This window comes from Streptomyces sp. x-19 (assembly GCF_046549115.1).
GTDB lineage: Bacteria > Actinomycetota > Actinomycetes > Streptomycetales > Streptomycetaceae > Streptomyces > Streptomyces albulus_C.
This window is the reverse complement of record NZ_JAJPWK010000014.1, coordinates 115209-171549: the sequence shown is the minus strand read 5'-3', so window position 1 is coordinate 171549 and position 56341 is coordinate 115209. Positions and strand designations below refer to the sequence as shown.

General features: G+C 74.1%; 47 protein-coding genes, 3 tRNA genes and 2 pseudogenes (2 of these 52 only partly in view). 27 read left to right on the top strand and 25 right to left on the bottom strand.

Annotation, left to right across the window (positions count from 1 at the left end):
- Window positions 1-161, top strand: partial view of an SGNH/GDSL hydrolase family protein gene (locus ACLJT4_RS27595; RefSeq protein WP_411126189.1) — the final stretch only. Its footprint begins 778 nt before the window's first position; only the last 161 of its 939 coding nucleotides appear in the window; its start codon lies beyond the left edge, outside the window; its stop codon occupies window positions 159-161.
- A gap of 202 nt (window positions 162-363) precedes the next feature.
- The gene (locus tag ACLJT4_RS27590; protein WP_411126187.1) at window positions 364-1065 is read left to right on the top strand and encodes a DUF4097 family beta strand repeat-containing protein; all 702 of its coding nucleotides are present in this window, start codon (window positions 364-366) and stop codon (window positions 1063-1065) included.
- Here ACLJT4_RS27590 and ACLJT4_RS27585 read toward each other — a convergent pair.
- Window positions 1052-3613 carry a beta-glucosidase family protein gene (locus ACLJT4_RS27585; protein ID WP_411126185.1) on the bottom strand — a complete coding sequence of 854 codons (2562 nt, stop codon included), beginning with the start codon at window positions 3611-3613 and terminating at the stop codon, window positions 1052-1054. The two genes, ACLJT4_RS27590 and ACLJT4_RS27585, sit on opposite strands and share 14 nt — an antisense overlap.
- Before the next feature lie 144 nt (window positions 3614-3757).
- Here ACLJT4_RS27585 and ACLJT4_RS27580 point away from each other — a divergent pair, with 144 nt between their 5' ends.
- Both ACLJT4_RS27580 and ACLJT4_RS27575 read left to right on the top strand, forming a co-directional pair.
- Window positions 3758-4402 carry a TetR family transcriptional regulator gene (locus ACLJT4_RS27580; protein WP_411126183.1) on the top strand — a complete coding sequence of 215 codons (645 nt, stop codon included), beginning with the start codon at window positions 3758-3760 and terminating at the stop codon, window positions 4400-4402.
- A gap of 78 nt (window positions 4403-4480) precedes the next feature.
- Window positions 4481-5956, top strand: coding sequence for a nitrilase-related carbon-nitrogen hydrolase (locus tag ACLJT4_RS27575; RefSeq protein WP_411126181.1), 1476 nt, complete (start codon window positions 4481-4483; stop codon window positions 5954-5956).
- Window positions 5957-6042: 86 nt separating this feature from the next.
- On the opposite strand, the gene ACLJT4_RS27570 is transcribed toward ACLJT4_RS27575, so the two are convergent.
- The 6 genes and pseudogenes from ACLJT4_RS27570 to ACLJT4_RS27545 all read right to left on the bottom strand — a co-directional run bounded on the left by ACLJT4_RS27570 (window position 6043) and on the right by ACLJT4_RS27545 (window position 13780).
- Window positions 6043-6963: a ribokinase gene (locus tag ACLJT4_RS27570; protein ID WP_411126179.1), complete on the bottom strand. Its 921-nt coding sequence runs from the start codon at window positions 6961-6963 to the stop codon at window positions 6043-6045.
- A gap of 92 nt (window positions 6964-7055) precedes the next feature.
- Window positions 7056-8977, bottom strand: a pseudogene (locus ACLJT4_RS27565) (substrate-binding domain-containing protein).
- Window positions 8967-10628: a sugar ABC transporter ATP-binding protein gene (locus ACLJT4_RS27560; protein ID WP_411126177.1), complete on the bottom strand. Its 1662-nt coding sequence runs from the start codon at window positions 10626-10628 to the stop codon at window positions 8967-8969. The pseudogene ACLJT4_RS27565 and the gene ACLJT4_RS27560 overlap by 11 nt, the downstream one beginning before the upstream one ends.
- A gap of 145 nt (window positions 10629-10773) precedes the next feature.
- Window positions 10774-11775 (bottom strand): LacI family DNA-binding transcriptional regulator, encoded by a 1002-nt coding sequence (locus ACLJT4_RS27555; RefSeq protein ID WP_411126175.1) that lies wholly within the window; start codon window positions 11773-11775, stop codon window positions 10774-10776.
- A 277-nt stretch (window positions 11776-12052) separates the two neighbouring features.
- On the bottom strand, window positions 12053-12481 hold the full coding sequence (locus ACLJT4_RS27550) for an organic hydroperoxide resistance protein (protein WP_411126173.1): 429 nt from the start codon (window positions 12479-12481) through the stop codon (window positions 12053-12055).
- A 276-nt stretch (window positions 12482-12757) separates the two neighbouring features.
- Entirely contained in the window at window positions 12758-13780 is a 1023-nt protein-coding gene (locus ACLJT4_RS27545; RefSeq protein ID WP_411126171.1) for an NADP-dependent oxidoreductase, read from the bottom strand.
- Between the two features lie 88 nt (window positions 13781-13868).
- Between ACLJT4_RS27545 and ACLJT4_RS27540 the strand changes: the two genes are divergently transcribed.
- Entirely contained in the window at window positions 13869-14345 is a 477-nt protein-coding gene (locus ACLJT4_RS27540) for a MarR family winged helix-turn-helix transcriptional regulator (protein ID WP_233660914.1), read from the top strand.
- Window positions 14346-14429: 84 nt separating this feature from the next.
- Window positions 14430-15053 (top strand): disulfide bond formation protein DsbA, encoded by a 624-nt coding sequence (locus ACLJT4_RS27535; protein WP_411126169.1) that lies wholly within the window; start codon window positions 14430-14432, stop codon window positions 15051-15053.
- A gap of 332 nt (window positions 15054-15385) precedes the next feature.
- Here the strand turns inward: ACLJT4_RS27535 and ACLJT4_RS27530 are convergent, their stop codons facing one another.
- Window positions 15386-16720: a helix-turn-helix domain-containing protein gene (locus tag ACLJT4_RS27530; protein WP_411126167.1), complete on the bottom strand. Its 1335-nt coding sequence runs from the start codon at window positions 16718-16720 to the stop codon at window positions 15386-15388.
- Window positions 16721-16731: 11 nt separating this feature from the next.
- Window positions 16732-16878, bottom strand: coding sequence for a hypothetical protein (locus tag ACLJT4_RS27525; RefSeq protein WP_020929435.1), 147 nt, complete (start codon window positions 16876-16878; stop codon window positions 16732-16734).
- Between the two features lie 330 nt (window positions 16879-17208).
- Between ACLJT4_RS27525 and ACLJT4_RS27520 the strand changes: the two genes are divergently transcribed.
- The 12 genes and pseudogenes from ACLJT4_RS27520 to ACLJT4_RS27465 all read left to right on the top strand — a co-directional run bounded on the left by ACLJT4_RS27520 (window position 17209) and on the right by ACLJT4_RS27465 (window position 32366).
- Entirely contained in the window at window positions 17209-18228 is a 1020-nt protein-coding gene (locus ACLJT4_RS27520; RefSeq protein WP_411126165.1) for a DUF3068 domain-containing protein, read from the top strand.
- 302 nt (window positions 18229-18530) lie between these two features.
- A complete protein-coding gene (locus tag ACLJT4_RS27515) occupies window positions 18531-19754 on the top strand; it encodes a glycosyltransferase family 4 protein (RefSeq protein ID WP_411126163.1) in 1224 nt (407 codons plus the stop codon).
- A 7-nt stretch (window positions 19755-19761) separates the two neighbouring features.
- Complete coding sequence (locus ACLJT4_RS27510) at window positions 19762-20487, top strand: class I SAM-dependent methyltransferase (protein WP_411126161.1); 726 nt, start codon at window positions 19762-19764, stop codon at window positions 20485-20487.
- Window positions 20484-24878 (top strand): alpha-(1->3)-arabinofuranosyltransferase family protein, encoded by a 4395-nt coding sequence (locus tag ACLJT4_RS27505; RefSeq protein WP_411126159.1) that lies wholly within the window; start codon window positions 20484-20486, stop codon window positions 24876-24878. Before ACLJT4_RS27510 ends, ACLJT4_RS27505 begins: the two co-directional genes overlap by 4 nt.
- Window positions 24875-26482: a condensation protein gene (locus ACLJT4_RS27500; RefSeq protein ID WP_411126157.1), complete on the top strand. Its 1608-nt coding sequence runs from the start codon at window positions 24875-24877 to the stop codon at window positions 26480-26482. Before ACLJT4_RS27505 ends, ACLJT4_RS27500 begins: the two co-directional genes overlap by 4 nt.
- Window positions 26479-27207 (top strand): class I SAM-dependent methyltransferase, encoded by a 729-nt coding sequence (locus ACLJT4_RS27495; protein WP_411126155.1) that lies wholly within the window; start codon window positions 26479-26481, stop codon window positions 27205-27207. The genes ACLJT4_RS27500 and ACLJT4_RS27495 overlap by 4 nt, the downstream gene beginning before the upstream one ends.
- A 195-nt stretch (window positions 27208-27402) precedes the next feature.
- A pseudogene (locus ACLJT4_RS27490) lies at window positions 27403-28308 on the top strand (DMT family transporter); the annotation flags it as partial.
- A gap of 603 nt (window positions 28309-28911) precedes the next feature.
- Complete coding sequence (locus tag ACLJT4_RS27485; RefSeq protein ID WP_411126153.1) at window positions 28912-29130, top strand: hypothetical protein; 219 nt, start codon at window positions 28912-28914, stop codon at window positions 29128-29130.
- Window positions 29127-29414, top strand: a complete 288-nt coding sequence (locus ACLJT4_RS27480) for a Trm112 family protein (RefSeq protein WP_411126151.1) — start codon at window positions 29127-29129, stop codon at window positions 29412-29414. The genes ACLJT4_RS27485 and ACLJT4_RS27480 overlap by 4 nt, the downstream gene beginning before the upstream one ends.
- The gene (locus tag ACLJT4_RS27475) at window positions 29411-30286 is read left to right on the top strand and encodes an FkbM family methyltransferase (protein WP_411126149.1); all 876 of its coding nucleotides are present in this window, start codon (window positions 29411-29413) and stop codon (window positions 30284-30286) included. The genes ACLJT4_RS27480 and ACLJT4_RS27475 overlap by 4 nt, the downstream gene beginning before the upstream one ends.
- The gene (locus ACLJT4_RS27470) at window positions 30270-30917 is read left to right on the top strand and encodes a hypothetical protein (protein WP_411126147.1); all 648 of its coding nucleotides are present in this window, start codon (window positions 30270-30272) and stop codon (window positions 30915-30917) included. Before ACLJT4_RS27475 ends, ACLJT4_RS27470 begins: the two co-directional genes overlap by 17 nt.
- Before the next feature lie 417 nt (window positions 30918-31334).
- Window positions 31335-32366, top strand: a complete 1032-nt coding sequence (locus tag ACLJT4_RS27465) for a rod shape-determining protein (protein WP_016571861.1) — start codon at window positions 31335-31337, stop codon at window positions 32364-32366.
- Between the two features lie 124 nt (window positions 32367-32490).
- Here ACLJT4_RS27465 and ACLJT4_RS27460 read toward each other — a convergent pair whose 3' ends face one another.
- Together ACLJT4_RS27460 and trxA are read right to left on the bottom strand one after the other, a co-directional pair.
- Window positions 32491-33105, bottom strand: a complete 615-nt coding sequence (locus tag ACLJT4_RS27460) for a histidine phosphatase family protein (RefSeq protein ID WP_411126145.1) — start codon at window positions 33103-33105, stop codon at window positions 32491-32493.
- 5 nt (window positions 33106-33110) lie between these two features.
- Complete coding sequence (trxA, locus tag ACLJT4_RS27455; RefSeq protein ID WP_411126143.1) at window positions 33111-33515, bottom strand: thioredoxin; 405 nt, start codon at window positions 33513-33515, stop codon at window positions 33111-33113.
- A 474-nt stretch (window positions 33516-33989) separates the two neighbouring features.
- On the opposite strand from trxA, the gene ACLJT4_RS27450 reads away from it, so the two are divergent.
- The gene (locus ACLJT4_RS27450) at window positions 33990-34790 is read left to right on the top strand and encodes an MBL fold metallo-hydrolase (protein ID WP_411126141.1); all 801 of its coding nucleotides are present in this window, start codon (window positions 33990-33992) and stop codon (window positions 34788-34790) included.
- A gap of 163 nt (window positions 34791-34953) precedes the next feature.
- A complete protein-coding gene (locus tag ACLJT4_RS27445; RefSeq protein ID WP_016571865.1) occupies window positions 34954-35829 on the top strand; it encodes a glycosyltransferase family 2 protein in 876 nt (291 codons plus the stop codon).
- A gap of 111 nt (window positions 35830-35940) precedes the next feature.
- Here ACLJT4_RS27445 and ACLJT4_RS27440 read toward each other — a convergent pair.
- The 3 genes from ACLJT4_RS27440 to ACLJT4_RS27430 form a co-directional block, all read right to left on the bottom strand.
- Window positions 35941-36017 (bottom strand) — tRNA-Ile (locus ACLJT4_RS27440).
- Between the two features lie 178 nt (window positions 36018-36195).
- A tRNA-Asn gene (locus ACLJT4_RS27435) sits at window positions 36196-36268 on the bottom strand.
- Between the two features lie 5 nt (window positions 36269-36273).
- Window positions 36274-36346: transfer RNA gene (locus ACLJT4_RS27430), tRNA-Asn, on the bottom strand.
- Window positions 36347-36561: 215 nt separating this feature from the next.
- Here ACLJT4_RS27430 and ACLJT4_RS27425 point away from each other — a divergent pair.
- Together ACLJT4_RS27425 and ACLJT4_RS27420 are read left to right on the top strand one after the other, a co-directional pair.
- Window positions 36562-36861 carry a YtxH domain-containing protein gene (locus ACLJT4_RS27425; protein ID WP_411126139.1) on the top strand — a complete coding sequence of 100 codons (300 nt, stop codon included), beginning with the start codon at window positions 36562-36564 and terminating at the stop codon, window positions 36859-36861.
- A 67-nt stretch (window positions 36862-36928) separates the two neighbouring features.
- Complete coding sequence (locus ACLJT4_RS27420; RefSeq protein ID WP_411126137.1) at window positions 36929-38383, top strand: FGGY family carbohydrate kinase; 1455 nt, start codon at window positions 36929-36931, stop codon at window positions 38381-38383.
- 16 nt (window positions 38384-38399) lie between these two features.
- Here ACLJT4_RS27420 and ACLJT4_RS27415 read toward each other — a convergent pair whose 3' ends face one another.
- The 6 genes from ACLJT4_RS27415 to ACLJT4_RS27390 all read right to left on the bottom strand — a co-directional run bounded on the left by ACLJT4_RS27415 (window position 38400) and on the right by ACLJT4_RS27390 (window position 46716).
- Complete coding sequence (locus ACLJT4_RS27415) at window positions 38400-39572, bottom strand: RNA polymerase sigma factor (RefSeq protein ID WP_411126135.1); 1173 nt, start codon at window positions 39570-39572, stop codon at window positions 38400-38402.
- Between the two features lie 310 nt (window positions 39573-39882).
- Window positions 39883-41799 (bottom strand): DNA primase, encoded by a 1917-nt coding sequence (gene dnaG / locus ACLJT4_RS27410; protein ID WP_411126133.1) that lies wholly within the window; start codon window positions 41797-41799, stop codon window positions 39883-39885.
- 77 nt (window positions 41800-41876) lie between these two features.
- Entirely contained in the window at window positions 41877-42896 is a 1020-nt protein-coding gene (locus ACLJT4_RS27405) for a threo-3-hydroxy-L-aspartate ammonia-lyase (RefSeq protein ID WP_411126131.1), read from the bottom strand.
- Between the two features lie 9 nt (window positions 42897-42905).
- Window positions 42906-44168, bottom strand: coding sequence for an NAD(P)/FAD-dependent oxidoreductase (locus ACLJT4_RS27400; RefSeq protein WP_411126129.1), 1263 nt, complete (start codon window positions 44166-44168; stop codon window positions 42906-42908).
- Between the two features lie 224 nt (window positions 44169-44392).
- A complete protein-coding gene (locus ACLJT4_RS27395; protein ID WP_233661662.1) occupies window positions 44393-45760 on the bottom strand; it encodes a deoxyguanosinetriphosphate triphosphohydrolase in 1368 nt (455 codons plus the stop codon).
- A complete protein-coding gene (locus tag ACLJT4_RS27390) occupies window positions 45757-46716 on the bottom strand; it encodes a sirohydrochlorin chelatase (protein WP_411126126.1) in 960 nt (319 codons plus the stop codon). Before ACLJT4_RS27390 ends, ACLJT4_RS27395 begins: the two co-directional genes overlap by 4 nt.
- A 161-nt stretch (window positions 46717-46877) precedes the next feature.
- On the opposite strand from ACLJT4_RS27390, the gene ACLJT4_RS27385 reads away from it, so the two are divergent.
- Window positions 46878-49040 carry a molybdopterin oxidoreductase family protein gene (locus ACLJT4_RS27385; RefSeq protein ID WP_411126124.1) on the top strand — a complete coding sequence of 721 codons (2163 nt, stop codon included), beginning with the start codon at window positions 46878-46880 and terminating at the stop codon, window positions 49038-49040.
- 18 nt (window positions 49041-49058) lie between these two features.
- Here ACLJT4_RS27385 and ACLJT4_RS27380 read toward each other — a convergent pair whose 3' ends face one another.
- Both ACLJT4_RS27380 and ACLJT4_RS27375 read right to left on the bottom strand, forming a co-directional pair.
- On the bottom strand, window positions 49059-50069 hold the full coding sequence (locus tag ACLJT4_RS27380; protein ID WP_411126122.1) for an adenosine deaminase: 1011 nt from the start codon (window positions 50067-50069) through the stop codon (window positions 49059-49061).
- Window positions 50070-50178: 109 nt separating this feature from the next.
- The gene (locus tag ACLJT4_RS27375; protein ID WP_411126120.1) at window positions 50179-50634 is read right to left on the bottom strand and encodes a gamma-glutamylcyclotransferase family protein; all 456 of its coding nucleotides are present in this window, start codon (window positions 50632-50634) and stop codon (window positions 50179-50181) included.
- A 232-nt stretch (window positions 50635-50866) separates the two neighbouring features.
- Here ACLJT4_RS27375 and ACLJT4_RS27370 point away from each other — a divergent pair, with 232 nt between their 5' ends.
- The gene (locus tag ACLJT4_RS27370; protein ID WP_411126266.1) at window positions 50867-51559 is read left to right on the top strand and encodes a vancomycin high temperature exclusion protein; all 693 of its coding nucleotides are present in this window, start codon (window positions 50867-50869) and stop codon (window positions 51557-51559) included.
- A 39-nt stretch (window positions 51560-51598) separates the two neighbouring features.
- On the opposite strand, the gene ACLJT4_RS27365 is transcribed toward ACLJT4_RS27370, so the two are convergent.
- Window positions 51599-52846 (bottom strand): trypsin-like serine peptidase, encoded by a 1248-nt coding sequence (locus ACLJT4_RS27365; protein ID WP_411126118.1) that lies wholly within the window; start codon window positions 52844-52846, stop codon window positions 51599-51601.
- A gap of 1 nt (window position 52847) precedes the next feature.
- On the bottom strand, window positions 52848-53219 hold the full coding sequence (cutA, locus tag ACLJT4_RS27360) for a divalent-cation tolerance protein CutA (protein WP_411126116.1): 372 nt from the start codon (window positions 53217-53219) through the stop codon (window positions 52848-52850).
- 310 nt (window positions 53220-53529) lie between these two features.
- On the opposite strand from cutA, the gene ACLJT4_RS27355 reads away from it, so the two are divergent.
- Both ACLJT4_RS27355 and ACLJT4_RS27350 read left to right on the top strand, forming a co-directional pair.
- Window positions 53530-53895, top strand: coding sequence for a hypothetical protein (locus ACLJT4_RS27355; protein WP_016570963.1), 366 nt, complete (start codon window positions 53530-53532; stop codon window positions 53893-53895).
- A gap of 409 nt (window positions 53896-54304) precedes the next feature.
- On the top strand, window positions 54305-55102 hold the full coding sequence (locus ACLJT4_RS27350) for a class I SAM-dependent methyltransferase (RefSeq protein WP_411126114.1): 798 nt from the start codon (window positions 54305-54307) through the stop codon (window positions 55100-55102).
- Between the two features lie 30 nt (window positions 55103-55132).
- Here the strand turns inward: ACLJT4_RS27350 and ACLJT4_RS27345 are convergent, their stop codons facing one another.
- Entirely contained in the window at window positions 55133-55921 is a 789-nt protein-coding gene (locus ACLJT4_RS27345) for a sulfite exporter TauE/SafE family protein (RefSeq protein WP_411126112.1), read from the bottom strand.
- Between the two features lie 117 nt (window positions 55922-56038).
- Between ACLJT4_RS27345 and ACLJT4_RS27340 the strand changes: the two genes are divergently transcribed.
- A protein-coding gene (locus tag ACLJT4_RS27340) for an AraC family transcriptional regulator (RefSeq protein WP_351470911.1) crosses the window boundary here: on the top strand, window positions 56039-56341 show its 5' portion. 90 nt of this gene lie beyond the right edge of the window; only the first 303 of its 393 coding nucleotides appear in the window; it begins with the start codon at window positions 56039-56041; its stop codon lies off the right edge, out of view.

Below are 56341 nucleotides of genomic sequence, written 5' to 3'. Positions count from 1 at the left end.
ACCGGTCGGTCTTCGACTACCGCTTCACCGGGCAGCAGTTGAGCACCTGGGACTGGTTCCACCCGGGGCTCCAGGGCCAGCAGGAACTGGCGGAGTTGGCCTTCAAGACCATCACCCGCAAGGAAGACCCCCCGAAGGGCGAAGCGGCCTCCGCCGGATGAGTCGGCCCCGGTCGGCCCGACCCGGTCGGCCCGCCCCGGTCTCGGGGGAACCCCTAAGGGCGACGGGGCGGGGGTCATACCGTGCGGTGACGGCGAAGGTCATACCGTGCGGCGACGTGGACGGGGTGGGGGCGCGGGACGATGAAGGTCGAGCGAATGCCGCTCGGTACCGCACCGTCACCACTGCCTCGGGGGAATCACCATGGCCCGACTCCGCGCCGCCCATCTCGTCCTGCCCTGTGCGGCCCTGACCTTGCTGACGACCGGCTGCTCCCTGGTCGTCGGCGGCCCGCGCACCACCGCCGAGCGGACGTACGGGGTCGACGGCGCGGTCAGCTCGCTGTCGGCGACGAGCCACGGCGGCAACATCGAGATCGTCCCGGTGGACGCCGGCGGCGCCGTCAAGGTCACGGAGAAGGTGACGTACGACGGGTCCAAGCCGAAGACCACGCACACCCTCAAGGACGGCCGGCTGACGCTGACCGCCGAGGACTGTGCGATGGGCCAGCACTGCGAGGTGGCGTACCGCGTGCTGCTGCCGCGCACCGCCTCCGTCGACCTGCACACCAGCGGCGGGGACGTCACGGTCCGCGGCGCCTCCGGCGGGATCACCGCGGACACCAGCGGCGGCAACATCACCGTCGAGGACACCAAGGCCCGCACGGCGAAGGTGAAGACCAGCGGCGGGGACGTGGAGATGACGCTGGGCGCGGTGCCCGACGACGTCTCGGGGCGGACCAGCGGGGGCGACGTCACCCTCCACGTCCCGAAGGGCACCTACGCCGTCGACGCGGAGACGAGCGGCGGCAGCCGCAAGGTGTCCGTCGGCACGGACGAGGGCTCGGCGCACAAAATATCCGCCCGGACCAGCGGTGGCGACGTCTCGGTGCTCAGCCAGCCGTGATCTGCGCGGTCAGCCGGACGTCGGCGCTGCTGCGGGCCGCCGCGACGGTGTAGCGGCCCGGGATCCGGCGCCAACCGCCGTCCGGTTCCGACCAGATCTCGAAGGCGCGCCCCGGCAGCGGGATCTCGGTCTCCACGCTCTCGCCGGGCCCCGCCTCGACGGTGGCGAAGCCGGCCAGCCAGCGTGCCGGGCGCTCCGGCGCGCCGGGGGTGTCGTCAGCCGGCGCGAGGTAGATCTGGACGACCTCGCGGCCGGGGCGGTCGCCGGTGTTGCGCAGCCGCACCCACACGGAGTCGGGGGTGGCGTCCAGGGACTCGTACTCCCAGCGGGTGTAGCCCAGTCCGTGGCCGAAGGGGTACGCGGGGGCGGTGGTGGTGCGCTGCCAGGCGCGGTAGCCGATGAACACCCCTTCCGCGTAGGGGAGGGTGCCGTCGGTGGGGGTCACGGTGGAGACCGGGGCGTCGGCGAGCCGGGCCGGCCAGGTGGTGGGGAGCCGGCCGCCCGGTTCGTGGTCGCCGAGCAGGACGTCCGCGAGCGCGGCCCCGGCCTCCTGACCGGGGAACCAGCTCAGCAGCACCGCCGGGACCGCCTCGCGCCAGGGCAGCTCCACCGGGGAGCCGGAGTTGACCACCACGACGGTGCGGGGGTTGGCGGCGGCGACCCGGGCGACCAACTCGTCCTGCCGGCCCGGCAGCCGGAGGTCGGTGCGGTCGAACCCTTCCGACTCGACCTCCTCGGTGGTCGCCACGACCACGATCGCGACGTCCGCCCCGGTCGCCGCCCGGACGGCCGCCACGATCTCGGCGTCTCCGTCGAGCTGCGGTTCGCCGTGGCCGAGGACGAAGTTCAGGGCGTCCATCCCTTCGCCCAGCCCGAGGCCGTGCGGCACGAAGCGCAGGGTGAGCGCCACCTCCTGATCGGCGGTCAGCTCCGCGGCGAGCCGGTGCTCGGCAGGCTGCATGAACGCCTCGAAGGGGTCGGTGCCCGCCGCCCCGGCTCCGTCGCCGTCGAAGAGGACCCGGTCGTCCAGGGTCAGCCGGAGCCGGCCGGCGCCGGCCACCGCCAGGGTGTGGGTGCCGGTGGTCCGCGGGGTGAAGCTGCCGGTGAGTTCGACGGCGTGCAGCTCCTGCCGGGTGACACCGCCGGGGAAGCTGCCGAGCACCTGGACCTTGCCGTCGAACTGCGGCGTCTCGGTGAGCAGTCGGCCCTCGGCGGTGAGGTAGCGGGCGTGCAGGGTGAAGCCCTCGCGGGCGTGCGGGACCCGGGTGCGCGGGTCGGCGCCGGTCGCGAAGACGACCTCGACGTCGTCGGGCAGGGCCGCGCGCAGACCCGCGAGCGGGGAGACGATCTGTGCGGGGAAGACGGTCGCCGAGCCGCCGCCGAGGACGCGGGCGTCGCGGGCGGCCGCACCGATCACGACGACCCGGCGCAGGGCGGCGGCGTCGAGCGGCAGCATCGGGCGGGCTCCGCCGCCGGGCGCCGCCACCGGTGCGTTGCGCAGCAGGACGACGGCGCGGCGGGCCAGCTCGCGGGCGATGGCCCGGCCGTCGACGCCGTGCGGGACGTCGGACGGGGCCACCGCGGGCGGCACCCCGTCCAGGCAGCCGGTCCGGGCGGCAAGCAGCAGCACCCGCCGGACCGCGGTGTCCACCTCGGACTCGGCGACCTCGCCCGCGCGGACGGCTGCCGCGAGCGGGGCCCCGAAGACGGTGCGGGGCCCGGGCATGGCGATGTCCAGGCCGGCACGCAGGGCGCGGACGGTGTTCCGGGCCGCCGTCCAATCGGAGACGTTGCAGCCGTCGAAGCCCCAGTCCCCGCGCAGCACCTCGGAGACGAGGTGGTGGTGTTCGGTCATCGTCGAGCCGTTGACCTGGTTGTAGGCGGTCATGATGCCCCAGGGGCGGGCGTGGGTCACGATGTGCTCGAACGGGGCGAGATAGAGCTCGTGCAGCGGGCGCGGGGCGATGCGGTTGTCGACGGTGAAGCGGTCGGTCTCGGCGTCGTTGCCGACGAAGTGCTTGACCGTGGTGCCGACGCCGCCGTCCTGCACGCCCCGCACGTACCCCGCCCCGATCACCCCGGTCAGCAGCGGGTCCTCCGCGTAGCACTCGAAGTGGCGGCCGCCCAGCGGCGAGCGGTGCAGGTTCACGGTCGGCGCGAGCAGCACGTGGACGCCCTTGCGGCGGGCTTCCTGAGCCAGCAACCGGCCTGCCCGGCGAGCCAGTTCCGGGTCCCAGGTGGCGGCCAGGGCCGTGGGGCTGGGCAGCGCCACGGAGGGGTCCTCCGCACTCCACTGCCGTCCGCGGACGCCGATCGGCCCGTCCGACATCACCAGCGACCGCAGCCCGATCGCGGGGACGGCCGGCAGGCTCCACATGTCCTGCCCCGAGAGCAGCCGTGCCTTGGTGTCCAGGTCGAGCACGCCCAAGGCCCGTTCCACCACGGCGGCGTAGTCGTGGGGCCCGGTGTCGGCGCGGGGGTCGGCGGCGGGGTCGGCGGCGGTGCGGGGGCCGGGCTCGGCGTGGCGGGCGGGCGACTGGTCGGTCATGTGCGGCGCTCCCTTGCGTGGACGTGCGGACCCCCTGGCCGCATTCTCGCCCCCACGCCGAGCGGGAGGTAGGCATTGTTGTGTTTCCGTTACTCATGCGTCGTGGGCGTCGGAGGGGCGGGGCCGGAGGGTTAGGCTCGGTCGGTGAGTGCACGAGGGCAGGACGCGGGCCGCGGTTCCCGACGGACCGGCGGCGGGCGGAAGGTGCAGCGCGCGGAGCGGCGGGCGGCGATCCTGGAAGCCGCCATGGAGCTGATCGCCGAGCGCGGCTACCGCCGGACGTCACTCGCCGCCGTCGCCGAGCGCGCCGGACTGACGCAGCAGGGGCTGCTCCACCACTTCCCGACCAAGGAACTGCTGCTGGTCGGCGTGTTGGAGGCGCGCGACCGCTGGGACGCGGCCGCCGCGGCGTCCGGCTCCTGGCGCACCGGCACGCTCGCCCAACTCGTCGACTACAACGCCACCCGCCCCGGCATCGTCCAGGCGTACACCGTGCTGTCCGCCGACAGCGTCACCGAGGACCACCCGGCACGCGCCTTCTTCGAGGCGCGCTTCCGGGGCGTGCGCGAGGCGCTGGCCGGGGCGCTGCGGGCCGAGTTCGGCGAGACCCTGCCCGGCGGCCTGACCCCGGAACGGGCCGCCCCGCTGCTGGTCGCGGTCATGGACGGGCTCCAACTCCAGTGGCTGCTGGATCCGGAGCGGGTCGACATGCCGGCGGCGTTCCGGGACTTCCTGGGGCTGCTCGGCGGCGGGGAGACGCAGGAGGGCGACGGCGACACGGCGCCGTAGCGCGGGGCGGGCCCCCGGGGCGGGGGCGGTTATCCACAGGCCGCCGCGGGTGGGAGCGGCGGCGGGCATCATGGAGAAATGATCGTTGCTGCCGCACAATTCCCCTCCGTACCGGGCGACATCGCCACCAACGCCGCGCGGATGGCCGGCCTCGTCACCGAGGCCGGCGAGCGCGGTGCGGGGGTCGTGGTCTTCTCCGAGCTGGCCCTGACCCACTACGACCTCGGCCCGATAGCCGCCGATCCGGTGGCGCTGACGGTGCTTCCGGACGACCCTCGGCTGGCCCCCGTGCGCGCGGCATGCCGCGCGGCCGGCGTCGCCGCGGTGGTCAACGCCCCCGGTCGCAGCGGTGCGGACGGGGCGAAGCCCACCATCGCCACCTTCGTCTACGGGCCGGACGGCACCCTGCTCACCCGCTACGACAAGCGGCACGTGGCCGAGGGCGAGAGTGCGGTGTTCGCACCGGGCACCACGCACGGCCGGTTCACGCTGGGCGGGATCCGCTTCGCGCTCGCCACCTGCTTCGACAACTCCTTCGCCGAAGTGCCGGAGCGAGCCGCGGCCGACGGCTGCCGGGTGTACCTGTCCAGCGCGTTCCACGGCGACGGCGAACGGGTCGCGCGGTACGCGGAGTTGGCGCGCACGCACGGGCTGCACGTGGTGCTCGCCAACGGCATCGGCGTCGGGAGCCCCGGACCGGGCGCCGGGCTCAGCGGTTGCTGGCTGCCGTCCGGCGAGCGGGTGGCGGCGGCGTCCGCCGGGCCGGACGGGGAGGGCGCACAGCTGGTGCTGAGCGACGTGCGGGACGCGATCACGCTGATGGCCGACCCGGCGGTGGCCGCGGTGCCGGTGCGGGAGTGCGGTGAGCCGCTGGTGGACGTGCGGGACGCCGCGCCCGGACTGTCGGTGGACAGACTCAAGGCCGGAGCCGACGGCGCGGCCGGGGAGGGGGCGTTCGCCCACCTGCGGGAGGGGGTGCTGCGGCGGCTGCTGGCCGCCCAGGAAGCGCTGCCGGCCGGGCTGCGGCTGCAGTTCGTGGAGGGGTACCGGCCACCGGCCCTCCAGCGTCGGTACTTCGCGCAGTACGCGGACGAGCTCCGGGCCGCCCACCCCGATTGGGACGCGGCACGGATCCACCGCGCCGCCAGCCGCTACGTGTCCCCGCCGGAGATCGCCCCGCACAGCGCGGGCGGCGCCGTGGACCTCACGCTGGTCACGGCGGACGGCGACGCGGTCGACATGGGGACGCCGATCAACGCCTCCCCCGAGGAGAGCGGCGGCGCCTGCTACACCTCCGCTCCGGAGCTGACGCCCGCCGCCCGTGCCAACCGCCGGATCCTGTCCGCGGCGCTGCGCGGGGCGGGCCTGGTCAACTACCCCACCGAGTGGTGGCACTGGTCCTACGGCGACCGCTACTGGGCGCTGGCGACCGGCGCGGAGCACGCGCCGTACGGCCCCCAGGAGCTGGGCGACGAGCCGGCGGCCCGGTGCTCCGGCGGCGTCACGCACGTGGGCGGGGCGGCCGCTGCGCACGGCGCGGGGGCCGAGCGGTGAGGCACGGACGGGGCCGACGGGGCGGTGCGGCGTGGTGGTCAACCACCGTGCCGCGCCGCCCCGTCGGCCCCGTCCCGTCCGGGCGGCTACGGCTGCTCGGGCGGCTCCGGCAGCCGGGCCAGATCCTCGGCCGTCGGGTACGAGGGCTGCGCGCCGGGCTTGGTGACGGCTGCCGCGCCGACGCGCACCGCGAAGCGAGCCGCGTCGGCCAGAGCGGCGCCGCCGGCCAGCCGGGTGGCCAGCGCACCGGTGAAGGCGTCGCCGGCGCCCGTGGTGTCCACGGCCTCGACCCTGACGCCGGGCACCGTGGTCGTCCCGGAGTCGTCCAGCACCAGCGCGCCGTCGCCGCCGAGGGTCACCACGACCGAGCGGGCGCCCCGCTCACGCAGGGCGGCCGCCCACTCGGCGGGGGTGCCGTCGGTGCGTCCGGACAGTTGCCGGGCCTCGTGCTCGTTGACCACCAGCGGATCGGCCGCCGACAGCAGTGCGCGGTCGAGGTCCTCGGGGGTCGGCGAGGGGTTGAGGACGACGCGGGTGCCGGCCCCCTCGGCGGCCTCAGCGGCCGCCCGCACGGTCTCCATAGGGATCTCCAGCTGGAGGGAGAGCACCGCGGAGGCCGCGATGACGTCCTGGGCGGCGGCCACGTCCTGCGGGGTGAGCGCGGCGTTGGCGCCCGGCGAGACCACGATGCTGTTGTCGCCGTCCGGGCTGACGATGATCATCGCGGTGCCGGTGCGGGCGTCCGCGTCCACGATGACGGGCGCCACGTCGGTGCCCGCGGCGCGCTGGGCGGCGAGCAGCAGCTCCCCGTAGGCGTCGCCGCCGACCCGGGCCAGCAGCGCGGTGCGCCCGCCGATCCGGGCCGCCGCGGCCGCCTGGTTGGCGCCCTTGCCGCCGGCCGACTCCACCAGGTCCGTGCCGAGCACGGTCTCGCCCGCTCCGGGGCGCCGGGTCACCCGTACGGTCAGGTCCGCGTTGGCCGAGCCGACCACCAGGACGTCGTACATGCGCCGTTCCTCTTCTCTGTCCGGGCGTCGTTCTCTCGTGTCCATACGCCGTTCTTCCGTTTCTTCCTGCGTGCCGCCGCCGGGCGGCCGGGTCAGCCGCCGAAGCGGGCGGCGTTGGCCGCCGTCACCAGCACGACCGGCACCTTGACCGTCCGGGGCAGCCGCTCGCCGCGGGCCGCCTTGAGCGCCCAGTCCACGGCCTGCTTGCCGAGGAGTTCGGGCTGCTGGGCGACGGTGGCGGTCAGGGTGCCGGCGCGGACGGCGCCGACCCCGTCCGGGGTCCCGTCGAACGCCACCACCTTGACGTCCTTGCCGGCGCGGGCGCCCAGTGCCTTGGAGGCGCCGAGTGCCATCTCGTCGTTGGCGGCGAACACCCCGCCGATGTCGCGGTGTGCCTGGAGCATATTGGACATCACGTCCATGCCCTTGGTCCGGTCGAAGTCCGCGGGCTGCCGGGCGACGACTTCGATGCCGGGGTACTGCCTGATGCCCTCCTCGAAGCCCTGGCCGCGTTCACGGGCGGCGGAGGTCCCGGGCTGGCCTTCGAGGAAGGCCACCTTGCCCTTCCCGCCGAGCGCCTCGGCGAGGGTCTTGGCGGCGAGCCGGCCCCCGGCGACGTTGTCGGAGGCGATGGTCGAGCCCACCTGCCCGCCGTTGACGCCGCGGTCGATGGAGATCACCGGCACCTTGGCCCGGTTGGCGACGCCGACGGCGGGGACGGCGGCGTCGGAGTCCACCGGGTTGATGATGGCGGCCTTCACCTGCTGGCTGGTGAAGGTCTCCATCTGGTTGATCTGCTGCATCGGGTCGTTCTGCGCGTCGGTGATGTTGATGTGCAGTCCGCGGGCGTCCGCCTCGGCTTGCGCGCCCTTCTTGATGCCGACGAAGAACGGGTTGTTCATCGTGGACAGGGCCAGCCCGAGGTCGGTGTTGCCGCCGCGGTCGCAGCCGGTCAGGGCGAGGGCGCCGACCGCGAGGGCCGCGCCGAGCAGTGCCGTGCGCCGCTTCATCGCGCGCTCCTGCGCCGCAGGGTGTCCAGGAGGACGGCGAGCGCGATCACCAGACCGGTGGCGACCTGCTGCCAGAAGGCCGAGACGCTCAGCAGGTTGAGGCCGTTGCGCAGCACGGCGAGGATCAGGGCGCCGATCAGGGTGCCGGACGCCTTGCCGGAGCCGCCGGAGAGGCTGGCGCCGCCGATCACGACGGCGGCGATGGCGTCGAGTTCGTAGCCGCTCGCGGCCTGCGGCTGGGCGGAGGTGAGCCGGGCCGCCAGCACGATGCCGGCGACGGCGGCGAACACCCCGGACAGCGCGTAGATCACGAGCTTGCGGCGCTTGACGTCGATGCCGGAGAGGCGGGCCGCCTCCTCGTTGCCGCCGATCGCGAACATCGCACGGCCGGAGTAGGTCCGGGCCAGGACCAGTGCGGCGATCAGCCCCATTGCGATCATGACGAGGACGGGCACCGGCAGCCAGCCGCCGAGGGTGTCACCGAGGGCGTTGACCGCGTCGGGGAAGGGGATCGGCGTGCCGCCTGAGAGGACCAGGGCCAGGCCGCGGCCGACCGACAGCATCGCCAGGGTGGCGATGAAGGCGGGCAGTCGACCGTAGGCGACCAGGGCGCCGGAGAGCAGTCCGGCGGCCGCGCCGACCGCGAGGCCGAGCAGCACCGCGAGCCAGACCGGCAGTCCCTCGTTGGTGGCGGCCCAGGCGACGACGGTGGCGGAGAGCGCGGCGACCGAGCCGACCGACAGGTCGATACCGGCCGAGACGATCACGAAGGTGACGCCGAAGGCCAGGATCGCGGTGACCGACGCCTGCACGCCGACGTTGAGGAGGTTCTGCCCGTTGAGGAAGTCCCGGGACAGCACCGCCATCACCACGACCAGGGCGATCAGGCCGCCGAGCGGACCGTTGCGCAGCACGGCCCGGGAGAACCACGGCCCGAAGCCGTCCGGGGCCGCTCCCCCGCCCGCCGCCTTCGGGGCGGCTGCTGTCTTCACGTCAGCGGACATCGGAGCCCTCCATCGCGCTCTCGTTGGTGTGCGTGCCGTCCCCGGTGCCGTGCGGGGACTGGAGCGCCAGCTCCATCACGGCGGCCTGGGTGGCGTCGGCGGCGGGGAGTTCCCCGGTCAGCCGGCCCTGTGCCATCACCAGCACCCGGTCGCTCATGCCCAGCACCTCGGGCAGGTCGCTGGAGATCATCAGCACCCCGCAGCCGGCCGCGGTCAGCTCGTTGACGAGCTGGTAGATCTCGACCTTGGCGCCGACGTCGATGCCGCGGGTCGGTTCGTCCAGGATCAGCAGCCGGGTCTTCGCCAGCAGCCACTTGCCGATGACGATCTTCTGCTGGTTGCCGCCGGAGAGGGTGCGGGCGGACTGCCCCAGGCCGCTCATCCGGACCTTCAACTGCTCGGCGACGGCGGCCGCTTCGCGTCGTTGACCGCGCCGGTCGACCAGCCCGCCGCGGGTGTCCCGGTCGAGCCGGGCCAGCGTCAGGTTGTCCTGGAGCGAGGCGTCCAGGACCAGCCCCTGGCCCTTGCGGTCCTCGGGCACCAGCCCCAGCCCGGCCCGCATCGCGGCCCGGACGTCGCCGCGCACCAGCCGGGCGCCGGCCACCTCGACGGTGCCGGCGTCGTAGCGGTCCACACCGAAGACGGCGCGGGCGACCTCGGTGCGGCCGGCGCCGACCAGTCCGGCCAGACCCACCACTTCGCCGGCCCGGACCTCGAAGTCGATGCCCTCGAAGACCGGCCGGGCCGGAGCGCCGCCGGTCGTCCTGGCACCGTGCCGGGTCAGGCCCCGCACGCGCAGCAGGGGTGGGCCGGGCGCGTCGGAGCGGCGGCGCGGGTACTGCTCGGCGATGTCCCGGCCGACCATCAGCCGGATCAGTTGCTCCTCGCCGGTGGCGGCGGGCACCTCGTCGATCGAGCGGCCGTCGCGCAGGACGGTGACCCGGTCGCCGAGGGCGCCGATCTCGTCGAGGTGGTGGGTGATGAAGATGATGCCGACGCCGGCCTCGCGCAGTTCGCGGACGATGCCGAAGAGCGTCTCCACCTCTTCGGACGTGAGCACCGCGGTCGGCTCGTCCATGATCAGGATGCGGGCGTCGAGGCTGAGGGCCTTGGCGATCTCCACCATTTGGAGCCGGGCGATGCCGAGTTCGGCGACCGGGGTGTTCGGGGAGACGTCGAGCCGCACCCGGCGCAGCAGGTCGGCGGCGCGGGCGCGCATCGTCTTCTTGTCGATCAGGCCGAGCGCGGTGCGCGGTTGGCGGCCCAGGAAGACGTTCTCGGCGACGGTCAGCCCGGGGACGAGGTTGAACTCCTGGTAGATGGTGGCGATGCCGAGCCGCTCGGCGTCCTGCGCGGAGCGGATCCGCACCTCGCGGAGCGCGTCGGGCTCGCCTTCCCCGGTGTTCGCCGGGGGGCGGCCCGCGCCCCCGGCGACGAGGATGCGGCCGCTGTCGGGGCGGTGGGCGCCGGAGAGCATCTTGATCAGGGTGCTCTTGCCGGCGCCGTTCTCGCCGAGCAGGACGTGCACCTCGCCGGCGCGCAGGGTCAGGTCGACGCCGTCCAGTGCGCGGACGCCGGGGAACGCCTTGGTCACCCCCTCGACGCGCAGCAGTTCGCGGCCGCCCGGTACGTCGTCGTTGACGCCGGTCATGCGCTGCCCCTCTCTCCTTGGTGGGTTCCTCGGTTGGCGGGTGGTGTCCGGGCGCGGTGCCCGGGCGGTGGCTCTGCGGTGGGCCCCGGCGGGGCGGGCTTGCTGGTCGGACCGGTGCGTTCCGGTGCCGGTGGGGCGGGTGTGGTCAGAGGGTCGGCGGTTCGCCGCAGGAGCGGCGCGGCACCAGGTGGGCGGGCAGCAGCACGTCGGGGGCGGGGCGGCCCTCGATGCGTGCCAGCAGGGTCTGCACGGCGGCCCGGCCGAGGTCGCGGGTGGGCTGGGCGATGGCGGTCAGCGGCGGGTCGGTGTGCGCGAACCACGGCACGTCGTCGTAGACCACCAGCGCCACGTCGTCCGGGACCCGCAGGCCGCGGGCGCGGAGTTCGTCCATCGCACCGAGCGCCATGAGGTTGTCGGTGGCCAGGACCGCGTCCGGCGGCTCGGGCAGGTCCAGGAAGTCGCGCATCACCCGGCGGCCGCCGCTGGGTTGGAGGTCGGGGGTGGCACCGACGCGCTCGTCGGGCAGGGCGATGCCGTGGTCGGCCAGGGCGGTGCGGAAGCGTTCCAGGCGCTCGTCGCCGGTGGGGGTGCCGGCCGGGGCGACGATGATCGCGGGGCGGCGGCGGCCGAGCGCGGCGAGGTGGGCGGCGAGGTCGGTGAGTGCGGCCCGGCCGTCGGCGCGGACGCAGGGGGCGTCGATGCCGGGGACGGTGCGGTCCAGCAGGACCAGCGGGGTGCCGGAGGCGACGACCTCGCCGAGCATCGCCGAGCCGGTGCCGGCGGAGCTGACCAGCAGGCCGTCGATGCGGCGGTCGAGCAGGGTGCGGATGTAGTCGTCCTGTTGGGCGGGGCGCTCGCCGGCGTTGCCGATGACGAGGCTGTAGCCGAGGCCGCGGGCGGCGTCCTCGACGGCGTCGGCCAGTTCGGTGAAGAAGGGGTTGGTGAGGTCGCTGATCACCAGGCCGAGCGTGCCGGTGCGGGCGGTGCGCAGGGCGCGGGCGACATTGTTGGGGCGGTAGCCCAGCTCCTTGACGGCGGCGAGCACCCGCTCGCGGGTTTCGGCGACCGGGCTGTTGCCGTTGAGGACCCGGGAGACCGTGGCGACGGAGACTCCCGCCCGCTCCGCCACGTCCTTGATGTTCGCCATGGCTCCGTCGCCGTCCTGTCGCTCTGTCGCTCTGCCGTCCCGCCGCTCACGGGGTGCGTCGTGTAATCGATTACGCGTCGCGCGTGAGGGCTACGAAATCGATTACACGGCGGTTGCGTCAAGACTCCGCCCCTGTGGCCTGCGTCACGGGGAACGGTCGGCGTGGCCGCGGAACGGGGACGGGAACGGCGAAGGGCCGCACCCCCTGACGGGATGCGGCCCTCGTGCCACCGGTGCCGAAGGCGGCCGGTCAGGCGCCTCGGCGGCCCGAAACGCCTCAGGCGACGGTCAGCGTGACCTCGACGTTGCCGCGGGTGGCGCTGGAGTAGGGGCACACCTGGTGCGCCTTCTCCACGAGGTCCTTCGCGGTGGCCGCGTCGACGTTGGGGATCGAGGCGACGATCTCGACGGCGAGGCCGAAGGCGCCCTCGGGGGTCTTGCCGATGCCGACCTTCGCGGTCACCCGGGAGCCGGAGACGTCGGCGTTCTCACGGCGGCCGACGACGCTGAGCGCGCCCTGGAAGCAGGCGCTGTAGCCGGCCGCGAAGAGCTGCTCGGGGTTGGTGCCGGCGCCGCTGCCGCCCTGCTCCTTGGGCGGGTTGACGACGACGTCGAGCTTGCCGTCGTCGCTGGCGACGCGGCCGTCGCGGCCGTTCTCGGCGGTGGCGACGGCGGTGTAGACGACGTCGACGGTCTGGATGGACATACCAATCCTCCTGTGGTTCGCCGCGACTCGCGCCCACTCATCGCGACGGCTTGTCGATGAGCCTAACGGGCCGCGGGGCGAGGACGGGAGGCGAGTCTCACAGTGCGGAGGCCGGGCCGGTCGGTGCACCGCGGCGAGGGGCGCCTGCCGGCAGCCCCACCACCCGGGCCGCGCGCTCCCCGCCGTCTCCGCGACCAGGCGAGGGCGGCTGGGCGGCGGGGCGGAAGCGTCCGGCAGGGTCCGGGCGCCCGCCCGGACCCTGCGGTCCGCCGGGCCTCAGTCGGCCAGGCTCACGATCATCTTTCCGGTGTTGGCGCCGCGGAGCAGGCCCAGGAACGCCTCGACGCCGTTCTCGATGCCCGAGACCTTGGTCTCGCTGTACTTCAGCTCGCCGGAGCGGATCCAGGCGGAGACCTCCTCGACGAACTGCGGCTGCAGCGCCTGGTGGTCGCTGACCAGCAGGCCCTCCAGGCGGAGGCGCTTGCCGATCACCAGGGCCAAGTTGCGCGGGGCGGGGCTCGGCTCGGTGGCGTTGTACATCGAGATCATGCCGCAAATGGCCGCCCGGCCATGGACGTTGAGCGTGCTGATGGCGGCTTCGAGGTGGTCGCCGCCGACGTTGTCGAAGTAGACGTCGATGCCGTCGGGGGCGGCGGCCTTGAGCTGCTCGGTGACGTCGCCGTTCTTGTAGTTGAAGGCGGCGTCGAAGCCGTACTCCTCGGTGAGCAGGTGGACCTTCTCGTCGGAGCCGGCGGAGCCGATGACCCGGGAGGCGCCCTTGAGGCGGGCGATCTGGCCGACCTCGCTGCCCACCGCGCCGGCCGCGCCGGAGACGAAGACGGCGTCGCCCTCCTTGAAGTCGGCGACCGCGAGCAGGCCCGCGTACGCGGTCAGGCCCGGCATGCCGAGGACGCCGAGGTAGGCGGTGAGCGGGGCGAGCGAGGCGTCCACCCGCGCGGTGCGGGCGGCGTCCACGACGGCGTGCTCGCGCCAGCCGAGGCCGTGCAGGACGTGGTCGCCGACGGCGAAGCCCTCGGCGCGCGAGGCAAGAACCTCACCGACCGCGCCGCCGTCCATCGGCTGGTCCAGCTGGAAGGGCGGGACGTAGGACTTCACGTCGTTCATCCGGCCGCGCATGTACGGGTCGACGGAGAAGTGGAGGTTCTTGACGAGGATCTGGCCGTCACCGAGCTCGGGCAGCGCGGCCTCGCGGAGCGCGAAGTCGTCGGGGGTGGGCCAGCCCTGGGGGCGGGCGACGAGGTGCCATTCGCGGCTGGTGGTCGGCAGCGGTGCGGACATGAGCGTGATCCTCCAAATGCTTCAGATGCTGAAACAATAATGCGTCTGAATATTTCAGCTTGTCAAGCAATTGGGTATCCTGGTGTGTATGACTGCACGCCCAGACCCGCTGACCGTCGAGGTGGTCGATCTCATCGGCACCGTCGTCGCCCGCTTCCACGAGGAGTACGAGCGGGCCGCGGCCGAGCACTCCCTCACGGGTGCCCAGGCGCGACTGCTGCGGCTGCTGGCGATGGAGTCGATGCCGATGCGCAAGCTCGCCCAGTGCCTGAAGTGCGAGCCGTCGAACGTGACCGGCATCGTGGACCGCCTGGAGTCCCGTGGCCTGGTGGAGCGGCGCCCCGATCCGTCCGACCGCCGGGTCAAGCTCGCCGTGCCGACCACCGAGGGCCGGGCGACGGCCGAGCACCTGCGCACGTCGTTGGACTTCGCCCGCGAGCCGCTGGGCCGGTTGACGGCCGCCGAGCGCACCCTGCTCAAGCAACTGCTCCAGCGGATGCTGGGAATGGGGGACGCACCCGAGGGCGGCGGGTCGGCCGAGGGGCCCGACCGCAGCGGGGCGTGACGGGGCCGGTCGTGGAATTGGCCCAGGAAGGCCGTGGCCGAGTGTCCCGGCGGACCGGGCCGGTGGCGGCTTAATCTGGACCGCATGACGCACCAGAGCCCCGCCCGCCACACCGTCGACTTCTACTTCGACCCCATCTGCCCGTTCGCCTGGATCTCCTCGCGCTGGATCCTGGAGGTGGAGCACCTCCGGAACATCGACCTGCGGTTCCGGGTGATGAGCCTGTCCGTGCTCAACGAGGGCCGCGCGGACCTCCCCGAGAAGTACCGCGAGCTGCTGGACGCCGGCTGGGGGCCCGTGCGGGTGTGCATCGCGGCCGCCCAGGAGCACGGCGAGGAGGTGCTGCGCGATCTGTACACGGCGCTCGGCACCCGCATCCACAAGGACGGTCGGGAGGACACCGCGACCGTCATCGAGGAGGCGCTTGCCGAGGTCGGGCTCCCCGCCGAGCTGGCCCGCGCCGCCGAGCAGGACACCTACGACGACGCGCTGCGCAAGAGCCACCACGAGGGCATGGACCCGGTCGGCGAGGACGTCGGCACGCCCACGCTCCACATCGACGGGGTGGCCTTCTTCGGCCCGGTCCTGATGGCGATCCCCCGGGGCGAGGACGCGGCCCGGATCTTCGACGGGGCACGGCTGCTCGCCGGCTACGACCGGTTCTTCGAGTTGAAGCGGACCCGCACCGGGGAATTCGACTTCAGCTGACCCCGGTTGACGGTGACGGGCGCGGCGGCCCCGTGGTCGCCGCTCGCCCCCTGCCCCGCGGCCGGCGCGGTCCGCACACCGCGCAGCGGCACGGGCGCCAGGACCGTGGCGGGCGGGTGGGGTGAGCGGGCCGCACAGTGGGGGGAGCTGGCTTCGGCGGCGCCCCGGGGCGTGGGGGAACGGATCCCCTAGGGGTCGGGCGCGCCCCCTGCGGGGCCACAACGCCGGGGCGGGCGTGGGTGTTCCACGATCGGCGTGACGGGTGGGGCAGGCCCGCTGGGGCACGCCGTCGAGTGCGGTGCCGGGCCGGCGATGCGGTGCGTCGGCGGGGGCTATCCGAGTTTCCCGCGCAGGCGTTGGGCGCGGAGGACCAGTTCGAGTTCGAAGCGGCGGTCCGGGTCGTCGACGTCGTCGCCCCACAACTCGCGGATCTGGCGGAGGCGGTAGCGGACGGTCTGCGGGTGGACGCCGAGCCGGGAGGCGATCTCGGGGGCGCCGCCGCGGGTCTCCAGCCAGGCGAGGAGGGTCTCGGCGAGCCGTCGGCCGTGTGTGCGGCCGCAGCCGTCCAGAGGGGCGAGCCGGCGGCGGGTGAGGTCCTCGATCAGCTCGCCCGGCGGCAACAGCACCAGCGCCTCGGTGTGCTCGGTGCACTGCAACAACTCGCCCGCGGGCAGCAGTCCGCGCTCCATCAGGTCGACCGCGGAGGTCGCCCACCGCAGCGACTTGCCGGCGTCCAGCAGCGGCACGGCCGGGCCGATGGCGCCCGACCAGCCGGCCGCGGCGCGGGCCAGCAGTTCGCGGCGGCCCGGGGCCTCCGGCTCCGGAACCACCAGCCGGGGCCGTTCGCACTCCATGTCCAGCAGGATCCCGTCGGCCACCGCCGGCGCCACCGCCCCCCGGTCCGGGCGCAACAGCACGGCCACCGCGACCCGTTCGGGCAGCGGCCAGCCGATCAGGTGGGCGCGTTCGGCGAGCAGCGGGCGCGGGTCCCCGTGGTCCGGTGCGGGTGCCGGTCCGCGTGGGGACGGCGGAGGAGAGGCGGGCGGGGGCGGACCGCCGGGTTCCAGGGGGGCGTGCGGGGTGGCGTCCCGGTGGCGGGGGCGCCCTTCGTCGGCCGTCGGGACCGGTTCCGCGAAGAGTTGGTCCATCAGCCGGCGCTGCATCCGCAGGCGCTCGCCGGCCTGGCGGGCGGCGGCCTCCGCGTAGCCGCGGACGGATTCGGCGACCAGTCCGTCGAGGTACTCGAAGCCGGACTCGGCCAGTTCGTACATCGCGGGCGCCGGGATGGCGACCTGCTGGCCGATCTCCGCCAGCCGGCGCCAGGCCAGGCGCACCCCCAGCCGGTAGATCGCCTGGAGGACGTCCAGGCTGCGGCCCTGGATGCCCTCGCCGCGCCCGAACTCCTGGAAGACCCGCGGGTGGACGTGCGGCCGGTCCGGGCCGGCGGTGAGGTGCCCGACGAAGTGCTCCAGGGACTGGCGGATGCCCACCAGGGCCCGCGGCTCCCCCGACTCGTCCGGGACCAGCGGTAGTTGGGGGTATTCGCGGCGGATCTCCCGGAAGATCTCCTGCGCCAGCGCGGGGACCTCCTGAAGTGCCAGGGCGGCGAACCGGCGCACCTGGGCGGACGGCACCTCCCGCCACGCCGAACGGACCGCGGTCACCACGGCGGCCGCCCCTACGCGCCGGGCCGGCCGAAGGTCACCAGGGGCACGTTCGGCTGCTCGGGGGTGGATTGCAGGGCGGCGACGATGCCCAGCGCGGCGCCCACGGCGAGGGCGGCGGCGGCCAGCGCGGTCAGTGCGGCGGCGAGCGTGCGGTGCATGGCGCGGCGATCCCTTCGTCGGCAGTGGGTACCGGGAGGACGGCGCGGGCCGGTACCGGAGAGCGGCACGAGGAGCGCGTCGACGGGCCCGCGGCCGCGGGTCGGGCGGCCCTGCGGCTCCGCGGCCCGCGTCGGGCAGGCGGCTCGGGAGACCGGTGTCAGTGCCGCGTTCCCACCGCGCGGCGCCGCTTCGGTCACGGTGCCTGCCGAGTGTGGAAGGGCATTGACGCGCTGTCAAGGGTTCCCTTACGTTCCCGGCCCATGGCGCCGCGTCGCGGCGCCGCACGTGCACCAGGGCGTGTTCCCCTCACCGCTTCCAGGAGTGCTCGTATGCGTCGTTCCAGGCTTCCCGGCCGTCCCCCGGTGGTCCCCACGGCCCCCACCCCCACCGCCCGCACCGCGACACCGCTCGCCCTGGCCCTCCTGGGCGCGGGCGTGTTCCTGCTGGTGCTGGCCCCGCTGCTGGCCTGGTACGTGACGCCGCGGGCCGCGGTCACCCCCGTCGACGTCGACGTCACCACGGTCTTCACCGGCACCGGCAGCTACTTCGACACCGGGGCGCTGACCACCCGGGACCGGCAGCGGATCACCGTCACCCGGCATGTGCTGGGCGACGTCGCGGCGAGCGAGCGGAGCGGGCGGGCCGTGTGGGACGTGTCCACGACGGTCGACACCCCGCCCACGCTGCCCCTGGCGGATCCGCGCCGGTCGTTCCAGTGGACCACCGGTCGCTGGGTCACCGACCGGCGCAGCAACGCCCCGGTGCACTGCTGCGGGGAGGGCCCCGCCCGCTTCGACGGGGACGCGTACCTCAAGTTCCCGTTCGCGGTGCAGAAGAAGACCTACCGCTGGTGGGACGACACCCTCGGCGCGGCCGTGCCGCTCCGCTTCGCCGGCACCGTGCAGTTGTCGGGGATCACCGGCTACCGCTTCGCCGGGACCGTGCCGGCGACCCGGACCGGCACCCGGCAGGTGCCCGGGCGGCTGGTCGGCCGGCCCGGGCAGGGACAGATCCAGGCGGAGGAGTGGTACGCCAACACCGGGATCGGCCTGGTCGTCGAGGAGCGCACGGGCCGGATCGTCGACGCGTCGATCTCGCCGGTCAAGACGCTGCGGGCCCCCGGCGCGCGGCGCGACGCGGTCGTCCTGCTGCGGGCCCGGGGGCTCGCGTTCACCCCCGCCACCCGTCGGGCGCAGGTCGCCCTGGCGCGGGCCGACGGCGCGAAGCTGGTCCTGGTGGGGCGGACCCTGCCGGTGACCGCCGGGGCGGCCGGTGGGGTGCTGGCGGTGGCCGGCGGTCTGCTGGTGGCCCGGGGCGGGCGGCGGGGCGGGCGACGCAACGGCCGCTGAGGCGGCGGGGAAGCGCCCGGTGAGGTGGCCGATTCTCAACGGCGTGCGGAGTGGGCGGGCGGGACCGGAGCGGATTTTGTCACCCCGGTGAGTAGCCGCGGCCACGCCCGGCCGCGAACACTGTGCCTCCCAACCGGAACACGCCCCGCACCGGGCCGTCCCCACACGGCCCGCCGACCCCGCATCCTCCGTACGCCCCGCTCGCCCCGCACGCCCCGCACAACTCAGCACGACCCGCACGACTCAGCACGCAGTACGTCCCCCACCACAGGTACCGCACCCTGAGACGAGTTGGATCGCTCATGCCGCAGCGCGTCCCCCCTTCCCCACCGCTGCCCGGCGCGTTCCCCGCGCCCGCCGGGCCCGTCCCGCACCGCCCCCCGGCGCTGCGCCCGCCGGCCGCGGCCGACGCTCCGGCCGCTCCCCCCGAGCCGGCCGCGGGCGCCGCCCCGCTCCCCCGCCGGATCGTGTTCCTGGCCCGCCGCGACCTGGGCAACCCCGCCGCCGGCGGCTCCGAGTTGCTGGTGGACCGGATCGCCGAGGGCCTCACCGGGCACGGCCACCAGGTGACCCTGTTGTGCGGCGGGCCGACGTCCGAGCGCGACTACCGCGTCGTCTCCGCCGGCGGCGACGCCGGCCACTTCCTGCGCGTCCCCCGGCAGGTGACGCGGACAGCCGGCGGCTGCGACCTGCTGGTCGAGGTCTGCAACGGCATGCCCTACCTCGCGCCGCTGTGGCACCGCGGCCCGACCCTGTGCCTGGTCAACCACGTCCACACCGACCTGTGGCGGATGCGCTACCCGGCCCCCGCCGCCCGGCTCGGCCGCCGCCTGGAGCACTGGGCGCTGGCCGGCACCCACCGCGGCAACCTGATGGTCGCGGTCTCCGACTCGACCGCCGCCGCCCTGCGGGACCTCGGCGTCGCACCCGACCGGATCCGAGTCGTCCACAACGGCGTTGAGGAGCCCGGCCCGCTCGTCCCCGAAGCCCCCGAACCGCTGTTCCTGGCCATGGGCCGGCTCGTCGAGTACAAGCGGATCGACCTGCTGCTGCGGCTGTGGGAGCGGGTCCGACCGGTCACCGGCGGCCGGCTGGTGATCGTCGGCGACGGCCCGGAACGCGCCCGGCTGACCGCGCTGGCCGGCCCGGACGTCACCTTCACCGGCCGGATCTCCGAACAGCGCAAGCACCAACTGCTGTGCTCCGCATGGCTGTTGCTGCACCCCTCGCTCGTCGAGGGCTGGGGCCTGGTGGCGATGGAGGCCGCCGCGCGCCGCACCCCCACCCTCGGCTTCGACATCCCCGGCCTGCGGGACTCCGTCGAGGACGGCACCACCGGACTGCTGGCCCGCGGCGAGAGCGCCTTCGCCGCGCACTGGTGCACCCTGGGCCTGAGCGCCCGGCGGCGGCACGCCCTGGGCGCCGCGGCGGCCGACCGCGCCGCCCGCTTCAGATGGAGCCGGACCGTCCGCGGCTTCCGGGCGGTGGCCACGGAGGCGTACCTCCAGCCGCCCCCCGGGCGGTGACCGCCCCGTGCGCGACCCCTCGCTGCGCAGGTCCCTCGCCCTGTTCCGGGCCTTCCTGAACGAACCGACCGACCCCGACCACTGCTACCGGCTGCTCGCCCAGGACGCCGCCGACCAGATCGAACGGTACGCCCCGCTGCACGGCGCGGTCGTCGCCGACGTCGGCGGCGGCAGCGGCCACTTCACCGAGGAGTTCCGCCGCCGCGGCGCCCACGGCTACCTCTTCGAGCCCGACACCGCCGAACTCACCGCCCGCGGCCGGCCCCCCGACGGCGCGGTGCGCGCCGACGGCTACCTGCTGCCGCTCGCCGACGGCACCGCCGACGTGTGCTTCTCCTCCAACGTCCTGGAGCACGTGGCCGACCCCCAGACGTTCCTCAGCGAACTGGTGCGGGTCACCCGCCCCGGCGGCCTGGTCTACGTGGCGTTCACCAACTGGCTCTCCCCCTGGGGCGGCCACGAGACGGCCCCCTGGCACTACGTGGGCGCCGAACGGGCCCACCGCCGCTACCACCGGCGCACCGGCCGCCCCGCCAAGCACACCCTCGGCGAGAACCTCTTCGCCGTGCACGTCGGGCGCACCCTGCGGCAGGTCCGCGCCCGGGACGACGTCGCGGTCGTCACCGCCCGCTCCCGCTACGCCCCGTTCCTCGCCGAGACCATCCCCCGCCTCCCCGGCGTCCGCGAGATCGCCACCTGGAACCTCCTCCTCATCCTCCGGCGGTTGCCATGACCCAGACGCTGAAGATGTCCCCGTCCCCCGGAGCCCCCGACGCCGGCGGTCCCCGGGCCACCGCCCCCGCCCCACCGCCCGACGCCCCCCGGCGCAGGCGCTGGCTGCTGGCGTTCTGGGCCACCGTCCTGGTCGCGTTCCTGGCCCCCTCACCGGGGAAGATGACGTTCGAGACGAAGCTGGGCGTGGCCACCGACCCGTGGCGGTTCCTCACCGACCTCGGTCATCTGTGGCACGACCGGGCCGGGTTCGGCGGCCTCGCCGACCAGTACGTCGGCTACGCCTTCCCCTCCCTCCCCTACTACGGCGCCGCGCACCTCGTCCACCTGCCCGTCTGGCTCGCCGAACGGCTGTGGATGTCGCTGATCGTCACAGGCGCCTTCTGGGGCGCGCTGCGGCTCGCCGAACGGTTCCGCGCCGGCACCCCGCCCACCCGGCTCCTGGGCGCCGCCTGCTACGCCCTGTGGCCGGCGTTCACCCTCGTCATCGGCTCCACGTCCGCCGCCGCACTACCGGGCGCCCTGCTGCCCTGGGTGCTGCTGCCGCTCACCGACCACCGGCTCGGCGCCCGCACCGCGGCGGCCCGTTCGGCCCTGCTGGTGCCCTGCATGGGCGGCGTCAACGCCGCCTCCACCCTGGCGTCCCTGCTGCCCGCGCTGCTGTACCTGCTCTCCCGGACCGGACCGCGCCGCCGCGCCCTGCTCGCCTGGTGGCTGCCGGGCGTCGTGCTGGCCACCGCCTGGTGGGTGGTACCGCTGCTCCTCCTGGGCCTGCACGGCGAGAACTTCATGCCGTTCATCGAACAGGCCGACACCACCACCGGCACCATGTCCGCCACCGAACTCCTGCGCGGCGCCGGCAACTGGGTCGGCTACCTCAACTTCGGCAAACCCTGGCTGCCCGCGGGCTGGACCCTGACCGGCAACGCCGTCGCGGTCGCCGGCTCGGCCCTCGCCGCCGCCCTCGGCCTGGCCGGCCTGGCCCGCCGCGACCTGCCCGAACGCCGCTGGCTGCTGCTGACCGTGCTGACCGTCGCACTGATCACCCTGGCCGGCTACGGCGGCGCCCTCGGCGGACCACTGCACGGCCCCTGGCAGGACTGGCTGAACGGCTGGCTGCGCCCGTTCCGCAACATCTACAAGTTCACCCCCGGCCTCGGCCTGGCGCTCGCCCTCGGCGTCGCCCACCTCCTGGGCACCGCCCGCTGGGCCGGCACCGGGCGCCGCGGCACCCGCCTGCCCACCCGGCGGCTGCCCGCCGCCCTCACCGCGCTCCTCGTCCTGCCCGCCCTCGCCCTGCCCTACCTGGGCGGCACCGTCCTGCAGCCCGGCGCCTTCCGCCAGTTGCCCACCTACTGGCAGCAGACCGCCGGCTGGCTCAAGGACCACACCCACGGCAGCCGCGCCCTGGTCGTCCCCGCCACCGCCCACGGCCTGTTCACCTGGGGCTCCCCCATCGACGACCCCCTCGACGTGCTCGCCCGCTCCCCGTGGGCGCAGCGCGACTTCGTGCCCTTCGGGACGCCCGGCTCGCGCCGTGCCCTGGACGCCGTCGAACAGGCCCTGCTCACCGGCGCCGACGTCCCCGGCCTGCGCGACTACCTGCACCGGGCCGGCATCCACGACGTCGTCGTCCGCAACGACCTCGACCCCGACCAGATCGGCTACGTCCCCCCGCAGACCGTCAAGCGCACCCTGGAGGCGTCCGGGTACCGCAAGGCCGCCGCCTTCGGACCGCTCACCACCGGCGGCCGGATCCCCACCGAGGCCCCCGTCCAGGTCCAGGGCCTCTACCCGCGCCAACGCGCCGTCGAGGTCTACCGGCCGCAGGGCGTCCCCGAGCCCGGCCCCGTCACCGCTCCCGCCGCCGCGGACACCGCCCGGCTCAGCGGCGGCCCGGAAGCCCTGCTGCAACTCTCCGCCGACCCCGCGCTGCGCGACCGCGCCACCGTCCTGGCCGGCGACCCCCACCCGGGCGTCAGCACCCCGCCGCTGCAACTCACCGCCGACGGACTGCGCCGCGCCGACACCCGCTTCGGCCTGGTCAACAGCAACACCTCGTACACCTACACCGCCGACGAGAGAAACCTCCCCGGCAGCGTCCAGGACCCCGGCCGACCACCCCGGCAGATCCTGCCGACCGCCGGCGCCGACCACCAGACCACCGCCGTCCTGCGCGGCGCCGCCTCGGTCACCGCGTCCTCCAGCGGCAACTGGCTCTTCCACCTGCCGCAGTACGACCCGGTCAACGCCTTCGACGGCAACCCCGACACCGCCTGGGCGGAGGGCAGCGCCGGCAACCCCGTCGGCCAGTGGATCCGCATCGCCTTCACCTCCCCCACCACCCTCCCCGCCCACCTCTGGGTCACCCCCCTGCCCGGCGACGGGCTGCGCGCCGCCCCCACGGCCGTCCGCATCCAGACCGACCGCGGCAGCGCCGACAGCACCCTGCGCCCCGACGGCTCCCGCCAACAGGTCAACGCCCCGGCCGGCAAGGCGACCTGGCTCCAACTCACCATCACCGGCTCGCAGTCCCCGCGCGCCGGGCTCTCCGGCGCCGGCTTCACCGACATCGCCGTCCCCGGCGTGCAGGTGACCCGGATGCTCCAACTCCCCACCGACGCCACGCGCTCCGACGCCCCCGCCGAGGTCGTCTCCCTCCACCGGGGCAGCGACCCCGGCGGCCTCTCCCCGGTCTCCGCCGAGGTCGGCTTGCACCGCCAGTTCAGCACCGCCCGGACCGCCCCGTACTCCGTCACCGGCACCGCGCTCGCCGTCCCCGGCCCCGCCCTCGACCGGCTCCTCGACAAGGTCGCCCCCGAGCAGAAGGACCGCATCACCGCCACCGCCGACTCCACCAGCTTCGGCTTCGGCCAGTCCCTCAGCCCCCGCAACCTCGTCGACGGCGACCTGACGACGGCCTGGATCGCCGGCGCCAAACCCACCATCCACCTGCGCTGGCCCGGCAAGAAGAAGATCGACCAGATCGTGCTCGCCGCGGCCGGCGGCATCTCCACCCGCCCCGAACAGATCCAACTCAACTCCCCCTACGGAGCGGCCACCGCCGGCGTCGACGACAACGGACTGGCCCGCTTCGAGGCGATCACCACCGACCGCCTCGACATCACCATCAGCAAGGTCAAGGAACTCACCCTCAGCAACCCCGTCGCGGGCCAGGCCCTCCAACTCCCGGTCGGCCTCAGCGAGGTCTACGTCCCCGCGCTCGACGCCTACCGCACACCCCGCCCGGCCCCCGGCGAACGGTTCTCCCTCCCCTGCGGCCAGGGGCCCGCACTCGCCGTCGACGGCATCCTGTACGCGACCGAGGCCAGCGGCACCGTCCGCGACCTCACCGACCGCCGCCCCCTCACCGTGCACCCCTGCGGCCCCGCCGTCCGCCACGGGCAGCTGCTGATGCGCGCCGGTCAACACCGTGTGGAAGCCGGCGACCAGGGCCCGTTGGCCCTCACGGACGTCACGCTCAGCCGGGGAACGACGACCGCCGGCGCCCGCGCCCCGGGCGACAGCCGGTCGGCGGGCCCCTCCGTGCGCTCCGCGCCCGCCCCGGCCCGGACCGCCACCGCCGAGCACTGGACCGGAGACCACCGCACCGTCGCCCTGGGCGCCGGCCCGGCCGCCTACCTCCAACTCCACGAGAACGCCAACGACGGCTGGCACGCCACCCTCGACGGCCGGGAACTCACCCCGCTCCGCATCGACGGCTGGCAACAGGCGTTCCTCGTCCCCGCCGGCGCCGGCGGCACCGTCGAACTCACCTACGCCCCGGCCACGACCTACCACCTGGGCCTCATCGGCGGCGTCCTGGGCCTCGTCCTGCTCCTCGCCGCCGCCCTGATCCGCCGCACCCCCCGCACCCCGCCCCCCGCACCACAGCAACCGCCCGGCCCGTCCTGGGTCGTGGGCGCGCTCGCCCTGACCGCGGTACTGACCCTGGCCGCCGGCCCGTACGCACTGGTCGTCCTGCCCCTGGCCCTGTTGGCGCGGCTCCGGCCACGGGTGCTGGCGCCGCTGGCCGGCGCCGCGATGCTCGCCGCCGGCATCACGGCCGCCCTCGGCGCCGGCCACCCGGTCGCCGAGCGCCAGGGCGCCTTCAGCCCCCTCGCCCAGGCACTGGCCCTCCTGGCCCTCGCCGCTGCCGTCATCACCCTGCCGACGACCACACCCGAAACCGCCGGCACCGACGACGAGACCGGCACCGCACCCACCGTCCCCGCGGCCGGATCCGCCGCCACCGCCGTCGCCGTCGCCGGAACGGGAACCGGAACCGGGGGCGCGCCGCCGGACACGCCAGCGCCATCGCCCACCGGCACACCACCACGGCCCCCGGATGCCGGACCTCCGTCCACCGGACGGGAGGACACACCACGATGACCACCCGGCTCCCCTTCCCCCTCGTGGACGAGATCTCCCGGCACTGCCTCCAGGACGACACCCCGGAGACCGTCCACATAGAGGTGCACCTCCCCGGCCGGCTCCACCACGAGGGCCTCCGCACCGCGTTCCACCAGGCCCTCGCCCGCCATCCGCGCGTCCTCGTGCGCCAGTTGCCGACCCGCTGGTGGCACCGCCACTACACCTGGCAACTCGCGCCCGCACCGGACGTGGACCCGGTCGCCTTCCCGCCACCCGGCCCCGACGCCCTCGCCCGGGCCCGGACCCGCGCGCTCACCGACTGCCCTCCCCTGGACGCCGCACCCCCCGTCCGCCTGGAGGTCATCGACCCCCCGCACATCACCGACGACCCCCAACCGGCCGCCCCCACCGGCACCGTGCTCCTGCTCACCCTCCACCACACCGCCCTGGACGCCCCGGCCGGCCTCCGCATCCTGGCCACCACCGCCGACCTGTACCGCGAGGCGACACGGTCAGGGCCCACGCCACCGCCGCCCACACCACCACAGCCAACGGCACCACAGCCAACGGCACGAGCGCCACGACAGCAGGCACGGACCGAAGTGCGGGGAGAGGGGCGGACGGAGGTCGAACGGGCTGAGCGCACCGAACCCGCCGAACGCCCTCAACGAGCCGCATCCCCAGCCCCATTGGCCCCATCAGCCCTATCAGTCCCATCTACCCCGTCACCCGCACCATCCCCCTACCACCCCGGGCCCCTCACCCGCCCCGCCCGCCTGGCCCCCGACCACACCGCCACCACCGACCGCTCGACACCACGCTCCCCCGGGCCCGGCAACGGAATGCTCCTCGCCGCACTCCCGCTCCCCACCCGCCCACAGCCCACCGACACCACCGAGCACTCTCCGCCCTCCCTCCACACCGTCAACGACCAACTCCTGGTCGCCACCCACCTCATGGCCACCCACTGGAACGCGCTGCACGACCGCCCCACGGCCCCCGTCATCGTCACCATGCCCATCGACGACCGACCACGAGGCCCCCACATGCCCATCGGCAACGGCACCCGCCTCACCCCGGTCGCCTTTCCCTCCACACCCACCCGTAGCCCCTACCTCCCCCAAGCCCCCACCCCCACCGTCACCCACCTCCTCCACCACACCGCGGCCCGCACCCGCGCCCTGAAGTCCGCCACCCCGGGCCCCCAACTCCGCTTCCCTTCGACCGCCTTGACGTCCCTCCCGCTCCCCGTCGGGGCGCGGCGCGCCCTCACCCGCGCCCTCCGCTCCCTCGCCGCCCCCTGGACGCCCACGGCCCTGCTCTCCAACATCGGCCGCGTCCCGTACCCCCTGGACTTCGGCGACACGGGAGGCCGGGCGACCGCGGTGTGGTTCTCCGCCCCGGCCCGGATGCCGCGCGGCCTGAGCATCACCGCCGCCACGACCCACGACGGCGACCACATCCACCTGGCGCTCCGCTGGTCCCGCGCGCTCCTCGACGACGCGGCCGCCGCCCGGCTGCTCGCCCTCTTCCGCACCTCCCTCGCCGCCACCGCCTCGGCCACCACACCGCCCCCACCGGTGGGCGCCACCCCACGGACCGAAGGAGGCGGCACCCCATGACCGCCCTGCGCGACTTCTACGAGAACCCCGCGGTGCCGGTCGCCTCCGGCGACGCCCGGACCAGGCGCCAGGCCCGCCTCCTGGCGCGCGCCCTCGGCCCCGTCCGCGCCGGCGCCCCGCCCGCCACCGTCTTGGACGTCGGCTGCGGCGACGGCACCGCCGCGGCCACCGCCGCGGACGTCCTCACCGGCCACCGCGTCGTCGGCGTCGACTGGTCCCAGGACGCCCTCCGCCGCGCCGCCCCCCACCTCGGGCACGTCGTCCGCGGCGAACTCACCGACGGTGGGCTGCCGTTCGCGACCGGCTCGGCCGACGCGGTCCTCTTCAGCGAGGTCATCGAGCACCTCGTCGACCCGGACGCCGCACTGGACGAACTGCGCCGCGTCCTGCGCCCCGGCGGCCACCTCCTGCTCTCCACCCCGAACCTCGCCGCCTGGTACAACCGCGGCCTGCTGCTCGCCGGTGTCCAACCCGTCTTCTCTGAGGTCAGCCTGCGCGGCATCCACGGCCGCCCCGGAACCCACGTCGTCGGCCACCTACGCCTCTACACGGCCCGCGCGCTCCGCGCCTTCCTCACCGCGTCCGGGTTCGACGTCATCCGCATCGCCGGCGCCCCGTACCACGACGTCCCCCGCCCCCTACGCCCGCTCGACCGCGCCGCCTGCCACACCCCCTCCCTGTCCTCCATCCTCCTGGCCCACGCCCGCCCCCGACACGCTCCGTAATCGAACCGGGAACAAAACTACAGTCCGTAATCGTTGCCGAAACAGCAACGAAAGAGGCCCCCGCAAGGCCCACCCGAATCCGACCCGACTCCCCAGCCACCCGGAACACCCCCCAGCCGCCCAGAACGCCAGCCCTCAGCCGCCCCGAAGCCCTCCCGAAGCCACCCCAAAGCCATCCCGAGAGGAGGTAGGCCAATGCTCTGGTGGGGCGTCGCTTCCGCACTCCTCGCCAACGTCCTGTACAGCACCGGCTTCGTCCTGGAGAAGCGCGCACTCGCCGCCCTCCCCGCCCTCAACACCCGCCGCCCCGCCCAACTCGTGCGCCACCTCCTCAGCAGCCCGCTGTGGCTCGGCGGCTCACTCGCCCTGGCCGCGGGCTTCGGTGCCCAACTCGCCGTCTACCGCGCCCTCCCCATAGCCGCCGCCCAAGGCATCTTCATCTCGGGCCTGGTCCTGCTGCTGCTCATGTCCTCCATGGTCCTGGGCGAGCGCACCAGCGGCCGGGAGCGGCAGGGCATCGCCGCGATCCTGCTGGCGCTCGTCCTGGTCGTCGCCTCCCTCCGGCACGACGACGCCCACACCATCGCCCGCACCGCACCGCCCGCAACCCTCCTCGCCCTCGCGATACCGTCCCTGGCCATCGGGCTGCTGCTGTACCGCTCGGCGGAACGGCGCGCCCGGCGCCGCCACCGCCGACCGACCGCAGGCGTCCCCTACGGCGTGGCCGTCGGACTCCTCTACGGCGTCAGCTCGCTGGCCATCAAGGGCGCCTCCGGCCTGCTCAACCTCCATGACCTGCCGGCCGCCGCGGCAGCACTGCTCCGCTCGCCCTACCCGTACCTTCTCCTCATCACCGGCACCACGGGTCTGGTCCTGTCGCAGACGGCCCTGCAGCGGTGCCGCGCCTCGGTGATCGTCCCCGTCTGCACCACCGTGACCTGCGTCTTCACGGTCGCCTGCGGCACCATCGCCTTCGGCGAACCCTTACCCGGCGACCCCGTGCGCCTGGCCCTGCGACTGGGCGGCATCGCGGTGGCACTGACGGTCCTCCTGGCCCTGCCCCGCCACGAAGCCCCCGCCGCCACGCCTGCACCGTCACCACACGGCCGGCCAAGCCTGGCGCCCACGTCCCCGCACCCCAGCCCGCCCGCACCATCCGCCCCTCGCCCAACCGCGCTCCCCTCCGGCCCCTCTAGCCCTGTCAGTCCCTCTCGCCCCTCCAATCCCGCCAGCTCCTCGAATCCCGCCAGCTCCTCCGAAAGAGCGCCGCTCGCATCGGGGTCGGCACCCAGGCCCGCTCCCCTAGCCGCACTGCCACCCAACGTCTACATGCCAACCTCCCTACAGACCAAGGCAGTTGGGGCAGATGGCGATGCAGACGCAACCACAGAGAGGGAGATGAGGCCGGGACCGGGGCTGGGAACGGAGCCGGGAACGACGTCGGGCCCGGGCCCGGGAACGACGAGAGACGAAAGGAGAGACGAGAACGCAAGGACAAGGAAGGCAAGAACAAGGAAGGCCCGGAGCACCACTCACAAGCTCCACGCCCCGCCACGCACAAGACCCGAGCCATGAACCAGGCACCACCTGCGCCCCGTGTACCCACGCGCCCGGCGCACCCCTCAAACCCCTTGCGCCCCAAGCAACCCAAGCAACCCAAGCAACCCAAGCAACCGAAAGCACAAACCACGAAGGGACTGACCAATGACGGAGTTGACCGAGTTGACGGAATCGGCGGCATCTGCGGAATCGGCGGCATCTGCGGAATCGGCGAGGTCGGTCGAGTCGGCGGAATGGAGCAACGGCGGCATCGGGCACAGCAAGGTCGATCACGGCAGGGTCGATCACGGCAGGGTCGATCACGGCAGGGTCAATCACGCGGTGCCCGCCGGACACGCGCGGCAGGCAGGGGGCGAGTCATGAAGGCGGACGATGCGCTGTTGAGGATTCTCGCGTGCCCGATCGACAAGGGGCCGCTGGCGCTGCTGGCCGCTGAGGGGGCGCTCTACAACCCGCGGCTGCGGCGGCGCTATCCGATCCTCGACGGGATTCCGCAGTTGCTCCCGTCTTCCGGGGAGCAACTCTCGGACGCGGACCACGAACGCGCCGTGCGTCAGATCGAGGAGGCCGCGGAGGCGGATGCGGAGGAGGCCACGGAGGCGGATGCGGCAGCGCGGGCGGAGCAGACGGAGGGGGCGGGGTCGTGACGCTGGCGGCGCGGGTGGGGCCCTGGCTACCGGGGCGGCTGGTGTCGGCGCTGGCGGCCGGGCTCTACCCGCGCTTCGAACCGGAACTGGGCCGACTGCACGACCTCTGCCCCGCGGGCGGCACGGCCGTGGACGTAGGGGGGTGGTACGGCCCGTGGACCCGACGCCTGGCCCGGCACGCGGACCGGGTCGTCACCATCGAGCCCGTCCCCCATCTGGCCCGGGTGCTGGCGTCGGTCACCCCCGCACACGTCGACGTCATCTCCGCCGCCGCCACCGACCACACCGGGTGCGCCACGCTGTGGCTCCCGCCCGGTGGCCGGGGCGACCGCGGGGTCTCCTCCCTCGTACGCCGTGATGTGCACGCCGCCACCATGGACGTCCCCTGCCTCCCTCTGGACACACTGGACCTCTCCACCGTCACCCTCATCAAGATCGATGTGGATGGCGGCGAACTGGCGGTCCTACGCGGCGCAGCACGCACCATCGAGCGCGAACGACCCGCCCTCTTCATCGAATTGGAGGCCCGCATCCAGCCGCTCGCGCCCGTTCTGGAGTGGACCACCGCCCGTGGGTATCGCGGCTGGGTCCTGCCGCATGACCGCTGGCTGCCGCTGTCCGACTTCGATCTGCCCGCCCATCAGTCCCGCACCTCCCACGTCGCCGAACACGGTCTGCTGCGGCGCTCCCTCGCCCCGCACCGGCGTTACGTCAATTCCGTCCTCTTCCTGCCCGACGGCCTCCGTCCGGGCCCCATACGCACCCCACGCACCGCGCACACGTCCCGCACCCCCCGCACTCCGCCGGCCACCGCCCCCGCGCCTCCCCCCGCCGGCATCCACGACCATGTCCATCATGACCCCCGCCACTGACAACGCCCCGCCGACCGGCTCCGGCGCCCCCTCCAACCTGCCAGGACCCCTCGCGTTCCAGCTCGTGCTGCTGCGCCGCATGGCCGACCACCAACCGGTTCTCGTCGAGGACGCGCTCCGTCAACTGGGCGTCACGCGCGCGCAGATGCGCGAGGCCAACCGCCGCTGGCAGGCACGGATGCACAACCCACGGGCACGCGCCGGCCTCCAGCCGTACCGGGCGCTGCTGGGCACGCCCGAGGCCACGGCTGCCCGCCGCATCGGCGACCTGACCTGCAAGGCGCTGACCTGGCCCGTCCCGCTCTGGCCGGACCTGCGGTTCGAGGTGCTCACCGCGCCCGGAGGCAGCGTCTGGAACGCCTGGCTGGTCCGCGCCCCCGGCGTGCCCGCCCCGGACCTCCGCACGACCGCGGACCTCGTGCCGTGGTCCTGCACGGTCGACGAGGTCGCCCGCGCCTTCGCCCCGGCCCGCCCGATGGAGGGCAGCGCCCCCACCCGCTGGCGCCTCGCCTGCACCGCCCCCGGCCCGGACGGCCCGCTGCAGGACGTCATCGCGGAATTCACCTGGGGCCTCTACCAACGCCGAGCGGAGCCCACGAGCACCGGCCCCGCCACCACGGAAACCCCGTAGCCATCGGCTCCAACGCCTCCAGCAGCTCCAGCAGCTCCGACAAGCCTCGTAGCACCGATGCCGCCGAAGTCGCACCGTCACTGACTGACTGGGCATCACATCAGTGCGCCCCAGCGCCTGATGTCACCCCATCAGTTGCACCACGAGTCCACGAGTCCAGGGCCCCACGCCCCCGCGGCCACAACCCCACGCTCTACACCTCGCCCCCCCAAACGCCCCCTGAGCAGGCCAAAAAGCCCGCCGCCCCACCCCGCTCTCCCCCATCTCCCCACCCCCGTCCCCCGAGCGGACGCGCTCAACAGGCGGGCGTCGGTGCGGGCCCGGAGGATGGCGCACGAGCGCTTACGTGCGGGCGCTCGTGCCCAGATACCGGCCCACCGGGGACGTTCACACCGGCCCATCGGGGAGGAATCCACCATGACCATCAGCCTCGCCCAACTGCGGCGCTGCTCGGCCGCCGTCGACCTCGGCGCGGCCCGGACCAGGGTGTACGTCAAGAACCAGGGGCTGGTCGTCGACGAACCGACCGTCGCCGCGGTCAACACCCGTACCGGGTCGATGCTGGCCGTGGGCGCCCAGGCCGAGCTGATGGACGGCCGCACCCCCGACTACATCCGCGTGGTGCGGCCGGTCTCCAACGGGACGGTCGTGGACATCGACATGGCCCAGCGGCTGCTGCGCCACCTGGTGGGCGACAAGTTGCGCAAGACCTGGCGGCGGCGCCCCACGATGCGGGCCGCGGTCTGCCTGCCGTACGGCAGTGAGCCGCTGGCGCAGCGGGCGGCGGTGGAGACCCTGACCGGGCTGGGTGCCCGTCGGGTCGAGCTGGTCGACACGCTGGTCGCGGCGGCCGTCGGCTGCGGGCTCCCGGTGGAGCAGCCGGAAGCGACCATGATCGTGGTGTGCGGTGCGGGTACCACGCAGGTCGCGGTGCTCTCGCTCGGTTCGATCGTCGCCGCGGAAACCGTTCCCGTGGGCGGCAACGCCATCGACCACGCGGTAATCCAGCACCTCCGGTTGCACCACGAGTTGATGCTGCCGAACCAGTCCGTGCGCCCGCTGCACCTGATGCTGTCCGGGGACGGCGAGCTCACCCCCGGTTCCACGGAGGTGCACGGGCGGGACGTGGTCAGCGGCCTCGCCCGGTCCGTGCACGTGGACACCGAGCGGGTGCGGCGGGCCATCATCACCCCGTTGACGGCGATCCTCGACGGCATCGGGGCGGTGCTGCGCCGCTGCCCGCCGGACCTCGTGGCCGACCTCGGCGAGCGCGGCATCATGCTGGCGGGTGGCAGCGCGCTGATCCCGGGGCTGGAGCCGATGATCCACGAGGCCACGTCGATGCCGGTGCACATCGCGGACCAGCCGGGTACCTGCGCGGTGCAGGGGCTGGGCGCCATGATCGAGGGCAAGGTGCAGCCCCTGCACCTCGACCCGATGGCACCGTGACCCCGGCCCCGCTTCCAGTCCCAGCTCCAGAGCCAGAACCAGCCTGAGCCCGGCCCGAACCGCACCGCACCGCACCGCACGAGAGCTGGCCCCGCTCCCGCTCCCGCTCCCGCTCCCGCTCCCGCTACAGACTCCGGGCGTTCCAGGCGACGACCGCGGGACGGTCGTGTTCGGTGCCCAGGACGCCGACCGCGCCGGTGCCGAAGGTGAAAAGGCCGCCCGCGGAGGCCGGAAGGCCCAGCCGGCGCGCGGTCAGCACCCGCAGGAAGTGGGCGTGGCCCACGAGCGCCACGTCCCCCTCGTCGCCCTGGTCGTCCTCGTCGCCCGTGAGGTGGGGTGCGATCAGCGCCAGTACGCGGTCGGCGCGCGCGCCGACCTCCTCCGGCGACTCCCCGGGGTGCTCAGCCGGTCCCGCGGCGACGCCGTCGTCGAAGAGGTACCAGTCGGGTCTGCTGCGGTGGATCTCGGCGGTGGTGATGCCCTCGTCCCCGCCGTAGTCCCATTCCCGCAGGTCGTCGAGGACGTGCGGGGTGGGCAGCCCGGCGAGTTCGGCGGTGCGCAGGGCCCGCTGCATCGGGCTGGCGTAGACCCGCGCGACCTTCCGGCCCGACAGCAGCGGGCGGAGGGCGCGGGCCTGCTCCTCACCGTCGGTGGTGAGTGGCAGGTCGGTCCAGCTGGTGTGCCGGCCGTCGCGGCTCCACTCGGTCTCGCCGTGGCGGACCAGCAACAGCTCGCTCACTCGCCCTACGCCTGCTCTCCGCTGCCGGCCTGTCCCTGCTGGTCCTGCTGGGCCTGGGCCTCGGCGACCGAGGCGCGGACCTCGTCCATGTCGAGGGCGCGGGCCTGGCCGATGACGTCCTCCAGGGCGGCCTCGGGGAGCGCGCCGGGCTGGGCGAACACCGCGATGTTCTGCCGGACGATCATCAGAGTGGGGATGGAGCTGATGTCGAAGGCGGCGGCGAGCTCCGGCTCCTTCTCGGTGTTGACCTTGGCGAAGACCAGGTCACCGTGCGTCTCGGACGACCGCTCGAACACCGGCCCGAACTGCTTGCAGGGGCCGCACCATTCGGCCCAGAAGTCGATCAGGACGAAATCGTTGCCGGAGACGATCTCGTCGAAGTTTTCCTTGGTGAGCTCCACGGTGCTCATATACGCGCTTCCCTACTTACGGGCCGTCGTGGCTTCGGCGGTTGACGCCGGCGCCTCGGGGACGGCTGTCGTCTGTGGCTGGTTTCGGCTGTTCGGTTGGTTCGTTGCGGTGTACGACGCTACGACGGGCCTGGTGGCACGCCGCACGCGGGTGCGGTCCGCCCGGCATTCCTCCGTTACGGCCACTGTCACCACGTTCGTGACAGTTTCCGTAACAGCAGCACCCCGTACGGTATTCCGCACACCGCACCGCCCGGCTCCCCTGCCCAGGCCGAGCCGCCCTAGACGTGCCGTGGCCGAGATCACCTGCCCGGGCCCGCGTGACGGGGCTCAGCTGTCGGGCAAGCGCCCGCCGGCGCGCCCCGCTCGCGCGGGACCACGGGGCCGCCGCTCGGCCCGTCCGCCCGTACTGCCGCGCCCCACCCCCCGCCCTACGATGGACGGGGGGCCGCTCCGGAAGGAGGCGTCGGCCCGATGGACGCGACGGACACCCGCGTCGACGAGATCGCGGACGGGATCTACCGGATCTCCACGTTCGTTCCGGGCGTGGCCGCGCCGGCCGGCTTCACGTTCAACCAGTTCCTCATCGACGCGGAGGAACCGCTGCTCTTCCACACGGGCATGCGCCACCTCTTCCCGCGGGTCTCGGAGGCCGTCCGCCGGGTGGTGCCGCTGGACCAGTTGCGTTGGCTGGCGTTCGGGCACGTGGAGGCCGACGAGTGCGGCGCGATGAACGAGTTCCTGGCCGTGGCTCCGCGGGCCCAGGTGGCGCACGGGCTCCAGGGTTGTCTGGTCTCGCTCGACGACCTCGCCGACCGGCCGCCGCGCCCGTTGGCGCACGGCGAAACCCTCGACCTGGGCGGCAAGGAGGTGCTGCGGCGCCGGGTGCTGCACCTCAACACCCCGCATGTGCCGCACAATTGGGAGGCGCGGGTACTGTTCGAGGAGACCACCGGCACCCTGTTGTGCGGGGACCTCTTCACCCACCTGGGCAACGGCCCCCCGGTCACCGACCACGATCTGGTGGGGCCGGCGCTGGACGCGGAGGAGGTGTTCCGCCAGACGTCGTGCCTGACGGCGGCGGTGGAGACGCTGCGTTCCCTGGCCCGGCTCTCGCCCGCGACGTTGGCGGTGATGCACGGCTCGTCGTACCGGGGTGACGGGGCGGCGGCGCTGCGCGCCCTAGCCGACGGCTATCAGGAGCGGTTCGGCCCGGAGCGGGAGTTCGCCGCCCGCCCGAGTGCGCTGGCCGGCGCCAGCGCCCCGCAGGGCTGACGGCCGCCCCTCGGGCGGGCCGTCGTGGTCGTTCGTCCGGGCCGGTGGAGGCGTTGTCCAGCGTGTCGCGGCGGGATGTCGCGGCGGCTGCGTCGTGGCGCGCAGCGGTCTGTGGCGGCGGCTAGCATCGCTGAAGAGACCGCCAAGAACGGAGTGTTCATCTGTGCGTCAGCTGCGCGTAGGCGTCGCCATCTTGACCATGGGAAACCGCCCCGCCGAACTCCAGGAGCTGCTGGATTCGGTGGCGAAGCAGGACCTTCCGGCGACGCACATCGTGGTCGTCGGCAACGGCTCGCCGCTGCCCCCGCTGCCCGAAGGCGTCACGGGCGTGTCGCTGAGCGAGAACCTGGGGGTCTCCGGTGGCCGGAACGTCGCCCTGGACGAGCTGCGCAAGCTCGGTGACCTGGACGTGGTGGTCGACCTCGACGACGACGGGCTGCTGATCAGCCCGGACGTCTTCAGCCGACTCGCGGAACTGTACGAGCAAGACCCGAAGTTGGGGATCGTCAGCTTCCGCATCGCCGACGAGCTGGGCCGCACCCAGCGCCGCCACGTGCCGCGCCTACGGGTCGGCGATCCGCAGCAGGGCGGACTGGTCACGACGTTCCTCGGCGGCGGGCACGCGTTGTCCGTGCCGATGCTGGACCGGACCGGCGGCTGGCCGGACGAGTTCTTCTACGCCCACGAGGAGACCGATCTGGCCTGGCGGGCGTTGGACGACGGGTGGCACATCCGCTACGCGCCGGAGATGGTGCTGCAGCACCCGTACACCTCGCCGACCCGGCACGCGGTCTACCACCGGATGGTCGCCCGGAACCGCGTGTGGCTGGCGAAGCGCCACCTGCCGGCGGTGCTGGTCCCCGTCTACCTCGGCGTGTGGGCGGGGCTGACGGCCGTCCGCAGCCCGTCGGCGGCGGGTCTGCGGGCCTGGGCCGCGGGCTTCGCCGAGGGCGTCCGGACCCCGTGCGGACGCCGGCGGCCGATGCGCTGGCGCACGGTGTGGCGCATGACGCGGCTGGGGCGCCCCCCGGTCATCTAGCCGGAGTACGGCACCGTGCACAGGAAAGGCCCCCGCGGTTTCCCGCGGGGGCCTTTGCTGTCTTTCTCGCCGTGCGCCGTCAGGCCAGATCGTTTCTGCGCCAGGGGGCTGTGGTGGGGCGGGTGGGACTCGAACCCACGGCCGACGGATTATGAGTCCGCTGCTCTAACCGGCTGAGCTACCGCCCCTCACGGCGCGTCGCGCACATTTGTGCGCGCCGTCTGCCGCAGCATAGCCGCTCATACGATCTGCTGCCCGTGCGGGCTGCCGTCGGGCGACCTTGCACGCCCAAGAGGACTTCGATCACCGGGGATTCGGTTCCCGGGCACAAGAAAAAGGACCCCTTTCGGGGTCCTCGTTCTCTTGCTCCCCCGACTGGACTCGAACCAGTAACCCTCCGGTTAACAGCCGAATGCTCTGCCAATTGAGCTACAGGGGATTGAGCTCCCCCGACTGGACTCGAACCAGTAACCTGCCGGTTAACAGCCGGCTGCTCTGCCAATTGAGCTACAGGGGATTGATCTGCTTGCCTCGAATGCATCGCTGTCCGGGGCTCCGGACGGCGTGCGCTCGCTGCGACACATACATTAGCGCAAGCAGGGGGGTGCTCCGCCAATCGGTATCGCCGGAGGTCGCCGCGGGCGGCCCGGGTGCCGGTGGGCAGGTGCCCAGCCCGGCGTCCGGTGCCGGCCGGCACCGGACGGGATCGAGCGGCAAGGGAAAGGTGGAGCGATGCGCTACCGGCTCACGTTCATCGCGGGACTGGCGGTGGGATATGTGCTCGGCACCCGGGCCGGGCGGGAGCGGTACGAGCAGCTCCGCAAGAGCGCCCAGCGGATCGCGCAGAACCCGGCGGTCCGCAACACCGCCGAGTCGGCCGCGCTGACCGGGCGGCAGGCCGCGTCGAAGGCGTTCGTGACGGTGTCGACGAAGGTCGAGGGGCGGCTGCCCGCGCCGGTCGCGGAGCGGGTGCGGTCGTTGCGGGAGCAGCGGACGGCCGACGACGACGAGTGGGGCACCAGCAATACGTGAGGTCGGGGCCCCGGTGGGCAAACCCTGACTCTTTCCCTATGGGGCTCATGGGGCATCATCTGGGGCCATGGGGATAGTCGCCGGGTTGGACAGTTCGTCCGAGAGCACACGGATCGTGGTCTGCGACGCGGACACGGGTGCCGTGATCAGGCAGGGGTACGCGCCGCACCCCGTCGAGAAGGGGCCTGAGGTCGATCCGCAGGCGTGGCTGATGTCACTCGGCGAGGCCGCGGGGAACGGACTGCTGGAGGGCGTGCAGGCCATCGGGGTCGCGGCGCAGCAGAACGGGTTGGTGCCGCTGGACGCCGAGGGTGCTCCGGTGCGGCCGGCGCTGGTGGGCAACGACAAGCGGGCGCAGAGTGCGGCCGCGGACCTGGTGGACGCGCTGGGCGGGCGGATGGCCTGGGCGCAGGCCGTGGGGTCGGTGCCGCAGGCGCAGCACCCGGTGACGAAGATGCGGTGGCTGGCGCGTGCCGAGGCGGCGAACGCGGCCCGGATCGTCGAGGTCATGACGCCGCACGACTGGCTGGCCTGGCAGTTGCTGGGCCGGCCGGCGCGGCGGACCACGGACCGGGGCGGGGCCTCGGCGACGGGCTACTGGTCGGCGGCGAGCGGTGCGTACCGGTCGGATCTGGTGGAGCTGGCGCTGGGGCACCAGGTGCGGCTGCCGGAGGTGCTGGGCCCGTCGGGGACGGCGGGTTTCACGCCGGAGGGGCTGCTGATCTCGGCCGGGACCGGCGAGACCATGGCCGCGGCCTTCGGGCTGGGCGTGGGTGTCGGCGACGCGGTGGTGTCGCTGGGCGCCTCGGGGTCGGTGTTCGCCGTCCACGAGGAGGCGCTGGCGGACCCGACCGGGACGATCACGTCGCTCGCGGACGCGACCGGGCGGCACCTGCCGGTGGTGCACACCACCAATGCGGTGCGGGTGCTGCGCGGTGCCGCGGAGATGTTGGGGACGGATCTGGCGGGGCTGTCGGAGTTGGCGTTGGCGTCGTCGCCGGGTGCCTACGGGATGGTGATGCTGCCGTATCTGGAGGGGGAGCGGACGCCGCATCTGCCGCACACGGCCGGGTCGTTGCACGGGATGCGGCGGGAGAGCATGAAGCCCGAGCACGTGGCGCGGGCGGCCGTGGAGGGCATGCTGTGCGGGCTCGCGGACGCGTTGGACGTGTTGCGGGGCCGGGGGGTGGCGGTGCGCCGGGTGTTCCTGCTGGGTGCGGCGGCGGAGCTGGGTGCGGTGCAGGCGGCCGCGCCGGGGCTGTTCGGGGCGCAGGTGGTGGTGCCGCAGCCGGCGGAGTACGCGGCGCTGGGCGCGGCCCGGCAGGCGGCGTGGGCGTGGCAGGTGGCGCACGGCACGGCCGCGGACGGCGGTGGGGGGTACCGGGAGCCGCCGCAGTGGCCGGCGGCGGCGAGCCAGGTCTTCGAGCCCGGTGAGGAGCTGCCGGTGTGGCAGGCCGTGCGGCAGCAGTTCACGGCGGTGCGGGACGAGGTCCATCCGGGGGCGTTCCAGCGGGAGGGCTGAGCGGCGGGCCGTCGGGTCAGTCGAGGTAGCCGCGGAGCTGGTCGGCGAAGGCGTGGTCGCGGAGTTTGCCGAGGGTCTTGGACTCGATCTGGCGGATGCGTTCGCGGGTGACGCCGAAGATCCGGCCGATCTCCTCCAGGGTGCGGGGGCGGCCGTCGGCGAGGCCGTAGCGGAGTTGGACGACCTTGCGTTCGCGTTCGCCGAGGGTGGAGAGGACCGCGTCGAGGTGTTCGCGGAGGAGGAGGAAGGCCGCGGATTCGACGGGTGAGGCGGCGTCGCCGTCCTCGATGAGGTCGCCGAGGGCGACGTCCTCCTCCTCGCCGACGGGGGCGTGCAGGGAGACCGGTTCCTGGGCCAGCCGCAGGACGTCGGTGACGCGTTCCGGGGTGAGGCCGAGGTGGGCTGCGACGTCGTCGGGGGTGGGTTCGCAGCCGCGTTCCTGGAGCAGGCGGCGTTGGACGCGGACGACGCGGTTGATGAGTTCGACGACGTGGACGGGGACGCGGATGGTGCGGGCCTGGTCGGCGAGGGCGCGGGACATGGCTTGGCGGATCCACCAGGTCGCGTAAGTGGAGAACTTGTAGCCGCGGGCGTAGTCGAATTTCTCGACGGCGCGGATCAGGCCGAGGTTGCCCTCCTGGACGAGGTCGAGCATGGTCAGGCCGCGGCCCACGTAGCGTTTGGCGACGGAGACGACCAGGCGCAGGTTGGACTCGATGAGGCGGCGTTTGGCGATCCGGCCGCGGACCACCAACGTGTCGAGGTCGTGGGCGAGTTGGGAGTCGAGGTCGGGGGTGCGGGTGAGTTTCTCCTCGGCGAAGAGGCCGGCTTCGACGCGGCGGGCCAGGTCGACTTCGTCGGCGGCGGTGAGGAGGGGGATCCGGCCGATCTCGCGGAGGTACTGGCGGAAGAGGTCGGAGGAGGGGCCGCCGGTGTCGGCGGGGGGTGCGGGGTCGGGGGCTTCCGTGGTGTCGGGGGGTTCCGGGGTGTCGGGGGCGTCGGCGGTGGGCGTGGCGTCCGGTGGGGTGGCGGGTCCGGGCGGTTCCGGGGGCTGCTGCGCGGCGAGGAGTTCGACGGCGGGGGGTTCGGCCTGCTGCGGCACGGTGACCGGGGTGGCGTGCAGTCCGGTATCGGGTGGGGCGGCCGGTGCGCCACCGGCAGGTGCGGCGGAGAGGGTCCGGGTCTGCACGGGGGCGACCTCCAGGGTGATCGCGGCTGGGGCGGCACGAGGACCGGGGCGGAGGCGGCCGGGCCGCCTCGGTCGCCCCGCGTCGCGAGCGGCTGCGCGGGGGCGCACGGCCCGTACGACGGCGCGTGCGGCCGGATGCGCCGCGCTCCGGGACTTACGGCACCGCTCTTCAGTGTGGAGTACGACACATGTCCGCCACGAGGGGCGTGCGGGCACTTTTTGAGTCCGTTCCGTGACCGCATGGCTACCGGGAGGTGCCGGTGGAGGGCGGCGGGGGCCCTGGGGCGGGTGGGGCGGTCGGGCGGGGTGGTTAGAGGGCGGCGGCGCCGCGTTCGCGGAGGGACTGGCCGTACTGCTGGAGGACCCAGAGTTCGTTCTGGACGGCGGTGAGTTGCTCGGGGTCGGCGCGGGGGCCGAGGCGTTGGAGGGTGCCGCGGATCTCCATGACGCGCTGGTTGACGGCGGCGAGGCGGACGGCGACGAGTTGCACGCCGGCGTAGACCTCGTCGGGGTCGCGGCGGATGTGGAGGGGTTCCACGGCCAGCTCGGTGACCATCGCGCGGACGGTGTCGTCGGGGGCGGCGTCGCGCACCCGGGCGAGGTAGTCGCCGTCGGCGGAGCCGGTGGTGGCGCCGCCGGCCTCCTCGATGCACTGGCGGACGACGGCGTACGGGGGTGCGGTGAATTCGTCGGCCCCGTAGGCGTCGAAGGCCGGGGAGACCAGGTCGGGGCGTTGGAGGGCGAGCTTGAGGAGTTCCCGTTCGACGCGGTGGGCGGGGCTGCGGAGGTTGAGGGCGGGGCCGCCGGCGCCGGGCGCGGGGCGCTGCGGCTCGGCGGCGGAGGGTGCCTCGCGGCGCTGCGGGCGGCCTTGGCCGGGGCCGCCGTCGCGGCCGCGCTCGCGGGCCCAGCGGGCGAGTTGGGAGACCCGGCGGACGACGAACTGGGTGTCGAGGATGCCGAGGATGCCGGCGAGTTGGACGGCGGACTCGTGCTGGATGGCGCTGTTCTTGATGCGGGCGACGATGGGGGCGGCCTCGTCGAGGGCGGCGGCCCGGCCGACGGGGGTGTCGAGGTTGTGCCGGGAGACGACGTGGCGGAGGGCGAACTCGAAGAGCGGAGTGCGGGATTCGACGAGGTCGGCGACGGCCTGGTCGCCCTTGGCGAGGCGGAGGTCGCAGGGGTCCATGCCGCCGGGGGTGATGGCGATGGAGGTCTCGGCGGCGAACTTCTGGTCGTCCTCGAAGGCGCGCAGGGCGGCCTTCTGGCCGGCGGCGTCGCCGTCGAAGGTGAAGACCACTTCGGAGCCGGAGTTGTCCATCAGCAGCCGGCGGAGGATCTTGATGTGGCCCTCGCCGAAGGCGGTGCCGCAGGTGGCGATGGCGGTGGTGATGCCGGCGAGGTGGCAGGCCATGACGTCGGTGTAGCCCTCGACGACCACCGCGCGGTTGGTCTTGGCGATCTCCTTCTTGGCGAGGTCGATGCCGTAGAGGACCTGGGACTTGCGGTAGAGGGGGGTCTCGGGGGTGTTGAGGTACTTGGGGCCGTTGTCGTCGTCGCGGAGCTTGCGGGCGCCGAAGCCGACGACCTCGCCGGAGATGTCGCGGATGGGCCACATCAGGCGGCCGCGGAAGCGGTCGATGGGGCCGCGGCGGCCTTCTTGGGAGAGGCCGGAGAGGATCAGTTCCTTGTCGCTGAAGCCGCGGCCGCGCAGGAAGCGGGTGAGGTGGTCCCAGCCGGCGGGGCTGTAGCCGATGCTGAAGTGCCCGGCGGCGTCCTGGTCGAAGCCGCGGTCGGCGAGGAAGGTGCGGGCGATGACGGCCTCGGGGCTCTCCAGCTGCTCGGTGTAGTACTGGGCGGCGGCCTTGTGGGCCTCGACGAGGCGGGTGCGCTCGCCCTGCTGGCGGCCGGGGGTGTAGCCGCCCTCCTCGTAGCGGAGGGTGATGCCGGCCTGGGCGGCGAGGCGCTCGATGGTCTCGGCGAAGGAGAGGTGGTCGATCTTCATGACGAAGTCGACGGTGTCGCCGCCCTCCTGGCAGCCGAAGCAGTGGTAGAGCCCCTTGGCGGGGCTCACGTGGAAGGACGGGGACTTCTCGTCGTGGAAGGGGCACAGGCCCTTGAGGTTGCCGCCGCCGGCGTTGCGGAGCTGGAGGTACTCGGACACGACGGCGTCGATCGGGACCGCGTCCCGTACCGCCTTCACATCGTCATCGTTGATCCTGCCTGCCACGGGTGAATTCTACGGTGGGGGTCGGACAGTTCCCGTCGGGTGCCGGTCGGCCGGGGCCGGTCGGGGTGCGGGGCGGGTCAGCCGAGGAGTTCCCGGAAGCGGTCCGGGGCGATGTTGCCGCCGGAGACGATCACGCCGGTGCGGGCCGGGGGGTGCTCCAGGTGGCCGGCGAGGAGCGCGGCGAGGGCGGTGGCGCCGCTGGGCTCGACGACGATCTTGAGGCGTTCGAAGGCGAAGGCCATGGCGGTGCGGATCTCGTCGTCGGTGACCAGGAGCACGGAGTCGACGAGCCGCCGGTTGATCGCGAAGGTCAGTTCGCCGGGGGTTTCGGTGGCCTGGCCGTCGGCGATGGTGCGCGGCACGGGGACGGCGACGCGGTGGCCGGCGGCCAGGGAGCGGCGGGTGTCGTCGCCGGCGGCCGGTTCGACGCCGATCATGCGGATGCCGGGTGCCAGGGCGGTGGCGGCGGTGGCGACGCCGGCCATCAGCCCGCCGCCGCCGACGGGCACCAGGAGCGCGTCGATCGGGCCGGTCTCGTCGAGGAGCTCCAGGGCGGTGGTGCCCTGGCCGGCGATGACGTGCGGGTGGTCGTACGGGGGGATGAGCGTCAGGCCCCGTTCCTCGGCGATCCGGCGGCCGAGGGCGACGCGGTCCTCGGTGTAGCGGTCGTAGGTGATGATCTCGGCGCCGTAGCCGGCGGTGGCGTCCCTCTTGGAGCGCGGGGCGTCCGTGGGCATGACGATGACGGCGCGGGTGCCGCGTTCGCGGGCGGCGAGGGCGACTGCCTGGGCGTGGTTGCCGGAGGAGTAGGCGACGACGCCGCTCGCGCGTTCCTCGGGGGTGAGGCGGGAGAGGGCGTGGTAGGCGCCGCGGAACTTGAAGGCGCCGGCCCGCTGGAAGTTCTCGCACTTGAGGAACGCCTGGGTGCCGGTGCGCGCGTCGAGGGTGCGGGAGCGCAGCACCGGGGTGCGGTGGGCGGCGCCGGCCAGTCGGCGGGCGGCTTCCCGGACGTCGTCGAGGGTGACGTCCGGGGTGCCGCTGGCGTCGGGGTCGGCGCCGCCGGTGGAGCGGTTGGTGCTCGTGGGACCAGAGGTCATACGGGCACGCTACGGGAGCAGCGAGGTCAGTGGAACGGTGGGATCGGCCAGCTTCTCGGGGTCCAACGGGGTGCCGGAGCGGATCAGTTGCTGGACGTCTCCGGCGACGTCCCAGACGTTGACGTTCATGCCGGCCAGGACGCGTCCCTCGTGGAGCCAGAAGGCGATGAACTCCCGCTTGCCGACGTCGCCGCGGCAGACGACCTGGTCGTAGGAGCCGGGCGGGGCGTAGCCGGAGTACTCCATGCCGAGGTCGTACTGGTCGGAGAAGAAGTACGGGACGCGGTCGTAGCTGATGTCCTGGCCGAGCATGGCGCGGGCGGCGGCGGGGCCGCCGTTGAGGGCGTTGGCCCAGTGCTCGACGCGCAGCCGGGTGTCGAGCAGGGGGTGGTCGGCGGCGGCGACGTCGCCGGCGGCGTGGATGAACGGGTCGGAGGTGCGCAGGGCCGCGTCGACGGCGACGCCACCGCCGTCGGCGCGGTCGACGACGTCGAGGCCGGCCTGTTCGGCGAGGGCGGTGCGGGGGGCCGCGCCGATGGCGGCGAGGACGTCGTGGGCGGGGTGTTCCTCGCCGTCGTCGGTGCGGACCGACACGACCATGCCGTCCTGGCCGACGATCTCGGTGAGGCGGGCGCCGAAGTGGAAGCGGACGCCGTGTTCGGCGTGCAGGTCGGTGAAGAGGGCGCCGAGTTCGGGGCCGAGGATGCCGTGCAGGGGGGTCGGCTCGGGCTCGATGATGGTGACCTCGGCGCCGTAGGAGCGGGCGGCGGCGGCCACTTCGAGGCCGATCCAGCCGGCGCCGGCGATGACCAGGTGGCCGTTCTCTCGGCCCAGGGAGGCGAGGACGCCGCGCAGGCGTTCGGCGTGGGCGAGGCGGCGGAGGTGGTGCACGCCGGCGAGTCCGGTGCCGGGGACGTCCAGGCGGCGGGGTTCGGCTCCGGTGGCGAGCAGCAGCTTGTCGTAGGCGATGAGGGTGCCGTCGCCCAGGCGGACGGTGCGGGCCGCGGGGTCCAGGTGGACGGCGGGCTGGCCCAGGTGGAGCTCGATGCGGGCCTGGGCGTAGAAGGCGGGTTCGTGGACGAAGACGCTGTCCCGTTCTTCCTTGCCGAGCAGGTACCCCTTGGAGAGCGGGGGGCGCTCGTAGGGGTGGTCACGTTCGTCACAGATGAGGATCACCCGGCCGGTGAACCCTTCCGCGCGGAGCGTCTCCGCGGCCTTCGCCCCGGCCAGGCCACCCCCGACGATGACGAACGTCTGGTGCGTGTCGACCACTTGCTTCCTCCTCGTTGCGGTGCCGTACGTCCGCGTCCGCGTCCGTGAACGCCCCCGTTGGTTCCCCCGGTGCTGCCCCGTTGTCGCTGCCCCTCGTTTCCTCCTGGCTCCCTTGATGCGTTCGACGGTGTTCGGGTTCCCGTGCGTCGGTGCGGGGACGAGCGTCCCGCACGGAGCGTGAGGGGGGAAGAGGGGCCGCCCCCCAAGGGTCACCCTGGGTTGCCCTAACCGTTACCAGGGGGACGTGTGAGGCGGGCGTGAAGAGTACGCGCCGAGGCGTCGGTGAGTGCGGCGATCTGGTCGATGACGGCCCGCATCCGGGCGCTGTCGTCGGGGGCCGCGTCGAAGAGCGAACGGAACTGCGGGTCAAGGCCGTCGGGGGCGCGGGCGAGGAGCGCCTCCGCCAGTTCGGCGATCACCACGCGCTGGTCGGCGCGGAGCGCTTCCTGGTCGGGACGCTGGATGACGTAACGGTCGGCGACGGCCTTGAGAACGGCGCATTCCAGGCGGGTTTCGGCCGGAACCACCAGCTCCGCCGCGTAGCGGGTGAGCCGGGTACCGCCTCCCCCGGGGCCCGGGCGGTACGGAGGGTGCCCCCACCGCGCCCGGGTGGCCTCCTCGGCGGCCTGGCAGAAGCGGCCGATGAGCTGGCTGGTGGCGTCCTTGAGGCGGGCCTGGGCGAGCGCCGAGCCGTCGTAGCCGTGCGGCCACCACTCCTGCTCCAGGAGGCGGTCCAGGGCGGCGGCCAGCTCCGCCTCGCCGGCGCCGGGGGCGTAGCGCTCCGCGGCGACCGCGAAGATCTCGGCGCGCTCGGGGTCGGCGAGCAGGACGTTGGGGTCCAGGTGGCCGGCGTGCAGCCCGTCCTCGACGTCGTGGACGGAGTAGGCGACGTCGTCGGACCAGTCCATGACCTGCGCCTCGAAGCTGCGCCCGGCGGACGGGGCGCCCTGCCGGAACCACGCGAAGACCGGCAGGTCGTCGGCGTAGACGCCGAATTTCGGGAGGGTGGGTCCGTCGGGGTGGGCGCCGCGCGGCCACGGGTACTTGGTGGCGGCGTCCAGGGCGGCGCGGGTGAGGTTGAGGCCGACACTGACCGGGGCGCCGTCCGGGGACGGCACGAACCGTTTGGGTTCCAAACGGGCCAGCAGGCGCAGCGACTGGGCGTTGCCCTCGAAGCCGCCGCAGGGCGCGGCGACCTCGTTGAGGGCCTGTTCGCCGTTGTGCCCGAAGGGTGGGTGGCCGAGGTCGTGCGCGAGGCAGGCGACCTCGACCAGGTCGGGGTCGCAGCCCAGGGCGGCGCCCAGTTCGCGGCCCACCTGGGCGCACTCCAGGGAGTGCGTCAGCCGGGTGCGCGGGCTGGCGTCCCACGCCTGGGTGGCGCTGCCCGGGGTGACGACCTGGGTCTTGCCGGCGAGTCGGCGCAGTGCGGCGGAGTGCAGGACCCGGGCGCGGTCGCGCTGGAAGGCGGTGCGCCCGGGTCGCTTGTCCGGTTCGGGGACCCAGCGTTCGGTGTCCGCAGCGGTGTAGCCGGGGGGCGCCGCGTGCGGTTCTTGGCCGGGGCTGGGAGGAGTTGCCCGTGTTGTGCCCGTCATACCGCGACGGTAGCCGCCCCGATGTCCTGCGTGCCGGATCCGGTACGCGCGCAGAGCGCCTGGTCGTAGCGGTGCAGGACGAGACGGGCCAGCGCGGGGTGGTCGCCCAGGGGTGCGGCGGCCGGCCCGGGGGCGAGGGCCGCGCACTGGTCGGCGAAGCGGCCGGGGGCGGCGAAGCAGGCGGCGACGGCGATGTCGCGGGGCCGGTGGCCGCGGTCGGTGAGCGTCCGGACGGCCTCGGGGACGGTCGGGGACGCGGCCGAGGCATAGCCGGGCAGGACGGGGACGCCGCCGAGGCGGGCGGAGAGCAGGCGGGCGGTGCGGGCGGTGTCGCGGGCCGAGCGGGCGGCGCGGGAGCCGGCGGCGGCCAGGACGACGGCGGGCCGGTGGCCGTGGTGCGGGCCGGTGGGGAAGCCGGCCTCCAGGAGGCGGTCGTGCAGCGCCTCCACCAGGAGCGCGTCCGGGCCCAAGGGGGTGGCCGTCCGTCCGTTGAGGTGCCCGGCGGCGGCGAGGGCCGCGGGCAGGTCCCGGGTGACGTGGTGGCCGTGGCCGAACAGCAGCGGCACCAGGACCGCCGAGCCGGATGCGGCGGGCGCGTCGCGCAGGGCGGCGAGGGTGTCGGCGAGCAGCGGTTGGTCGAGTTCGAGGTGGCCGAGGTGGACGGGGAGGCCGGGGCGGAGCGCGCGGACGCGGGCCAGGAGGGCCCGGACGGCGGGGGCGGCTCCGGGGTGGCGGCTGCCGTGGGCGACGGCCACCAGGGCGGGCGGCCGGGCCGTGGGGCGGCGGAAGCGGTGCAGGCGGACCGTGCGGAGCCGGCTGCTGAGTTCGGCGGTGATCTCGCAGGCGAGGCCGGCGGCGCCCAGGGGGTCGGCGGGCCGGGGACGCGGGTCGAGGGGCGGTGGGGGCGCGGCGGGGCTCGGTTCCGGGGTGGGGTGGTTCGTGGTCGACGCCGTCATGGGCCGAGCCTGGCAGACGGTCGTTGCGGTGCCGTTTCCCGGCGGGGAACTCCGTGTACCGGGGCGCTGCCGCGGGCCCGCCGGCCGGTGGGAGGACTCCGCCGCGGGCCGGAAACCGCAACGACCCGCCGGCGTAACACGCCCGTTCCACGCTGGCCGGCATGGACACCGTCGCCACGGCCGCCACCGCCACGGTCGAGACCCACTGCCCCTACTGCGCCCTCCAGTGCGGCATGGGGCTCCAGCCCGCCGACGGCCCGGACGGGCCGGCCGTCGAGGTCGTGCCGCGGCCCGCCTTCCCGGTGAACCGGGGCGCGCTGTGCGGCAAGGGGCGGACCGCGGCCGAACTGCTCGCCCCGGGGGCCCGGTTGACCGTCCCGCTGGTGCGCGATCCGGCGACCGGCGTGTTGGTACCGGCCGACTGGGACACCGCCCTGGACCGGGTCGCGGAGGGGCTGCGGCGGACCGGTGCGGCGTACGGTCGGGACGCGGTCGGGGTGTTCGGCGGCGGGGGGTTGACGAACGAGAAGGCGTACGCGCTGGGGAAGTTCGCGCGGGTGGTGCTCGGCACGTCGCAGATCGACTACAACGGCCGGTTCTGCATGTCGTCGGCCGCGGCGGCGCAGGGCCGGGCGTTCGGGTTGGACCGGGGACTGCCGTTCCCGTTGGCCGACGTGGCGCGCACCGGGTGCGTGCTGCTGGTCGGCTCCAACCTGGCGGAGACCATGCCGCCGGCGCTGCGCTACCTGACCGAGCTGAAGGAGAACGGCGGCCGGTTGATCGTCGTCGATCCGCGCCGCACCCGCACCGCCGAGCAGGCGGACCTGCATCTGGCGCCGCGCCCGGGCACGGACCTGGCGCTGGCGCTGGGGCTGCTGCACCTGGTGGTCGCCGAGGGCCGCACCGACGAGGAGTTCGTCGCGGCTCGCACCCGCGGCTGGCCGGCGGCCCGGGCCGCGGCGATGGCGCACTGGCCGGAACTGGTCGAGCGCCTCACGGGGGTGCCGGTGCCGCAACTGCGCGAGGCCGTCGCGCTGTTCTGCGACGCGCCGTCCTCGATGGTGCTGACGGCGCGCGGCCCGGAACAGCAGGCGAAGGGCACCGACACCGTCGGGGCCTGGATCAACCTGTGCCTGGCCACCGGGCGGGCGGGCCGGGAACTGTCCGGCTACGGCTGCCTGACCGGTCAGGGCAACGGTCAGGGCGGCCGGGAACACGGCCAGAAGGCCGACCAGTTGCCCGGTTACCGGCGGCTGGACGATCCGGCGGCCCGCCGCCACGTGGCGGGCGTGTGGGGGGTGGATCCGGACGCGCTCCCCGGGCCGGGCCGCAGCGCGTACGAGTTGCTGGACGCGCTGGGCGGGGACGTCCGGGCGCTGCTGCTGATGGGCTCCAATCCGGTGGTGTCGGCACCGGGCGCCGCCCATGTGGAGGAGCGCATACGGGCGTTGGACTTCCTGGTGGTGGCGGACGTGGTGCGGTCCGAGACGGCGGAGCTGGCGGACGTGGTGCTGCCGGTCGCCCAGTGGGCGGAGGAGACCGGGACGACGACGAACCTGGAGGGCCGGGTGCTGCTGCGCCGCCGGGCCCTGGACCCGCCGCCCGGGGTCCGCACGGACCTGGAGGTGCTCGGTGGGCTCGCGGCCAGGCTGGGGCACCGGACGGGGTTCCCGGCCGACCCGGAGGAGGTCTTCGAGGAGCTGCGGCGGGCGTCGGCGGGCGGCCCGGCGGACTACTCGGGGATCAGCTACGCGCGGATCGCGGCGGAGGACGGGGTGTTCTGGCCGTGCCCCGCACCCCCGACGCGGGCCGCGACGGGGGCGCAGGCGGCCCGCGGGGAGCCGGCCGGGGTCCCGGATCATCCCGGCACGCCCCGGCTGTTCCTGGACCGGTTCGCGACGCCTGACGGCCGGGCCCGGTTCGTGCCCGTCACGCACCGTCCGGCGGACGAGGAGACCGACGCCGGGTATCCGGTGGTGCTGACCACCGGGCGGGTGCTGGCCCAGTACCAGTCGGGCGCGCAGACCCGCCGGGTGACCGCGCTGAACGCCGCCGAGCCCGGCCCCTTCGTCGAGCTCCACCCGCGGCTCGCGGACCGGTTGGGCGTCGCCGACGGCGAACCGGTGGCGGTGGTCTCGCGGCGCGGCCGGGCGGTGGCGCCGGCCCGGGTGAGCCGGGCGATCCGCCCGGACACGGTGTTCATGCCGTTCCACTGGCCGGGCGAGGGCCGGGCCAACAACCTGACCAACCCGGCGCTCGACCCGGTGTCCCGGATGCCGGAGTTCAAGGTGTGCGCCGTCCGGATCGAGCGGCTGGACGGGTAGCGGGGCGCGGCCCGTCGGTCAGCTGGCGTCGAGTTCCTTCAGGTAGGCGGCGCGGGTCTCCTCGTCCAGGAAGGACGCCAGGAAGGAGTTGCGGGCGAGCGTGCGCAGCGTCTCCTCGTCCAGGTCGAGGGCGTCCCGCACGGCGGTGAAGTTGTCGTCGGCGTACCCGCCGAAGTAGGCCGGGTCGTCGGAGTTGATGGTGACCAGCAGCCCGGCGTCCAACATGGCGGGCAGGGGGTGGTCGGCGAGGTCGTCGACGACCCGCAGCCGCACGTTGGACAGCGGGCAGACGGTGAGCGGGATCCGCTCGGCCACCAGGCGGGCCACCAGGCGCTCGTCCTCCATGCAGCGCACCCCGTGGTCGACCCGGTCCACGCCGAGCAGGTCCAGCGCCTCCCAGACGTACGCCGCCGGGCCCTCCTCGCCCGCGTGGGCCACGCACTTGAGACCGGCTTCCCGGGCCAGCGCGAAGACCTCCTGGAACTTCGCCGGCGGGTGGCCGACCTCGGCGGAGTCCAGGCCGACGGCGGTGATCCGGTCCAGGTAGGGGCGGGCCGCCTCGAAGGTCGCCAGGGCCGATTCGGCGCTCTCGTCGCGGAGGAAGCACATGATCAGGCGGGTGGTGATGCCGTACGTCTCCGGTGCGGCGTCCAGCGCCCGGGACAGGCCGTTGACGACCGTGCCGAGGGGGATGCCGCGGGCGGTGTGCGCCTGCGGGTCGAAGAAGATCTCGGCGTGCCGTACGCCCTGCTCCTTGGCGCGGGCCAGGTAGGCGTGCGCCAGGTCCGCGAAGTCGTCCTCGGTGCGCAGCACCTCCATCAGTGCGTAGTACAGGTTCAGGAAGGACTGCAGGTCGGCGAAGGAGTAGGCGCGGCGGAGCTCGTCCTCCGTGGCATAGGGCAGGGTCACGCCGTTGCGCTCGGCGAGCGCGAAGGCCAGGCCGGGCTCCAGGGTGCCCTCGATGTGGAGGTGGAGCTCGGCCTTGGGCAGGGGGCGGCGGGCGGGGGTGCTCGGGGAGTTGGAGGGCACGGGGGTCACACCTGTTCTGCTGTGCTGCGGGACGGGTTGCGGCTCGGGCCGTGCGGGGTGACGCGCCCGGCGTCGGACGGGTCGCCCGTACGGGACGAGTCGTCCGAGGCTATCGGGGGGACCGCGGGGCGGCGCGGCCGGTCCATTGGCCTCCGGTGATCGGGGTGCCGGTGGCCCGTAGGCGGGTGGCGAGGGGGTCGGCCGCCAGGTAGACCCAGGCGCGGACGGCGCGGCCGTCCGCGCAGACCGCCTCGGTGGCCACCCGCTCGTAGAGGTTGCCGGCGCCTGCCGGGGCGCCCGGGCGGTAGCCCTCCAGCAGGTCCAGCACGGCGCGGACGGCGTCGTAGTCGGCGTCGCGGGGGCGGACCAGTGCGCCGTGCACCACGGCGTCGGCGGGCCCCGCGGTGGCGTACGGGTATCCGGGGCCCTCGTAGAGCAGCGCGCCGGCTATCCGGGCCGGTTCCTCGGCGGCGGTGCGGCCGCGCAGGGTGCGGGCGTAGTTGGCCTCGCCGGGACGCAGCGTCCCGTAGACGAAGAACGGCAGGCGCTCGGCCTCAGGGGTCATCGTGGCCCTCCACGGGCGGTGCGGTGCGGCCCGGCGGGCCGTCGGCGACCGCTCCGCAACCGGCTGTGACGTTGCCGACGGCGGCCCGTCCAGTGCAACCATGCCAGCTGGCGGCACGTCGCAGCAGGCGACGTCGACCGGCCCCGATCGGCCGCGCTCGCCGTCGATCGACATCGCGCACGCGGTCGGCGCCGGCGCGGCGCGCGGCGGCACCGGGGAACGGGGGCAGGGCATGCGGGGTCTACGGGCGGCTCGGGGGTGGTTGCGGCGCGTACGGCTGCCGCGGACCCGGCGCGCGCAGCGCCGGACGTTCCAGGTGGTGGTGGCGCTGACGGTGCTCGCGCTGCTGCCGGCGACGTGGCTGAACGCCAGCGCCGGTCCGCGCGTCCGTACGGTCGCCGACGTGCCGGCCGCCCCGGTGGCGGTGGTCTTCGGCGCCGGCCTGTGGAACGGCGAACCGTCGCCGTACCTCGCCCACCGACTGGACGCCGCCGTCCGCCTCTACCGGGACGGCACGGTCCGCGCCGTCCTGGTCACCGGCGACAACAGCCGACACGACTACGACGAGCCGGATGCCATGCGCGGCTATCTGGTGGGGCACGGCGTCCCGGACCGGAAGATCGTCAGCGATTTCGCCGGCTTCGACACCTGGGACTCCTGCACGCGGGCCCACCGCATCTTCGGGGTGGACCGGGCCGTACTGGTCAGCCAGGGTTTCCACATCCGGCGGGCGCTGGCCCTGTGCCACGCGGCCGGGATCGAAGCCTACGGGGTGGGCGTCGCCGCCGATCACGACGTGACCTGGGCATACGGCGGGGTGCGGGAGATCCTCGCGGCCGGCAAGGCCACCGCGGAGGCGGTGCTGCGGCCCGATCCGCACTTCCTCGGCCCCAAGGAGCGGGGCCTGGCGGCGGCGCTCCGTTAGCGCGCCGCCGTCCAGGCCCTTCTCAGGGGCGGATGCGCGCTATGCGTCGTCCGCTGCGTCCGGCACGTCCTCGGAGCCTTGGGAGCTCTGGGAGTCCTGGGAGTCCTGGGAGCTCTGGGAATCCTGCGCGTCCTGGGAGCTCTGGGAGTCCTGGGCCTTGGTGGCGCGGTCGTAGAGGCTGAGGATCTCCTTGCCGAAGTACGGGCTGTAGGAGGTGCGGTCGCTGTGCGGGCCCTGGGGACCGCCGCCGTTCACGCCACCGATGACGCCGATGACCCGACCCGTACGGGTCCGCGGGTCGTAGCCGGCCAGCCAGGGGCTGCCCGAGGTGCCGCCGTAGAACCCGTTGCACTCCATGCGCAGTTGACGGGTGCCGGCCAGCCGTTCCGTCGTGGTGTCGCAGCGCACCGCCCGGTCCTCGGGATCGCTGCGGAGGTTGGGGTAGCCGATGACGCTGACCTGGTTGCGGTAACTGGGCGTGGCCGCCAGGACGTTGCCGCCGGTGACCTCCTCGATGTGCCGACCGGAGTCGTCCGGGGCGACGATGGCGAACGCGAAGTCCAGGTCGGCGCCGGACCCCGAAGTGCCGCGGTCCTCGTACGCGTAGCTGTCCTCGATGGCCCAGACGCCGTAGGGCTGGGAGTCCTGCCCGGACTGGTACTGGGGGACGAACGCGGCGCGCGCTCCCGGGTTGCAGTGCCCGGCGGTGAGGATCAGGTTGCCGTGCGGGCTGTGCACCACGCTGGCGGTGCAGTGGTGCTCGCGGGCCTCTCCGTCGACGGAGAACAGCACCCCGACGGACGGGATCCCGTCGAAGTGCCGGGCGGTCGGGGCGGCTTGGGAGGTCACGGCGGGCTTGCCGGGGGCGCGCTCGGGCGGGGCCGCCTGGGCCATCCGCTGCGGGGTCCAGAACGCCTTGGCGTCCTTGCTGGTCCAGGTGGGGCGGGGGCGGGACTCGTGGTTGACGCTGGACTGCGTGCCGTGGTCTCCGGGGCCCTTGTCGGCCGCGTGGCTCACCGGGGAGGTGGCGAGGCCGAACGCCATACCCAGGACCAGCGTCACGGCCCTCCCCCGGCGCCGCAGCCGGTCGTCGGTGGCCCGCAGCGCGTGCCGCCCCCGGCGCACGGGCGCGGTGTCCGACGGGTGCGCGACATCCGGTGCACCGTCGGCGGCGCGCGCCGCCACCGGCCCCGGCGCCTCATCGGTGCTTCGCGCGTCGTTCGCCCTCCGCACGGCGGTCGCCCGCGCCCCGTGGGCCGTCCGCGACCCGTCAGCTGTCTTCGGCACGTCAGCTCGTCTCCTCTGCGACCCAGGCGAGGTACCCGGCGCCACCGTGGGTGACCGGGGTGGCGATGATCTCCGGGGTGTCGTAGTCGTGCGCGTCGAGGAGGTACGCCTCCAGCGCCGCGTAGCGGGCGCTCGCCGTCTTGAACAGCACCTGCCATTCCTGGTTGGTCTCCACGCCTCCGTTCCAACGGAACACCGACGTCACCGGCGCACTGATCTGGGCGCACGCCGCGAGCCGGCCCTCGATGGCGCCGCGGGCCAGCCGTTCGGCCTTCTGCTCGCTGTCGGTGGTCGTCATCACGGTCAGGAAGCGCGCCGGCACCTCGACGGAGGCGGGGGCGGCGGGGTCGTTCAGGGCGGTGGGGTCGGCCACGGTCACACAGCCTTCGCGGTCGGGGTGGGTGTGGGACTGGCGGGTCGCACGTTTTCGGCTCTCCGGCGCGTCGATCTTTCAATCTTTCGATCAAGGGATCGCCTCGCATCGTACGGATCCCAGTGATCAACTAGCGCACGGCGGGCCGCCCTTTGCCCGCAAGCACCCGGACGTCCCATTGCCTCCGGGTTCGCGTCGTCCGCCGGGGAACGTCCCGGTTGCGCCGTGCGGGGCACGGAGAACGATGGAGGAAGGAACCCCGCCGCCGGTCCCGGCCCGAAGGCCGGCCCGCACCCGAAAGGCGCGCGTCATGGTGAACCTCGAAACCCTCGTCCGCGACCAACTCGACGACGCCAGGGCTTCCGCCCACGGCCGCAGCGCCCACCTCTTCGTCCACGACGGGCCGCTCCGCCAGACCGTGATCGCGCTGCTGGCCGGCACCGCGCTCGACGAACACAACGCGCCGCCGGCGGCCAGCCTGCAGGTGCTGCGCGGCCGGGTCCGGCTGACCGGCCCGGGCGGCGGACAGGAGTTGACCGCGGGTCACGTCGCGGCGATCCCACACGCCCGACACGGCCTCCAGGCACTGGAGGACTCCGTGGTACTCCTGACGGCCGTCACCGAAGTGCGCGAACGGGCCCGGGGCGTCACGGCGGGTGCGGCGGCCCGCACCTGACTGGCCGCCGCGCCGTCCCTTCTCACGCTTTCCTTCTTCACACTTTCGTGCACTTCATATTTTTCTGAAGATTCCATACCCTCGAATCATGAACGCTTCGAACCCGCAAGGTCCGCAGAACTCACAGAGCGCACAGAGCGCACAGAACGCGCAGAACGTGCAAGGTCCACAGAAGCCGCAAAATCCGGAGAGCGGAACGGAACGGTCGCGCCCGACCCCGACCCCGATCACTTCCGCGCACGCCCCGAACTCCCCCGCCCCACCGACCCCACTCACCTCGACGCCCCCACCCACCTCGACGACCGCCTCAACGGCATCGGCATCGGCAACGGCAACGGCAACGGCAACGGCAACCGGCTTATCGTCGGCGCCGCCAGCGCCTCCTGGGCCGGCGGAGCGGCAACACCCCGTGCGGTTCACCGGAGTGAAGGAGACCCTGCTCGCCACGCTCTACGGCCGCGCGCTGGACTGCCGCGCGCGACGGCCGGTGCTCGGCGACACGATGGCCGTCGACGCCGTGCAGCGGATCGACTACGACTTCGCGCGGCTCCGGGTGGGCCCCGGCGCCGGCGGTTCGGTCGCCCTGCGCGCCCGGCAGTTGGACATCTGGACGGCCCGCTTCCTCACCGCGCACCCGGAGGCGACGGTGGTGCACCTGGGGTGCGGCCTGGACACCCGCGTCCACCGCCTGGCCCCCGGCCCCGGAGTTCACTGGTTCGACGTCGACTTCCCCGAGGTCATCGAACTCAGACGGCAGCTCTTCCCCGAGCCGCCGGGATACACCGCCATCGGGTCGTCGGTGGCCGACCCGGCGTGGGTGGCGCGGATCCCCACGGACCGGCCCACGATGATCGTGGCCGAAGGGCTGCTGATGTACCTCACCGAGCAGGACGGCACCGCACTGCTCCGCCGGCTGATGGCCCACGCGCCCGGCGGCGGGCTGGCGTTCGACTTCTTCAGCCGGTTCGCGGTCCGCGCGGCCCGCCTCAACACCGTGATCGCGCGCACCGGATCGACGCTGCACTGGGGCGGCGGGCCCGCGGACGTCGCCCGGCTGCACCCCGGGCTGGAGATCGTCGAGAGCTTCGGCGCCCTGGAGATACCCGACATCGCCCGCTTCCCCGCGCGCTACCGGGCACTGGCCCGCGTCACGAACCTGGTCCCCGGCATCCGGGAGATGTCCCGGCTCTACGACTGCCGCTTCTGACGGGGCGGTTCGCCAGGCGCGTTCCGCCCCTCAGCCGGCGAACCACTGGTCGTAAGCCAGCTTGCAGAGGAGGACGATGACGACGAGGACGAGCACGCCGCGGACGAACCCGGCGCCGCGCTTGAGGGCCATCCGGGCGCCGACCGTGCCGCCGACGAGGTTGAAGAGGGCCAGCAGTCCGCCCAGTTGCCACAGCACCGTGCCCTGGATCGCGAACATCGTCAGGGCCCCGATGTTGGTGCAGACGTTCACGACCTTGGCGGTGGCGGACGAGGTGACCAGGTCCATGTGGAGCACGGCGACGAGCGCGACGACGAGGAACGCCCCGGTGCCGGGCCCGATCAGACCGTCGTAGAAGCCGATGCCCAGACCTGCGATCAGCACGGCAGCCAGCACGCGCTGCCGCGAGACGGGGCCTGAAGCGGCGGTGGTGGTGCCGAAGGCCGGGCGGAAGAGGACGAAGGCGAGCACGCCCAGGAGGACGGCCATGATCAGCGGGCGCAGCACCTCGCTGTTGATGCCCGCCGCGAAGAACGCCCCGCCCAGCGACCCGGCCATCGCGGCGACACCGATGCGCAGGGCGATGCCGACGTCGATCGGCGCCTTGCGGAGGTAGGTGACCGCGGCTGCGGACGTGCCGACGATGGCGGCGGACTTGTTGGTGCCGAGGATGAAGGCGGTGGGCACCTGGGGAAGGCCCACCAGCAGCGCCGGGAGCAGCAGCAACCCACCGCCGCCCACCACGGCGTCGACCCATCCCGCGGCGAGGGCGGCCAGGCAGAGCAGGGCCAGCGTGAACAGCGATATGTCAGGGGGCACCAGGCGATCTTATGGAGGGGCGAGGACGTGGAGGGGCGTACACGCGGGCATGGAGGGACGTACGAGGACGTGGAGGGACGTACGGAGGCGTGGAGGGAGCCGTGATGTGATGACGCCGTGAGTCGCGCTGCCGAAGAGACCAACCGCCGCATGCTCCGGGCGCGGGACGCGATGGACCGCGCCTACGCGCAGCCGTTGGACGTGCCGGCCCTGGCCCGGATCGCCCACGTGTCGGAGGCGCACTTCACGCGGACCTTCCGGGCCACGTTCGGCGAGACGCCGCACCGCTACCTGCAACGGCGCCGGGTGGAGCGGGCCATGTTCCTGCTGCGGGAGACCGATCGCAGCGTGACCGACGTCTGCTTCGAGGTCGGCTTCGGCAGCCCGGGCACGTTCAGCCGCACGTTCCGCGACATCGTC

Excerpts from the sequence above, each read along its gene's own strand:
- ACLJT4_RS27590 (WP_411126187.1), top strand. The coding sequence starts at position 364 with ATGGCCCGACTCCGCGCCGCCCATCTCGTCCTGCCCTGTGCGGCCCTG.
- ACLJT4_RS27585 (WP_411126185.1), bottom strand. The coding sequence starts at position 3,613 with ATGACCGACCAGTCGCCCGCCCGCCACGCCGAGCCCGGCCCCCGCACC.
- ACLJT4_RS27575 (WP_411126181.1), top strand. The coding sequence starts at position 4,481 with ATGATCGTTGCTGCCGCACAATTCCCCTCCGTACCGGGCGACATCGCC.
- ACLJT4_RS27570 (WP_411126179.1), bottom strand. The coding sequence starts at position 6,963 with ATGTACGACGTCCTGGTGGTCGGCTCGGCCAACGCGGACCTGACCGTA.
- ACLJT4_RS27560 (WP_411126177.1), bottom strand. The coding sequence starts at position 10,628 with ATGACCGGCGTCAACGACGACGTACCGGGCGGCCGCGAACTGCTGCGC.
- ACLJT4_RS27555 (WP_411126175.1), bottom strand. The coding sequence starts at position 11,775 with ATGGCGAACATCAAGGACGTGGCGGAGCGGGCGGGAGTCTCCGTCGCC.
- ACLJT4_RS27550 (WP_411126173.1), bottom strand. The coding sequence starts at position 12,481 with ATGTCCATCCAGACCGTCGACGTCGTCTACACCGCCGTCGCCACCGCC.
- ACLJT4_RS27545 (WP_411126171.1), bottom strand. The coding sequence starts at position 13,780 with ATGTCCGCACCGCTGCCGACCACCAGCCGCGAATGGCACCTCGTCGCC.
- ACLJT4_RS27540 (WP_233660914.1), top strand. The coding sequence starts at position 13,869 with ATGACTGCACGCCCAGACCCGCTGACCGTCGAGGTGGTCGATCTCATC.
- ACLJT4_RS27535 (WP_411126169.1), top strand. The coding sequence starts at position 14,430 with ATGACGCACCAGAGCCCCGCCCGCCACACCGTCGACTTCTACTTCGAC.
- ACLJT4_RS27525 (WP_020929435.1), bottom strand. The coding sequence starts at position 16,878 with ATGCACCGCACGCTCGCCGCCGCACTGACCGCGCTGGCCGCCGCCGCC.
- ACLJT4_RS27520 (WP_411126165.1), top strand. The coding sequence starts at position 17,209 with ATGCGTCGTTCCAGGCTTCCCGGCCGTCCCCCGGTGGTCCCCACGGCC.
- ACLJT4_RS27515 (WP_411126163.1), top strand. The coding sequence starts at position 18,531 with ATGCCGCAGCGCGTCCCCCCTTCCCCACCGCTGCCCGGCGCGTTCCCC.
- ACLJT4_RS27505 (WP_411126159.1), top strand. The coding sequence starts at position 20,484 with ATGACCCAGACGCTGAAGATGTCCCCGTCCCCCGGAGCCCCCGACGCC.
- ACLJT4_RS27500 (WP_411126157.1), top strand. The coding sequence starts at position 24,875 with ATGACCACCCGGCTCCCCTTCCCCCTCGTGGACGAGATCTCCCGGCAC.
- ACLJT4_RS27495 (WP_411126155.1), top strand. The coding sequence starts at position 26,479 with ATGACCGCCCTGCGCGACTTCTACGAGAACCCCGCGGTGCCGGTCGCC.
- ACLJT4_RS27485 (WP_411126153.1), top strand. The coding sequence starts at position 28,912 with ATGACGGAGTTGACCGAGTTGACGGAATCGGCGGCATCTGCGGAATCG.
- ACLJT4_RS27480 (WP_411126151.1), top strand. The coding sequence starts at position 29,127 with ATGAAGGCGGACGATGCGCTGTTGAGGATTCTCGCGTGCCCGATCGAC.
- ACLJT4_RS27470 (WP_411126147.1), top strand. The coding sequence starts at position 30,270 with ATGACCCCCGCCACTGACAACGCCCCGCCGACCGGCTCCGGCGCCCCC.
- ACLJT4_RS27465 (WP_016571861.1), top strand. The coding sequence starts at position 31,335 with ATGACCATCAGCCTCGCCCAACTGCGGCGCTGCTCGGCCGCCGTCGAC.
- trxA (WP_411126143.1), bottom strand. The coding sequence starts at position 33,515 with ATGAGCACCGTGGAGCTCACCAAGGAAAACTTCGACGAGATCGTCTCC.
- ACLJT4_RS27450 (WP_411126141.1), top strand. The coding sequence starts at position 33,990 with ATGGACGCGACGGACACCCGCGTCGACGAGATCGCGGACGGGATCTAC.
- ACLJT4_RS27425 (WP_411126139.1), top strand. The coding sequence starts at position 36,562 with ATGCGCTACCGGCTCACGTTCATCGCGGGACTGGCGGTGGGATATGTG.
- ACLJT4_RS27420 (WP_411126137.1), top strand. The coding sequence starts at position 36,929 with ATGGGGATAGTCGCCGGGTTGGACAGTTCGTCCGAGAGCACACGGATC.
- ACLJT4_RS27405 (WP_411126131.1), bottom strand. The coding sequence starts at position 42,896 with ATGACCTCTGGTCCCACGAGCACCAACCGCTCCACCGGCGGCGCCGAC.
- ACLJT4_RS27395 (WP_233661662.1), bottom strand. The coding sequence starts at position 45,760 with ATGACGGGCACAACACGGGCAACTCCTCCCAGCCCCGGCCAAGAACCG.
- ACLJT4_RS27390 (WP_411126126.1), bottom strand. The coding sequence starts at position 46,716 with ATGACGGCGTCGACCACGAACCACCCCACCCCGGAACCGAGCCCCGCC.
- ACLJT4_RS27385 (WP_411126124.1), top strand. The coding sequence starts at position 46,878 with ATGGACACCGTCGCCACGGCCGCCACCGCCACGGTCGAGACCCACTGC.
- ACLJT4_RS27375 (WP_411126120.1), bottom strand. The coding sequence starts at position 50,634 with ATGACCCCTGAGGCCGAGCGCCTGCCGTTCTTCGTCTACGGGACGCTG.
- ACLJT4_RS27370 (WP_411126266.1), top strand. The coding sequence starts at position 50,867 with ATGCGGGGTCTACGGGCGGCTCGGGGGTGGTTGCGGCGCGTACGGCTG.
- ACLJT4_RS27355 (WP_016570963.1), top strand. The coding sequence starts at position 53,530 with ATGGTGAACCTCGAAACCCTCGTCCGCGACCAACTCGACGACGCCAGG.